The sequence below is a fragment of the Cryobacterium sp. TMT1-62 genome, from assembly GCF_004403145.1.
Lineage (GTDB): Bacteria > Actinomycetota > Actinomycetes > Actinomycetales > Microbacteriaceae > Cryobacterium > Cryobacterium sandaracinum.
This window is the reverse complement of sequence record NZ_SOGZ01000002.1, coordinates 55976-111909: the sequence shown is the minus strand read 5'-3', so window position 1 is coordinate 111909 and position 55934 is coordinate 55976. Positions and strand designations below refer to the sequence as shown.

At 66.7% G+C, this 55934-nt stretch carries 58 protein-coding genes and 1 tRNA gene (2 of these 59 running past the window's edge); 32 read left to right on the top strand and 27 right to left on the bottom strand.

Features of this window, described 5'->3' with window-relative positions:
- From E3T34_RS00600 to E3T34_RS00585, 4 genes are all read left to right on the top strand, one after another.
- Positions 1-958 carry the 3' portion of a cation:dicarboxylate symporter family transporter gene (locus E3T34_RS00600; protein ID WP_104102820.1) on the top strand. It extends 422 nt beyond the left edge of the window, so 958 of the gene's 1380 nt are visible here — the last part of the coding sequence; its start codon lies beyond the left edge, outside the window; it ends in the stop codon at positions 956-958.
- 383 nt (positions 959-1341) lie between these two features.
- On the top strand, positions 1342-2610 hold the full coding sequence (locus E3T34_RS00595; protein WP_233191517.1) for a glycine betaine/L-proline ABC transporter ATP-binding protein: 1269 nt from the start codon (positions 1342-1344) through the stop codon (positions 2608-2610).
- A complete protein-coding gene (locus E3T34_RS00590) occupies positions 2607-3494 on the top strand; it encodes a proline/glycine betaine ABC transporter permease (RefSeq protein ID WP_104102826.1) in 888 nt (295 codons plus the stop codon). The genes E3T34_RS00595 and E3T34_RS00590 overlap by 4 nt, the downstream gene beginning before the upstream one ends.
- Positions 3495-3572: 78 nt before the next feature.
- On the top strand, positions 3573-4469 hold the full coding sequence (locus E3T34_RS00585; protein ID WP_104102829.1) for a glycine betaine ABC transporter substrate-binding protein: 897 nt from the start codon (positions 3573-3575) through the stop codon (positions 4467-4469).
- 65 nt (positions 4470-4534) lie between these two features.
- Here the strand turns inward: E3T34_RS00585 and E3T34_RS16630 are convergent, their stop codons facing one another.
- The 8 genes from E3T34_RS16630 to E3T34_RS00550 all read right to left on the bottom strand — a co-directional run bounded on the left by E3T34_RS16630 (position 4535) and on the right by E3T34_RS00550 (position 8909).
- A complete protein-coding gene (locus E3T34_RS16630; RefSeq protein ID WP_255409045.1) occupies positions 4535-4666 on the bottom strand; it encodes a hypothetical protein in 132 nt (43 codons plus the stop codon).
- 78 nt (positions 4667-4744) lie between these two features.
- Positions 4745-5527, bottom strand: a complete 783-nt coding sequence (locus E3T34_RS00580) for an alpha/beta hydrolase (protein ID WP_241977293.1) — start codon at positions 5525-5527, stop codon at positions 4745-4747.
- A gap of 100 nt (positions 5528-5627) precedes the next feature.
- Positions 5628-6221 (bottom strand): energy-coupling factor transporter transmembrane protein EcfT, encoded by a 594-nt coding sequence (locus tag E3T34_RS00575; protein ID WP_104102832.1) that lies wholly within the window; start codon positions 6219-6221, stop codon positions 5628-5630.
- Between the two features lie 24 nt (positions 6222-6245).
- On the bottom strand, positions 6246-6926 hold the full coding sequence (locus tag E3T34_RS00570) for an energy-coupling factor ABC transporter ATP-binding protein (protein ID WP_104102835.1): 681 nt from the start codon (positions 6924-6926) through the stop codon (positions 6246-6248).
- A complete protein-coding gene (locus E3T34_RS00565) occupies positions 6923-7582 on the bottom strand; it encodes a biotin transporter BioY (RefSeq protein WP_134341813.1) in 660 nt (219 codons plus the stop codon). Before E3T34_RS00565 ends, E3T34_RS00570 begins: the two co-directional genes overlap by 4 nt.
- A gap of 45 nt (positions 7583-7627) precedes the next feature.
- Entirely contained in the window at positions 7628-8092 is a 465-nt protein-coding gene (locus tag E3T34_RS00560) for a YdeI family protein (RefSeq protein WP_241977295.1), read from the bottom strand.
- Between the two features lie 144 nt (positions 8093-8236).
- Entirely contained in the window at positions 8237-8629 is a 393-nt protein-coding gene (locus E3T34_RS00555; RefSeq protein ID WP_134341811.1) for a hypothetical protein, read from the bottom strand.
- Between the two features lie 91 nt (positions 8630-8720).
- Positions 8721-8909, bottom strand: coding sequence for a hypothetical protein (locus E3T34_RS00550; protein WP_104195104.1), 189 nt, complete (start codon positions 8907-8909; stop codon positions 8721-8723).
- 106 nt (positions 8910-9015) lie between these two features.
- Here E3T34_RS00550 and E3T34_RS00545 point away from each other — a divergent pair, with 106 nt between their 5' ends.
- The 3 genes from E3T34_RS00545 to E3T34_RS00535 are packed head-to-tail and all read left to right on the top strand — an operon-like array spanning position 9016 to position 14452.
- Complete coding sequence (locus tag E3T34_RS00545) at positions 9016-9633, top strand: TetR/AcrR family transcriptional regulator (protein ID WP_233199368.1); 618 nt, start codon at positions 9016-9018, stop codon at positions 9631-9633.
- Positions 9634-9638: 5 nt separating this feature from the next.
- A complete protein-coding gene (locus E3T34_RS00540) occupies positions 9639-12539 on the top strand; it encodes an MMPL family transporter (RefSeq protein ID WP_198412237.1) in 2901 nt (966 codons plus the stop codon).
- Positions 12536-14452, top strand: coding sequence for a YhgE/Pip family protein (locus E3T34_RS00535; protein ID WP_134341809.1), 1917 nt, complete (start codon positions 12536-12538; stop codon positions 14450-14452). The genes E3T34_RS00540 and E3T34_RS00535 overlap by 4 nt, the downstream gene beginning before the upstream one ends.
- A gap of 458 nt (positions 14453-14910) precedes the next feature.
- Here E3T34_RS00535 and E3T34_RS00530 read toward each other — a convergent pair whose 3' ends face one another.
- Together E3T34_RS00530 and E3T34_RS00525 are read right to left on the bottom strand one after the other, a co-directional pair.
- Complete coding sequence (locus E3T34_RS00530; RefSeq protein WP_134341808.1) at positions 14911-15687, bottom strand: PspA/IM30 family protein; 777 nt, start codon at positions 15685-15687, stop codon at positions 14911-14913.
- Positions 15684-16352, bottom strand: a complete 669-nt coding sequence (locus tag E3T34_RS00525; RefSeq protein WP_134341807.1) for a hypothetical protein — start codon at positions 16350-16352, stop codon at positions 15684-15686. Before E3T34_RS00525 ends, E3T34_RS00530 begins: the two co-directional genes overlap by 4 nt.
- Positions 16353-16555: 203 nt before the next feature.
- Here E3T34_RS00525 and E3T34_RS00520 point away from each other — a divergent pair, with 203 nt between their 5' ends.
- The 7 genes from E3T34_RS00520 (at position 16556) to E3T34_RS00490 (ending at position 25395) form a co-directional block, all read left to right on the top strand.
- On the top strand, positions 16556-18808 hold the full coding sequence (locus tag E3T34_RS00520; RefSeq protein WP_134341832.1) for a bifunctional alpha,alpha-trehalose-phosphate synthase (UDP-forming)/trehalose-phosphatase: 2253 nt from the start codon (positions 16556-16558) through the stop codon (positions 18806-18808).
- A 45-nt stretch (positions 18809-18853) separates the two neighbouring features.
- Positions 18854-20548 carry a dihydroxy-acid dehydratase gene (gene ilvD, locus E3T34_RS00515; RefSeq protein ID WP_104171612.1) on the top strand — a complete coding sequence of 565 codons (1695 nt, stop codon included), beginning with the start codon at positions 18854-18856 and terminating at the stop codon, positions 20546-20548.
- A 118-nt stretch (positions 20549-20666) separates the two neighbouring features.
- Positions 20667-22406, top strand: a complete 1740-nt coding sequence (locus E3T34_RS00510; protein ID WP_370327025.1) for an acetolactate synthase large subunit — start codon at positions 20667-20669, stop codon at positions 22404-22406.
- Positions 22407-22409: 3 nt separating this feature from the next.
- Positions 22410-22919 (top strand): acetolactate synthase small subunit, encoded by a 510-nt coding sequence (gene ilvN, locus E3T34_RS00505; protein ID WP_104102867.1) that lies wholly within the window; start codon positions 22410-22412, stop codon positions 22917-22919.
- Positions 22920-22960: 41 nt separating this feature from the next.
- On the top strand, positions 22961-23989 hold the full coding sequence (ilvC, locus tag E3T34_RS00500; protein ID WP_104102870.1) for a ketol-acid reductoisomerase: 1029 nt from the start codon (positions 22961-22963) through the stop codon (positions 23987-23989).
- Positions 23990-24433: 444 nt separating this feature from the next.
- The gene (locus tag E3T34_RS00495; RefSeq protein ID WP_134341805.1) at positions 24434-25030 is read left to right on the top strand and encodes a DNA polymerase III subunit gamma/tau; all 597 of its coding nucleotides are present in this window, start codon (positions 24434-24436) and stop codon (positions 25028-25030) included.
- Positions 25027-25395 (top strand): hypothetical protein, encoded by a 369-nt coding sequence (locus E3T34_RS00490; protein WP_134341804.1) that lies wholly within the window; start codon positions 25027-25029, stop codon positions 25393-25395. The genes E3T34_RS00495 and E3T34_RS00490 overlap by 4 nt, the downstream gene beginning before the upstream one ends.
- A gap of 244 nt (positions 25396-25639) precedes the next feature.
- Here E3T34_RS00490 and E3T34_RS00485 read toward each other — a convergent pair whose 3' ends face one another.
- Positions 25640-26035 carry a DoxX family membrane protein gene (locus E3T34_RS00485; protein WP_104102881.1) on the bottom strand — a complete coding sequence of 132 codons (396 nt, stop codon included), beginning with the start codon at positions 26033-26035 and terminating at the stop codon, positions 25640-25642.
- A 97-nt stretch (positions 26036-26132) separates the two neighbouring features.
- On the opposite strand from E3T34_RS00485, the gene serA reads away from it, so the two are divergent.
- Positions 26133-27725 carry a phosphoglycerate dehydrogenase gene (gene serA, locus E3T34_RS00480; RefSeq protein WP_104102883.1) on the top strand — a complete coding sequence of 531 codons (1593 nt, stop codon included), beginning with the start codon at positions 26133-26135 and terminating at the stop codon, positions 27723-27725.
- Here the strand turns inward: serA and E3T34_RS00475 are convergent.
- Complete coding sequence (locus tag E3T34_RS00475) at positions 27715-28308, bottom strand: TetR/AcrR family transcriptional regulator (RefSeq protein ID WP_104102886.1); 594 nt, start codon at positions 28306-28308, stop codon at positions 27715-27717. The two genes, serA and E3T34_RS00475, sit on opposite strands and share 11 nt — an antisense overlap.
- Before the next feature lie 131 nt (positions 28309-28439).
- Here E3T34_RS00475 and E3T34_RS00470 point away from each other — a divergent pair, with 131 nt between their 5' ends.
- On the top strand, positions 28440-29927 hold the full coding sequence (locus tag E3T34_RS00470) for an MFS transporter (RefSeq protein WP_233191547.1): 1488 nt from the start codon (positions 28440-28442) through the stop codon (positions 29925-29927).
- Positions 29928-30008: 81 nt separating this feature from the next.
- On the opposite strand, the gene E3T34_RS00465 is transcribed toward E3T34_RS00470, so the two are convergent.
- A complete protein-coding gene (locus E3T34_RS00465; protein WP_104102889.1) occupies positions 30009-30260 on the bottom strand; it encodes a DUF6458 family protein in 252 nt (83 codons plus the stop codon).
- A gap of 102 nt (positions 30261-30362) precedes the next feature.
- On the opposite strand from E3T34_RS00465, the gene E3T34_RS00460 reads away from it, so the two are divergent.
- From E3T34_RS00460 to E3T34_RS00450, 3 genes are read left to right on the top strand one after another with little or no spacing between them, the layout of a single operon-like run.
- Positions 30363-31436 carry a 3-isopropylmalate dehydrogenase gene (locus tag E3T34_RS00460; RefSeq protein ID WP_134341803.1) on the top strand — a complete coding sequence of 358 codons (1074 nt, stop codon included), beginning with the start codon at positions 30363-30365 and terminating at the stop codon, positions 31434-31436.
- Positions 31433-32578 (top strand): branched-chain amino acid aminotransferase, encoded by a 1146-nt coding sequence (locus E3T34_RS00455; RefSeq protein WP_104102894.1) that lies wholly within the window; start codon positions 31433-31435, stop codon positions 32576-32578. The genes E3T34_RS00460 and E3T34_RS00455 overlap by 4 nt, the downstream gene beginning before the upstream one ends.
- The gene (locus E3T34_RS00450; protein ID WP_134341802.1) at positions 32575-33345 is read left to right on the top strand and encodes a fumarylacetoacetate hydrolase family protein; all 771 of its coding nucleotides are present in this window, start codon (positions 32575-32577) and stop codon (positions 33343-33345) included. The genes E3T34_RS00455 and E3T34_RS00450 overlap by 4 nt, the downstream gene beginning before the upstream one ends.
- Positions 33346-33348: 3 nt before the next feature.
- Here E3T34_RS00450 and E3T34_RS00445 read toward each other — a convergent pair whose 3' ends face one another.
- Positions 33349-33954, bottom strand: a complete 606-nt coding sequence (locus E3T34_RS00445; RefSeq protein ID WP_134341801.1) for a TetR/AcrR family transcriptional regulator — start codon at positions 33952-33954, stop codon at positions 33349-33351.
- Positions 33955-34047: 93 nt separating this feature from the next.
- Here E3T34_RS00445 and E3T34_RS00440 point away from each other — a divergent pair, with 93 nt between their 5' ends.
- Positions 34048-35073, top strand: coding sequence for an NADP-dependent oxidoreductase (locus tag E3T34_RS00440; RefSeq protein WP_104102898.1), 1026 nt, complete (start codon positions 34048-34050; stop codon positions 35071-35073).
- Between the two features lie 48 nt (positions 35074-35121).
- A complete protein-coding gene (locus E3T34_RS00435; RefSeq protein WP_134341800.1) occupies positions 35122-35829 on the top strand; it encodes a type 1 glutamine amidotransferase domain-containing protein in 708 nt (235 codons plus the stop codon).
- A 61-nt stretch (positions 35830-35890) separates the two neighbouring features.
- On the opposite strand, the gene E3T34_RS00430 is transcribed toward E3T34_RS00435, so the two are convergent.
- Positions 35891-36982 carry an aminotransferase class V-fold PLP-dependent enzyme gene (locus tag E3T34_RS00430; RefSeq protein ID WP_134341799.1) on the bottom strand — a complete coding sequence of 364 codons (1092 nt, stop codon included), beginning with the start codon at positions 36980-36982 and terminating at the stop codon, positions 35891-35893.
- A gap of 81 nt (positions 36983-37063) precedes the next feature.
- Between E3T34_RS00430 and E3T34_RS00425 the strand changes: the two genes are divergently transcribed.
- From E3T34_RS00425 to E3T34_RS00400, 6 genes are all read left to right on the top strand, one after another.
- A complete protein-coding gene (locus tag E3T34_RS00425) occupies positions 37064-38050 on the top strand; it encodes a LysR family transcriptional regulator (protein ID WP_233191521.1) in 987 nt (328 codons plus the stop codon).
- An 11-nt stretch (positions 38051-38061) separates the two neighbouring features.
- Positions 38062-39582 (top strand): glutamate--tRNA ligase, encoded by a 1521-nt coding sequence (gltX, locus tag E3T34_RS00420; RefSeq protein ID WP_104102905.1) that lies wholly within the window; start codon positions 38062-38064, stop codon positions 39580-39582.
- Positions 39583-39718: 136 nt separating this feature from the next.
- Positions 39719-39790, top strand: a tRNA-Gln gene (locus E3T34_RS00415).
- 1097 nt (positions 39791-40887) lie between these two features.
- Complete coding sequence (locus E3T34_RS00410) at positions 40888-41148, top strand: SHOCT domain-containing protein (protein ID WP_134341798.1); 261 nt, start codon at positions 40888-40890, stop codon at positions 41146-41148.
- A 92-nt stretch (positions 41149-41240) separates the two neighbouring features.
- The gene (locus tag E3T34_RS00405) at positions 41241-41933 is read left to right on the top strand and encodes a response regulator (RefSeq protein ID WP_104102914.1); all 693 of its coding nucleotides are present in this window, start codon (positions 41241-41243) and stop codon (positions 41931-41933) included.
- Positions 41930-43048, top strand: coding sequence for a cell wall metabolism sensor histidine kinase WalK (locus tag E3T34_RS00400; protein WP_134341797.1), 1119 nt, complete (start codon positions 41930-41932; stop codon positions 43046-43048). Before E3T34_RS00405 ends, E3T34_RS00400 begins: the two co-directional genes overlap by 4 nt.
- Here the strand turns inward: E3T34_RS00400 and E3T34_RS00395 are convergent.
- Positions 43040-45427, bottom strand: a complete 2388-nt coding sequence (locus E3T34_RS00395) for a cation-translocating P-type ATPase (RefSeq protein WP_134341796.1) — start codon at positions 45425-45427, stop codon at positions 43040-43042. The genes E3T34_RS00400 and E3T34_RS00395 overlap by 9 nt on opposite strands.
- A 376-nt stretch (positions 45428-45803) precedes the next feature.
- Between E3T34_RS00395 and E3T34_RS00390 the strand changes: the two genes are divergently transcribed.
- The 4 genes from E3T34_RS00390 (at position 45804) to E3T34_RS00375 (ending at position 48170) form a co-directional block, all read left to right on the top strand.
- Positions 45804-46055 (top strand): SHOCT domain-containing protein, encoded by a 252-nt coding sequence (locus tag E3T34_RS00390; RefSeq protein WP_134341795.1) that lies wholly within the window; start codon positions 45804-45806, stop codon positions 46053-46055.
- Entirely contained in the window at positions 46052-47560 is a 1509-nt protein-coding gene (locus E3T34_RS00385) for a multicopper oxidase family protein (protein ID WP_134341794.1), read from the top strand. The genes E3T34_RS00390 and E3T34_RS00385 overlap by 4 nt, the downstream gene beginning before the upstream one ends.
- 104 nt (positions 47561-47664) lie before the next feature.
- Complete coding sequence (locus E3T34_RS00380) at positions 47665-47994, top strand: hypothetical protein (RefSeq protein ID WP_104102926.1); 330 nt, start codon at positions 47665-47667, stop codon at positions 47992-47994.
- Entirely contained in the window at positions 47991-48170 is a 180-nt protein-coding gene (locus tag E3T34_RS00375; protein WP_134341793.1) for a hypothetical protein, read from the top strand. Before E3T34_RS00380 ends, E3T34_RS00375 begins: the two co-directional genes overlap by 4 nt.
- A gap of 89 nt (positions 48171-48259) precedes the next feature.
- Here the strand turns inward: E3T34_RS00375 and E3T34_RS00370 are convergent, their stop codons facing one another.
- From E3T34_RS00370 to E3T34_RS00345, 7 genes are all read right to left on the bottom strand, one after another.
- Positions 48260-49228 carry a M56 family metallopeptidase gene (locus E3T34_RS00370; protein ID WP_134341792.1) on the bottom strand — a complete coding sequence of 323 codons (969 nt, stop codon included), beginning with the start codon at positions 49226-49228 and terminating at the stop codon, positions 48260-48262.
- Positions 49225-49605 carry a BlaI/MecI/CopY family transcriptional regulator gene (locus tag E3T34_RS00365; protein WP_134341791.1) on the bottom strand — a complete coding sequence of 127 codons (381 nt, stop codon included), beginning with the start codon at positions 49603-49605 and terminating at the stop codon, positions 49225-49227. The genes E3T34_RS00370 and E3T34_RS00365 overlap by 4 nt, the downstream gene beginning before the upstream one ends.
- A gap of 101 nt (positions 49606-49706) precedes the next feature.
- Positions 49707-50345: a DUF3105 domain-containing protein gene (locus E3T34_RS00360; protein ID WP_104102938.1), complete on the bottom strand. Its 639-nt coding sequence runs from the start codon at positions 50343-50345 to the stop codon at positions 49707-49709.
- Between the two features lie 14 nt (positions 50346-50359).
- On the bottom strand, positions 50360-50683 hold the full coding sequence (locus E3T34_RS00355; protein WP_174721897.1) for a thioredoxin family protein: 324 nt from the start codon (positions 50681-50683) through the stop codon (positions 50360-50362).
- On the bottom strand, positions 50683-50841 hold the full coding sequence (locus tag E3T34_RS15625; RefSeq protein ID WP_166785810.1) for a hypothetical protein: 159 nt from the start codon (positions 50839-50841) through the stop codon (positions 50683-50685). The genes E3T34_RS00355 and E3T34_RS15625 overlap by 1 nt, the downstream gene beginning before the upstream one ends.
- A gap of 3 nt (positions 50842-50844) precedes the next feature.
- Complete coding sequence (locus E3T34_RS00350) at positions 50845-51264, bottom strand: redoxin domain-containing protein (RefSeq protein WP_304993892.1); 420 nt, start codon at positions 51262-51264, stop codon at positions 50845-50847.
- A gap of 92 nt (positions 51265-51356) precedes the next feature.
- Positions 51357-51644: a hypothetical protein gene (locus E3T34_RS00345; RefSeq protein ID WP_134341790.1), complete on the bottom strand. Its 288-nt coding sequence runs from the start codon at positions 51642-51644 to the stop codon at positions 51357-51359.
- 400 nt (positions 51645-52044) lie between these two features.
- Here E3T34_RS00345 and E3T34_RS00340 point away from each other — a divergent pair, with 400 nt between their 5' ends.
- The gene (locus E3T34_RS00340; RefSeq protein WP_134341789.1) at positions 52045-52242 is read left to right on the top strand and encodes a hypothetical protein; all 198 of its coding nucleotides are present in this window, start codon (positions 52045-52047) and stop codon (positions 52240-52242) included.
- Positions 52243-52298: 56 nt separating this feature from the next.
- On the opposite strand, the gene E3T34_RS15620 is transcribed toward E3T34_RS00340, so the two are convergent.
- From E3T34_RS15620 to E3T34_RS00325, 4 genes are all read right to left on the bottom strand, one after another.
- Complete coding sequence (locus E3T34_RS15620; RefSeq protein WP_166785809.1) at positions 52299-52460, bottom strand: hypothetical protein; 162 nt, start codon at positions 52458-52460, stop codon at positions 52299-52301.
- Between the two features lie 202 nt (positions 52461-52662).
- Complete coding sequence (locus E3T34_RS00335) at positions 52663-53268, bottom strand: DUF305 domain-containing protein (RefSeq protein ID WP_134341788.1); 606 nt, start codon at positions 53266-53268, stop codon at positions 52663-52665.
- Positions 53269-53363: 95 nt separating this feature from the next.
- Positions 53364-53825 carry a hypothetical protein gene (locus E3T34_RS00330; protein WP_134341787.1) on the bottom strand — a complete coding sequence of 154 codons (462 nt, stop codon included), beginning with the start codon at positions 53823-53825 and terminating at the stop codon, positions 53364-53366.
- A gap of 99 nt (positions 53826-53924) precedes the next feature.
- On the bottom strand, positions 53925-55934 hold the 3' portion of the coding sequence (locus E3T34_RS00325) for a cation-translocating P-type ATPase (RefSeq protein ID WP_134341786.1). It continues 282 nt past the right edge of the window; 2010 of the gene's 2292 nt are visible here — the last part of the coding sequence; its start codon lies beyond the right edge, outside the window; its stop codon occupies positions 53925-53927.

Sequence of the window (55934 nt, the reverse complement as noted above, 5' to 3'; positions counted from 1 at the left end):
CATCATCCCGACCACACTGTTCTCCGCACTGACCGCCGGCAACATCCTGCAGACCCTGCTGGTGGCCCTCATCGCCGGCTTCGCGCTGCAGAAGATGGGAGCCGCCGGCAAGCCGATCCTCGAGGGCATCGCGCACGTGCAGGCCCTGGTCTTTCGCATCCTGATCATGGTCATGTGGCTCGCGCCGATCGGCGCCTTCGGTGCGATCGCCGCCGTCGTCGGTGCCACCGGCTTCCAGGCCGTTATCAGCCTCTTCACCCTGATGGGCGCCTTCTACCTGACCTGTGTGCTCTTCATCGTCGTCATCCTCGGCGGGTTGCTCAAGATCGTCACCGGCATCAGCATCTTCAAGCTGATGCGTTATCTCGGCCGAGAGTACCTGCTGATCTTCTCGACTTCCTCTTCCGAGGCGGCGCTGCCGCGCCTGATCGCCAAGATGGAGCACCTCGGCGTCTCCAAGCCGGTCGTGGGCGTCACGGTTCCCACCGGATACTCGTTCAACCTCGACGGCACCGCGATCTACCTGACCATGGCGTCGCTCTTCATCGCCACGGCCATGGGTCAGCCGCTCGCCCTGGGCGAGCAGATCGGGCTCCTCGCCTTCATGATCATCGCCTCCAAGGGTGCCGCCGGAGTGTCCGGTGCCGGGATCGCGACCCTGGCCGCCGGCTTGCAGGCCCACGCCCCGCAGCTGCTTGAAGGAGTCGGCTTCATCGTGGGCATCGACCGCTTCATGTCCGAGGCCCGCGCGCTCACGAACTTTACCGGCAACGCCGTCGCCACCGTGCTGATCGGATCCTGGACCAAGGAGATCGATCGTGCCCAGGTCGACCGGGTGCTCGACCGTCACGAGCCGTTCGACGAGACCACGATGATCGCCCACCACGGTGCGCCCAGCGCCGCCGAAACGGCCGCCGCGACCGAGAAGTCCGCGCAGATCGCGGCGCTCAAGGCCTGAGTCCGTTCCGGGTCGTCGAACGCGACCCGGCACGGATGCTCCGCGGCGGCTGTCTCGCGGCCTGCGGTAGGGCCGGTTCTCCCCGCTACCCGAAACCGTCGAAATCGCTGCTTCTGCGACGCAAATACCCCCGTGTTAGGCTTGCTGCTGGTCTTACGACCCTTCACCAGGACGCGAATGTACAGCCACGGCCCCATCGGTACGGCGCTTCGTATGGTGAGGCCATGACGGATGCGATCCCCATGATCGCCCCAGCCCACGCTTTCCATCGCGTCGAGGCCGGTCACGGCCTACCCGTCCGACACAGCGTGCATCCGTTCCGTCGGCCGTGATTCGGCCCCGCCCGGCGTGCACCGGGAGAATCCGTGACCGAAACTATTGCCGTGAAGGCAGATCGACTGTACAAAGCGTTCGGGCGTCGTCCGCACGAGCTCGTCAAGAAGCTAACCGCGGGAGCCAGCCGCGATGAGGTGTCCTCGCTGGGCACCGCCGCCGTTATCGACGCCTCATTCGAGGTTCACCGCGGCGAAATCTTCGTGGTGATGGGGTTGTCCGGTTCGGGCAAATCCACCCTGATCCGCATGCTCAACGGGCTACTGGACGCCACCTCTGGCAGCGTGACGGTGGCCGGCCAGGCCATCACCGGCATCTCCGCCGCCGCGCTGCGCGAGGTGCGCCGCACCAATATTTCCATGGTGTTCCAGCACTTTGCCCTGCTACCGCATCGCACCGTGATCGACAACGTCGCCTACGGACTCGAGGTGCAGGGCATGGGCCGCGAGGAGCGGCTCGCCAAGGCGCGCACCATCATCCGCCTCGTCGGGCTCGACGGCTGGGCCGACAGCCTGCCGTCCGAGCTTTCCGGCGGAATGCAGCAGCGAGTCGGCCTCGGCCGGGCTCTCGCCGCCGACACCGACGTCCTCCTGATGGATGAGGCGTTCTCGGCCCTTGACCCGCTGATCCGCCGCGAAATGCAGGAGCAGTTGATCGAGCTGCAGGCCGAGCTCGGCAAAACCATCATCTTCATCACCCACGATCTCAACGAGGCCATGTTCCTCGGCGACCGCATCGCGGTCATGCGCGATGGTCGCATCGTTCAGATCGGCACCCCCGAGGAGATCCTGACCGACCCGGCGAACGACTACGTCGCTCAGTTCGTGCAGGATGTCGACCGCGCCCGGGTGCTGACCGCGGCCAGCGTGATGGAGCCCGTGCGCTCCGTGGTCACGATCACCGGCGGTCCCCGAGCTGCGCTCCGCACCATGCGCGACCTGCAGACCTCCGCCACCTTCGTGCTCAACCGCGACCGCACCTTCGCCGGTGTGGTGCGCGATCGCGACGTGCTGGGGCAGGTCAAGGCCGGCGAGACCGATCTGCGCGCGATAGTGCGCACGGATGCGATCTCCGTCAACCCGGACACCCCGCTGGTCGACCTGGTCGAACCCTCGGTCGGCAGTGATCTGGCCATCGCCGTGGTCGATGAGAAGAACCGTCTGCTCGGCGTCATCCCGCGGGTGACCCTGCTGGCCGCGCTCGGCAACGTGAGCACGAATACGGGGGACGTGCCCGTGATCGAGCCCGCAGCCACGATTTCCATCAGCGTGATCACCGAAACCCTCCGCGACACCGCTCTGGAAGGAGCCGACCTGTGAACGACTTCCGACTTCCTCTGGGTACCCTCGTGGAGGGGTTCATCGACTGGATCACCGACACGTTCGGGTTCTTATTCGACTTCATCCGGGCCGTCTTCGACGGTGCCTACGAACTGGTCGACTTCCTCCTGGTGGCGCCGCCCTTCTGGGTGATCATCGTGCTCTCGGCGGGGCTGGCCCTGGCCACCCGCGGTTGGAAATTCATGGTCGGTACCGTCCTCGGTCTGATCGTCGTCGTCGGCGTCGACCAGTGGGAGAACGCCATGGACACCCTCGCACTGGTGCTGGTCGCCAGCGTGCTCGCGATCGCCCTCAGCCTGCCGCTCGGCATCCTGGCGGCGAAGTCCGCGGTGGCGTCCAACATCATCCGGCCGATTCTCGACTTCATGCAAACCATGCCGGCCTTCGTGTACCTGATTCCCGCGCTGATTCTGTTCCGCGTGGGCGTCGTGCCCGGAATCGTGGCCACCATCATCTTCGCGATGGCTCCGGGAGTCCGCCTCACCGAGCTGGGCATCCGCGGGGTCGACCGAGAAGTGGTTGAGGCCGGGCAGGCCTTCGGCGCCTCGCCCTGGCGCATCCTCCGGCAGATCCAGCTTCCGCTGGCGATGCCGACGATCATGGCGGGTATCAACCAGGTCATCATGCTCTCACTGTCGATGGTCGTCATCGCCGGTATGGTCGGTGCCGGGGGGCTGGGAGCGGATGTCGTCGCCAGCCTGAACCGCATCGACGTCGCACTCGGTTTCGAAGCCGGCCTCGCCGTGGTGATCCTCGCCATCTTCCTTGACCGCCTGACCGCCGCACTCGGCACCGGCGACACCCCGCTCGGTCGAATCATGTCGGCCCGCAAGCGCCGCGCCCAGCAAGCCCTGGCCGCCTGAGTCAGTGCGCCACGCACACGACCTCCTGATTTCTGATTCTGCCCCGGTCGCCCACCAGGCGACACGAAAGGAAACAATATGAAAAACCGATCACTGTCCCTCATCGCCCTCGGAGCCGTTGGGCTCCTCGCACTCAGCGGCTGCGCCTCGGCCGAGGCCGCCGTCGTCGGCGACGGGAACAAGGACCAGAAAGACATCACCATCGCCGTGTTCAACGGCTGGGATGAAGGCGTCGCGGTCTCCGAACTGTGGAAGGCCATCCTCGACGAGAAGGGCTACAACGCAGAGTTGGAATACGCCGACGTTGCCCCCGTCTACTCGGGTCTCTCCACCGGAGACTATGACATCAACATGGATGTCTGGATGCCGGAGACCCACGCGTCCTACGTGAAGGAGTACGGCGATGACATCGTCGACCTCGGCGCATGGAACGAGGAATCCCGCCTGACCATCGCCGTCAACAAGGATGCCCCCATCGATTCCCTCGACGAGCTGGCCAGGAACGCCGACAAGTTCGGCAACCGCATCGTCGGAATCGAACCCGGAGCCGGCCTGACCAAGGCCACCACTGAGAAGGTCATCCCGGCCTACGGCCTCGACGACATGGAATACCTGACCTCATCGACCGCAGCCATGCTCACCGAGCTGACCGCGGCCACCAAGGCCGGCGAGAACATCGTCGTCACCCTCTGGGAGCCGCACTGGGCCTACGGTTCGCTGCCGATCAAGACTCTCGAGGACCCCAAGGGAACCCTGAAGAACACCGAGTCGCTCCACAGCTACGCCAAGTCCGACTTCGCCGAGGACTTTCCGCAGGCCACCGAGTGGATCAAGGGCTTCGACATGGACCTCGACAAGCTGTACTCGCTTGAGAAGGCCATGTTCGTCGACTACGACGGCAAGGACTACGAGCCGATCGTGGCGAAGTGGATCTCCGAGAACCAGGAGTACGTAGACTCTCTGACCACCACGTAACACAGAACACAACACGAGAGCGGCAGGAGAGGCCCGGTCAAGGATACCCGGGCCTTTCTTGCACCTCAGCGGGGCAGCACGGATGTGCGCCCCCGGGTGTCGAAGGCGGCCGACCGCGCCCCGCAGGGTGCCGGGGCGACGCTGGCAATGGTTGCCCTGGTTTTGGAGGTCGAATCGAAGATGACCAGGGTGCTCACGCCGTGCTCCAACGATCGGGTTCGTCAGGTGCCGGCCGCTTCAGTGCATCGCAACCGCGGACCGGGGAAGGTTGCCGACTACGGGGTTGTCTGTGTCAGGAACTCAGTGAGCTCGCGGGTGATTTCGGCGGCAACGGCATCCGTTGACATGGTGGCAACACCGTCGCCGTTCTCGACGCCGTAGTCGCCGAACCGCGCATGGTTGGCTCCTTCGATTTCGACGAAACGGGTGTCGGGCACAAGTAGATCTGCGCTGTCGGCGATCTTCTCCGGGGTGCTGAGGCCGTCGGCGCTCCCGCTGAGGCTGAGGGCCCGCAGATCGGTGCGCTCCGGCGCGGCCGCGCAGTAGCTGCCGAACAGCACCAGCCCTGCCACCGCGGGATCGTCCGCCAGCATGCAGGCTCGCACGCCGCCGATCGAGTGGCCGCCCACGAACCAGGTGGAGACGTCGGGGACGGCGTCGGTGAAGGTGGACAACGTCCGGCGGTCGAAGATGGCGAGGTTGAGCACCGGCTTGGTGATCACAACGGTCACCCCGGTGTCTTCGACCGTGCCCGCCAGCTTGTAGAGGTAGGCATAGGGGTCAACCCGGGCACCGGGAACGAAGACCAAGCCGATGTAGCCGGCGTCGTCGGCGGGCGCGAGGACGACCGACGTGGGGGTGTCGGTGACGGTCACGTTCGGGTTGGCGAAGACCTCGTCCGCCGCGGCCCGATCGGCCACGCGCACAGTGTTCACCCAGGCAAGGAACACGATCACGACGAGTAAGAACGCGGTCAGGGTCCACCAGCCGCCGGCCCGGATGCCGCGCCGCAGCCGTCCTCGTCGACGTGCCTCGGTCATGCAGCCGGGCTGGATCATCGCGCTCCGCTCCTCGCCTGTCCGGTCGGGGTGAGACCGGAAACCGCTGGTGGTCTCAACCTAGCCGCAACCGACCTGCCGGGGCCGAACCGCTCCGGCCTCAGTCGTCGAGACCGCGGGCGGCCAGAGCCTCACCGATCGCATCCGCGGCATAGAGCGAGCGCACGACCACCGGCACGGCCAGGGCGAGCAGTGAACCCTGGGTGCCGCGCGCCCGACGGGCCTCGATCACCTCGGACACGATCTCGGTGACGAGCGGGATGCACCGCAGGGTGAGGGCGAGGAGGAGGCCGACCCGGTCGGCGTCGACCCAGCGACGGAACGGTCGCAGAAGCTTCTGAAAGCCCTCAAGCACGGCCGTGACCGTGGTCGTCACGGTGAACAGCGCCGCCAGCGCCACGGCGATCAGTAGCCGCCCGGCCATCAGGCCGGCCGTGGTCCAGCCGGCGAACAGCGCCTGGACTGGAACGGCGATCACCAAAATCCACAGGATCGGGCCGATCTGCTGCCACGCCGCGCCCAGCGGCACCCGCGCCACCAGGAACAGTGCGGCGACCCCGAGAAGGCAGGCGCCCAGCTGCCAGAGCTCGCCGAGCGAGCCGACGAGCAGCACGGCGAGCGAGAGAAGCACGAGCTTGAGCAGCATCGGCGCGCGGTGGATCAGCGAGTGGCCGGGGTGATAGAGCCCGATCATGCCGGCCCGATCATGCCGGCCCGATCATGCCAGCAGCTCCCGGTACGCGCCGAGCGCGGCATCCGGTGCACCGTCGGCGACCACCCGGCCGTCCTCGATCACAATCACGCGGTCGAAGGCGGCGAGCAGGTCCAGCTGGTGGGTGACCACGATGACCTGCTGGCTCAGGCCGAGCAGAAGTTCGGTGATGCGCCGGGCATTGCGTGCGTCGAGCAGCGTGGTCGGCTCGTCGGCGACCACGATCTCAGGCTCCGCCACGAGCACGGCCGCCAGCGCGAGCAACTGCTTTTGGCCGCCGGACAGCCGGTGCGCCGGATGGTCGGCGTGCTGGTCGAGCCCGAAGCGCTCGAGCGCCGCCCGCGTGCGGGTCGAGATCTCGAGCGGGGTCAGCCCGCGGCGGCGCAGGGTGAAGGCGACGTCTTCGGCCACGGTGGGCATCACGATCTGATTGTCCGGGTTGGTGAAGATGAAGCCGACCTGCCGGCGCACCGCCTTGGCGTTCCGGGCCACGTCGAGGCCGCCGACGCTCACGATTCCGGTGTCGGGCTTGATCAATCCGTTGATCAGGCGCACGAGGGTGGACTTTCCCGACCCGTTCGCACCGACGATGCCGATGCGCTGTTCGGTGAGGGTCAGACGGATGTCCCGCAGCACCATCCGTTCACCGAACGCATGCGAGACGCTGTCGAAGTCGATCCTGCTCATGATGCGGGCGTGACTGCTCCGGCGGTGACGTCGGCGGCCTCGGGCGCGGGAGCGGCGCTGCGGCGCGGCGGGATCAGACCCGGGTAGGCCCTGTGAACCTGGCGGGCCACCAGTACGGTCACGACCACCTTGATCAGGTCGCCGGGCAGAAACTTCGCGGCGTCGACAAGAGCAACCCAGAGCGGCAGGCCCAGGTTGATCGCGGTGACGGGCACGCCGATCAGGTAGACCACGACGATACCGCCGAGGGTGGTGGCGCCGAGCGCCGCCCAGAGCCGGTAGCGGGGGAGGAGCAGGCCGGTCAAGTAGCCGATGACCAGGGCGCCGAGCAGCCAGCCGTAGAGGTAGCCGGCGGAGGGTGAGGTGGTGAACCAGACGATGCCGCCGCGCCCGCCAGACAGCAGCGGGAGGCCGGCTGCGGCGAGGGCGAGCAGGAGGAGCACGGCGAAGAAGCCCTTGCGCGCCCCGAGGATCGCCCCGGCCAGCATCACCCCGAGGGTCTGGAAGGTGATCGGCACGGCCACCGCCCCAATACTCAGGGCGCCGGGCAGTCCGAGTGCGGCGATCAGGGCGGCGAAGATGGCGATCTGCGACAGGTCGCGCACGCTCATGATGCGGGGTGTCGGGGTGCGGGCGATGAGGGGGCTGGAAGTCATGATCTTCAATCTAGAATTCCGCGGCAGCGCGAGTCTGAAGAAGACCTACAAAGAATGCGGCGGAACTCTATACGAGCGCGTCCGGCAAGCTCCCGACGCAGGGGTGTCTCGGGGTTTCTGCCGGTAGAGCGTTTCCCCGCATTCGAGCATGCCGATGTAGGTCGCAATCTTCGCGGCGCGAGACTCGGGCTGCTTCGTACCGTCGAGGCGGAACAGGATCGCGAAACGGTTCTGGGACGTGAGCGCCGGGAAGAACCCGGCGGGACGCATCCACCCCTCCGCGATGAGGGTGAGGGCTGAGTCCCGGTTGAGCTGTGACCACACGCTGCGGGCTCGGCGGGGAGTGAAGGCCTGCGACAAGTAACCGTCGAGAGAGTTCACTTGCCCGTCGATCCAGCCGCAGCACAACGCGATCTCGAGCGCCTGGGATGGGTGGTCTCCGGTGCCGCGGGGCGTTTCTTCCGCAGCTGCAAACGGATGCGCTCGTCCGACGGAGTACTGCTGTGCCATGCTCACCCTTTGCTCCTGCACAACAAGCACTGGACGATCATCCGCACCGGAACTCAGTGCCGACTGCGGTCACCGATGCAGGTTGACCCGGAGTGGACGATAATCGCGTTGCCGAGCGAGCGAGCAAACAAGCGGGGCCGAGGGTCAGGCGACGAGGCGGGCGTTGTTCGTCGAAGCAGCGGCGGAGAAGCGCGGAAGGGTGGCCGTCGGCGCCCGCTCCGGTTCGGCCCAAACGGAGATCGGGGCGGGAATGAAGGGGAGCGCGGTGGGCTCGGCGGTGACCTCGCCGCGCAGAACGGCGGTCTCGGTGCGGAGCACGGAGGCCAGGGACGAGGCAATCTGGTTCGCCTTCAGATCGTGGAAGATCACGTCGGTGTCGTCACTGCTGCGGGGAATTAGAGTCCACTGGCCTTGGGCGCCGACGAGACGAGCGATTTGGGTGTGCAGGAGCTCGAATACCAGAGCGTCGCTGAGCTCGGGAACGGGCGGGGGGATGACCGGTGCGACCGGTGCGACGCGACGTCGTCGACCAAACATCGGGAGCCCCTTTCGGCTAACGTGCCCGTGAACTCTTCAGTTTGCCGTGCGGCGCGCTACGGCCCGCGCTGACACGCCGACAGCGGAGGACTTAGTCCTCGATTCGGCGATCGTCGGCATCCTGGATGACGGTTCCGATGGCGACGGCGGCGCTGAGCAGCCAGCCGACCCACATCAGCGCCAGGCGCCAGTCGCGCGGACCGGTGCGGGTGGCGCTCAGAATGTTCCAACCGCCGGCGAGCACGCCGATGATGGCACTGCTGAAAATAAACTTTCGCATGGAGACCTCCGCGTCTAACGCTACCCGGAAGTTGCCCGGCTGCACGTTTCCCGACAATCTGACCGATCGGACAAGCTCTGACCGATCGGTCAGGTACCGTGATCGGGTGACTCCAGAGCCCGTTGTGCCCCAGCCCCCACACAACCGCCAGAGCACCAGCGCAGAACTGCGCGCGACAGCGCTGGAGCAGTTCGCCTCGGTCGGGTTCGCCGGCACCTCGCTGCAGCAGATCGCCGACGCGGCCGGGTACTCCAAATCGAGCGTGCTCTACCACTTCGCCTCCAAGGAAGCGCTCCTCGACGAGGTGCTCACCCCGGCGGTGAACCGGCTGGAGGCCATTCTCGAACGGTTCCTCGCCACCGAGGAGAGCGCCCTGACCCGGAGCCGGTTCGTGAACGACTTCATCGACTTCATCCTCGAATTCCGCCTCGAGCTGCACACCTTCATCAACCAGTCTCAGTCGCTGCGCGGCATCCCCGTGATCGACCGGGCAGGAGTGGTGATCGTGCGCCTCTCCGACACGCTGTGCCACGGCGATGCGAGTACGGAGGACCGCATCCGCTTCGGTATCGCCCTCGGCGGCGCCGCCTACACCCTGGTGGCCGGCATGACGTTCCTCGGGGAGGAGATAACCCCGGTGGAAGAGGTCCGACCGGCTCTCCTGACCGTCATCACCGAGCTGCTTGCCCCTGTCACCGTTCGCACCGCCCCGTCCCGGAAGTAGCACCCATGGCAACCCTGCTCTATCGAATCGGCCACTTCGCCTACCAGCGTGCGGGCCTGGTGCTCGGCATCTGGGCCATCCTGCTGGTCGGGATCCTCGGCTCCGGGGTGGCCCTCGGTGGCCAGACCCAGGAGTCGTACGCGATTCCTGGCACGGAATCACAGGACACCATCGACAAGCTCGGCGAGGTGTTCCCCCAGGCGGCCGGCGCCGCGGTACAGGTTGTCTACACGGCCCCGGACGGGGCGTCCGTCACCGACGAGCCTTACCGCACGGCCATCGTCGACATGGCGGCCGAACTCGCGGACGTGCCCGGCGTCGACTCGGTGCTGACGCCCTATGACGAATATGCGTCGGGCGCGATCTCCGACGACTCGGAGAGTGCGTTCAGCCAGGTTCAGTTGTCCGGCTTATCAACCGACGTCACCGCGGAAACCCTCGACGACGTGACCGCGACGCGGGATATCGCCGAGCAGGCCGGCCTCGAGGTAGCCTTCGGTGGCCAGGTTTTCCAGGACAACACCTTTGGCATCACCATCTCCGAGGTTTTCGGCCTGATCTTCGCGGGCGTGGTGCTGGTGATCACCTTCGGTTCGCTCGTATCCGCCGGGATGCCGCTGCTGATGGCCCTGATCGGCGTCGGCGTCGCCATCGGCGGCATCACCGTGATTTCCGCATTCGTGCCGGTCTCGAGCACGGCCCCCATGCTCGCCCTGATGCTCGGACTCGCCGTAGGCATCGACTACGTGCTCTTCATCCTGTCGCGGCATCGCACGCAGCTCGCCAATGGGATCGAACCACACGATTCGGCCGCCTCGGCCGTGGCCACCGCCGGCAGCGCCGTCGTCTTCGCCGGGATCACCGTGATCATCGCCCTGCTCGGGCTGCTCGTGGTCGGCATCCCGTTCCTCAGCGTGATGGGGCTGGGCGCCGCCTTGGCCGTGCTGGTCTCCATCTTCGTGGCGGTCACGCTCCTCCCCGCCGTTCTCGGCCTCGCCAAGGGGCGCCTCACTCCCAAGACAGGCAGCCGCGCGCACCACCGGGCCACCCGTCCAGACACCGGCCGGCCCACCCTCGGCCACCGCTGGGTCAACCTCGTGCTCAGGGCGCCGGTCGTGGCCGTGCTCCTCGTGGTGGGCGTGCTCGGCACGCTGGCGATCCCGGCCCTCAGCCTCGACCTGAACCTGCCTGACGGGGCGTCCGAGCCGGCCGGTTCGACGCAGCGAGAGGCGTTCACCATGCTCGAGGAGGGCTTCGGTCCGGGCTACAACGGTCCGCTCATCGTCGTCGTCGACATCACCCAGACGACGGATATCTTCGGTGACCTCGACACCATCGGCGCGGCCCTGCGCACCCTGCCCGGCGTGGCCTTCGTCGGCAAGGGCACTCCGAACCCGACCGTCGACACCGCCATCATCCAGGTCATGCCGGACAGCGCGCCGAACGCGCCCGAGACCAAGGCGCTCGTGCAGGCCATCCGCGATCTGGCACCATCGATCGACGACGACTTGCGCACCCCCATCGCCGTGACCGGCGCGACCGCCGTGTCGATCGACATCTCCAACCGCCTCAGCAACGCGCTCGTGCCGTTCGCCCTGATCGTGGTGGGGCTCTCGATCATCCTGCTGACCATGGTGTTCCGGTCGATCTTCGTGCCGATCAAAGCGGCCCTCGGGTTCCTGCTCTCGGTGGCCGCATCGATCGGCGCGACCGTGGCAATCTTCCAGTGGGGCTGGTTCTCCGAGCTGCTCGGGGTGGAAACCCCCGGGCCGATCCTAAGCTTCCTGCCCATCCTGCTGATGGCCGTGCTCTTCGGTCTGGCCATGGACTACGAGGTGTTCCTCGTCTCCGGCATGCGGGAGGAGTTCGTGAAGACCGGCCTGGCCCGCGAATCCATCGTGCACGGGTTCTCCCACGCTGCCCGCGTGGTCACGGCCGCCGCCCTGATCATGTTCTTCGTCTTCTTTGCCTTCGTGCCCGAGGGCACCGGGGCGATCAAGGGCATCGCGTTCGCCCTCGCCGTCGGAGTCTTCCTCGACGCGTTCCTGGTGCGGATGACATTGGTCCCGGCCGCGATGGCCCTCGCCGGCGATGCCGCCTGGTGGCTGCCACGCTGGCTCTCCCGCATTCTGCCCAACGTCGACATCGAGGGTGAGGGTCTGCGCCGGCACCTGGCCGACAAGGAATGGGCCAGGTGCCAGCCGCACGCCATCACGGCCGAGGAAGCCGTCTTCGGGCTGCCGGAGAGCCCCTTCGGGCCGCTGGACCTCACCATCGACGCCGGCGCGGTGGTGGTACTGACCGGCTCCGCCACCCACCGCCGCGTCGTCGCCGCCACCCTGGCCGGCCGGCTCGACCCGGTGTTCGGCCGCCTCCAGGTCATGGGCTTTCCGCTGCCGTCCGAGCGCAGCCGCGCCCTCCGCGCGGTGGCCCTCGCCGACGTGGGCGACAGCCGCGACAATGGGCTCACCGTGGGGGAGTTGCTGGCCGAACGGCTGGACCTGGCGCATCCGTGGTACCGCGCCGCGTCGCGCCGCTCGCTTCTCGCGGGGTGGATCGCGCGTCTGAACGGTGCGCTCGGCACCCCGTCGAGCGGCCGGGACGCCGGCCCGATCGTGGCCGGCACGACGGTATCGTCCCTCTCCGCCCTGGGCCGTGCCGCGGTGCTTGTGACGGCGGCGCTCACCGAGACCCCGGGAGTTGTCATCGTCGACCTCGGCGAGGGACTGCCCGTCGACCCGGCGGGGCGGGACCTCGTGCAGGTGCTGGCGATCCTCGCCCCGGCATCGACCGCCCTCATCGTCGGTGCCGCCTCCTTCCCCGAGGCGATCGCGGTCTACCGCGGGGCCCGCCCGCTGCAGACCCTCGAACTCGATTCCCGTGACCGAAAGGCCCTGCAGCGATGAGCACCAGGCTTGAGAAACTGTTCAGCCGCACGCCCGGGCAGCGCCGAGGGGCCCTCGGGGCCCTGCTGGCGGGCCTGATCGTGGTGCCGCTGGCGGTTGCCGGACTCTTCGCCGGGGCCCTCGCCACCGCCGATCAGCGCGTGGACACGCTGCCGGCGATCGTCGTCAACAACGACGAGATCGTCACCACCACCCTGCCCGACGGCACCGAGCAGCCGGTGCTCGCCGGCCGACTGCTCGTGACCGAACTCACCAAGCCTTCCGATGACGGGTCCGAGGCCACCGGGTTCGACTGGACCGTCTCCAACTCCGCGAATGCCGCGGCGGCCCTGGCCTCCGGCGACGCCTACGCGGTTCTCACGATCCCGAAGGACTTCTCGGCGTCGGTGACCTCGCTGGGCGGGGCGGCTCCCACCCAGGCCGCCCTGGGCATCCGCACGGATGACGCGCACTCGTTCCTGGCCGGATCGGTGGCCCAGTCGGTGGGCACCGCCATGTCGGGCGTCTTCGGCCGCGAGATCACCTCGCAGTACCTCAACGGGCTCTACACCAGCCTGGCCGTGCTGGGCGAGTCCCTCACGCAGGCGGCGGATGGCGCCGCGCAGGTTTCGACCGGGGTCACCGGCGTGGCCACCGGACTCGATTCGCTGGCCGGCGGCACGGCCGCCGCGGCATCCGGGGCCTCGTCCGCCGCGACCGGCGCCGCCAGCTTCTCCTCCGGCGTGGCCGGGTACACCCAGGGCGTCACCGGACTGAGCGACGGCCTGACCCGGCTGAGCACGGGCGCGGTCGGGCTGGCTCCGCTCGCGACCGGCCTACCGGCCTACGCGGCCGGGGTGCAGGCCAACGCCGACGGTTTCAGGCAGCTGAACGCGGCCATGCAGAGCGACCCGCGGGTCGCCGACTACGCGCCGGCCCTGCTGCAGCTCCAGGGCGGATTCGACGCCCTCGCCGCGCAGAGCACCGGCATCGGCCAGGCCGGTCCGGGCCTCGAAGGCGTGCTCGATGGGGTGTCTCAGAGCGCCAACGGTGCGAGCCTGCTCTCCGCCGGCGGCAGCGACCTCCGCGGCGGTGCCAGCGACCTCGCCACCGGCGTTGCCGGCATCGCCACCGGCCTCTCGCAGCTGGCCACCGGAACAACGGATGCCGCGGCGGGCGCCCGCCTGCTCGAATCGGGCGCGGTCGAACTCGCCAGCGGGCTGCAGGACGGCGCGGACAGCGCGGCCCTTCTCACCGACACCGACCCGGTGACGACCGCGGCGGTCGTCTCCGAACCGGTCGGCATCACCGCGGAGCGCGACAACGCCTTCGCGTCGATCGGCCCGGTCATCGGCATGGTCTTCGTGCCGATCGGCCTGTGGATCGGTGCCCTGGCGATCTTCCTGGTGATGAAGCCGCTGTCCGCGCTCGCGCTCGCGTCGACCGCGTCGACCGGCAACCTCGTGGCCCGCAGCCTCGGCCGTGCGTTCGGAATCGCCGCAGCGCAGGCCGTGGTCGTGGTGTTGTTGCTACACAGCACGCTCGGCGTCTCGTGGTCGATCCTGCCGTCGACCCTGGCCTTCGCGGTGTTCCTCGCCTTCGTGTTCGCGGCGGTGCACCACTTCCTCACGGCGGCGTTCGGCCGGGTCGGAATCGTGGTCTCCCTGGTACTGCTCGCGCTGCAGCTCACCGCGGTGGGTGGGCTCTACCCGATTGAGCTGGTGTCGGCGCCGTTCCAGATGATCAGCCCATTCCTGCCGCTCACCTGGGCGGTGCGGGGCATGCAGGCCATTGTCTCCGGGGGAGGCGGCAGCGCCGGCGGGCCCGCGGCCATCCTGCTGATCTTCGCACTGGTGAGCGTTCTGGCCTCGTACTGGACCGTCGCCAGCCGGCGCGGCGCCCGCTCGTTCGGCCTGGCGCAGGCCCGCAGCTGATGCGGGGTATCTGTTCCCGGAGGGAACGTGTGCCCGCCCGCGTGAGGTTGCGCCCCGTGCGCCGCACGAATTCGCCGGAGATTTTGGCTCACCCGAGCAACCGTGGTTCAGGTTCAGGTTCAGGTTCAGGTTCAGGCTCAGGCGAGCTTGCGTGTGGGGCTGACTCAGGACATCCGTCGCCCAAATTCTCCAGTCGGCGCGGACCAGTGCGGAACAGGTGCGGATACCCGGCTCGGCCCGGCCGGATCTCCTGAGGTGGCCACACCTCCCGCCTGATGCGCCGATGTGCCTGTGCGGATCGGGCATGCACCTCGCGCTTTGTTCTGCCCCGCAGCCCGAACGAATTCGACGGAGATTTTGCCAAGATCGGTCCAGGATGCCCCGGAAAGTAGCGTTTCCGCCAAAATCTCCGTCGAATTGGTTCGACGACCTGGCTCAGAGTGGGTCGACGACCAGGATCAGGGGAGAGACGGGCCCTGGCCGATACTCAACCAGGCGTCGGTTCCTCCGCGAGCGTTCGGGCCAGGGCCTCGGTTCGTGGCGCGGGCCTCCTTCATCGCTTGAAGCTGGCGGTCGACAGCCGCTCTGGTCGCCCCAGCCGAGAGCTGCCGCTCGAGGTCCGCGTCGAGCGGGGCCGTGACATCGTTCAGAGCGCCGCTGGAGAGCAGCTCGTCGGTGGCGGCGGCGCGGGCCTGCATCTGGGTGACCCGGTCCTTGGCCCGGTCGAGGTCGGCACCGACCGTGCCCAGTTGCGAGCCGATGCCGGACGCGGCCTCGTTGGCCTTGACCCGAGCCTCGGAGGCAGCGTAGGTGGCCTTGATGGTCTCCTTCTCCAGGCGGAAGGCGGCGACCCGTTCGGCGAGGCGTCGTTCGTTGTCCTGCAGTTGCGCCTGCTGCTGCGCCAAAACGAGGTACTGGTCACGGATGGCTGCCACCTGGCCCTCGAGGAGCGACCGGCGTTCCAGCGCCGTGCGGGCCAGATCTTCCCGGCCCTGGTTCAGGGCCTCCTGGGCCTGGTCGGCCAGCCGCTGGTAGCGGCCGCCCATGTCCTGCCCCTGCAACTCAATTCGCTTCTTTGCCGTTGCGACCTCGGCCAGCCCCAGGCGCACCTGCTGGAGCGACTTCACCTGCTGCTCGTAGCTGTCGTCGAGGGCCTCGCGGGGGTCTTCGATCCGGGTCAGGGCCTGGTTTGACTTGCTGCGGAGGATGACGCGCAGCCGCGAGGTGAGGCTCATGATTCAGTCCTTCTGTTGAAAGTATTCATGGGCAGGGGCCGGCGCGGATCGGAGAACCCGTCGTTGCCGTTATGGGAGTGGCCGTCGAGGGAGCAGCCGTTGAGCGAGCGGCCGTTGAGGGAGCGCAACTCATCGACCCCAGCCCGGAGCGCGGCCACCTCGCGGTCGACCTCGGACCGAAGGGCCGTGAGGGTGTCATCGGTGAGCTCTCCGAGACCGGCAGCGACGGCCGAGCGGAGCCGGCGCACCAACCCGGCCACTTGGTCGACACGGCGGCCGGCCACCGACAGCGCCTCGGCGAGCACGACAGGATCGGCCTCGCTCGTCAGCAGCCGCAGCTGCGATTGCAGCGTGATGCTTTCGCCCTGAATGCGACGGAAAAGTCGCGGAAGCTCGCCGAGCGGGCCCTGGCTGCTCCGGGCCAGGTCGACGGCTGCCTGACCACTGTCGAGAGATTCCTTCAGCCGCAACTGCAGCTTCAGAACCTCGTGTTGCGGGCCCCGACTCAGGATGGTGCGAGAACGCAACACCGCGCCGGTCAGCCTGCGGCTACGGCGAATGCGCCGGTACAGCCTCCGCACCAGAACGAAGAACGAGACGAAGACAACGAGGCTGATGGTCGCGAGTGAGATCGACACCCAGCTCAGCAGTGAATTCAGGTCCATGGGTCCGCCTCTTTCAAACAGTCAGCCGGGGTCGCGCCACACCCGGACACGATCCACGGGTTAAAGTACGCGCGTTACCTCAAAGTTGTCCCCATGTCGGGCGACCGTGGCCGAGTGGCCAGCCCGGCCACCGCTTTCGGCCCACTGGTAGCCTTGAAAGACCACCAAGGCGTCGCTCTGCGCCCGCCGGAACGGACGATCCCATTACCTCTTCAGCCGAACCCACGGCATCCGCCGCCCCGGACTCCACCTATTCGCTGGTCGTGGTCTCCAACCGCCTCCCGATCGAGATCGAGGTTTCCGAAGACGGAACCGAAGGCTGGCGCACCTCGCCCGGCGGCCTGGTCACCGCCCTCGAGCCCATGATGCGCAGCTCCGACGGCGCCTGGGTGGGCTGGCCCGGCATCGCCGACCGCTCGTTCGACCCGTTCGAGAACGACGGCATCTCCATCGTGCCGGTGCGGCTCAGCGAGTCGGAGTTGGAGGATTACTACGAGGGCTTCTCCAACGACACGATCTGGCCGCTTTACCACGACGTGATCGCGCCGCCGCGCTACCACCGCGAATGGTGGGAGGCCTACGTTCGGGTGAACCGCCGCTTCGCCGACGCCGCCGCATCCGCCGCTGCGCCCGGCGCCACGGTGTGGGTGCACGACTACCAGTTGCAGCTCGTGCCACGGATGCTGCGCGACGCGCGGCCCGACCTCGTGATCGGGTTCTTCAACCACATCCCTTTTCCGCCCTACGGGATCTACGCCCAGCTACCCTGGCGCAAGCAGATCCTCGACGGACTGCTCGGCGCCGACCTGATCGGTTTCCAGCGCCTCGCCGACGCCGGTAACTTCTCCCGAGCCGTGCGCCGCCTCTACGGCTATCCGACCCGCGGCGTCGCCATCGATGTGCCCGCACCCGAGGGCAAGCATCGCCGGGTGATCGCCAAGCACTTCCCGATCTCCATCGACGCCGCCGCCTACGAGGAACTGGCGCGGCGCCCCGAGATCCAGGAGCGGGCGCGCCAGATCCGCGAAGACCTCGGCAACCCCCAGACGATCATGCTGGGCGTGGACCGGCTCGACTACACCAAGGGCATCGCCCACCGCATCAAGGCGTTCGGCGAGCTGCTCGCCGACGGCAGCCTAAGCGTGGAGGACGTCACCCTGGTGCAGGTCGCCAGCCCCTCCCGGGAACGCGTCGGCCCGTACATCGCCCTGCGCGACGAGATCGAACTGGCCGTCGGCCGCCTCAACGGCGACTTTTCCACGATCAGCCACACCGCCATCAGTTACCACCATCACGGCTACCCGCGCGAGGAGATGGTGGCGCTCTACCTCGCGGCCGACGTGATGCTCGTGACCGCGCTCCGCGACGGCATGAACCTCGTCGCCAAGGAATACGTGGCCGTGCGCTTCGACCGCGACGGCGTGCTCGTTCTGAGCGAGTTCGCCGGCGCCGCCGACGAGCTCAAACAGGCCGTGCTGATCAACCCGCATGACATCGACGGCGTGAAGGCCGCCATCCTCCGGGCCGTCGCGATGCCCCGCCAGGAACGGCTGCGACGCATGCGCGCGCTCCGCCGCAAGGTCTTCGACAACGACGTCGACGCCTGGTCCTCTTCCTTCCTCCGTACCCTGACCGAAGGAGCCGCCGTGCGTCCCGGGATCCCCGACACCCTCGCCGGTGTGCTGAAGGATCTCAGCCGCGCCGACAACATCCTCGTGGCCCTCGATTTCGACGGGACGCTTGCCCCGCACGTCGACAAGCCCGAAGATGCGCGCGCAGTGGCAGGCACCCGCGAGGCCGTGCAGCGCCTGCTCGACCTCGACGGGGTGCGGGTCGCGTTCGTCTCCGGCCGGGCCCTGGTCAGCCTGCGGCACGTGTCGCAGCCGCAGACCGATGTGCTCCTCGCCGGCTCGCACGGGATCGAGGTGCAGCTGGACACCCCCGAGATCGAACTCGACCTCGTCACCGAGGAACTCGAGCAGCTCGACGCCCTCGCCCGGGTGCTTGAGCGCATCTCCGGCAGCATCGACGGAACCTGGATCGAACGCAAGCCGGCCGGTCTGGCCCTGCACACCCGGCTGGCGACGCCTCGGAAAGCGGCGGCCGCCCTGAAGGCCGCACGCGAGGAGCTGGGCACGCTGCTGCCCGGCCTGACCGTGCGGGACGGCAAGGACGTGATCGAATTCGCGGTGCGTGCCAGCACCAAGGGCGACGCCCTTGAGCGGTTGCGCCGGCACGCGGGGGCCGACCGGGTCTTCTACGCCGGCGACGACACCACCGACGAAGACGCCTTCGCCGTGCTGCGACCCGGCGACGTCGGCCTCAAGATCGGGGCAGGCGACTCGCTCGCCGGCTACCGGGTGCGCGGCCCCGAAGACGTGCCGCTGGTGCTGGGCCTGATCGCCGATGCCCGCGCGGCCGTCGCCGCGGAGCGTGAGGCCGCCGCCGGAGCATGACCCCCGGGCGACGTTCCGCCCTCAGCGGACGTTTAGACTCAGTGCATGACTGAGATCGATATGAAGCCTCGCAGCCGGGACGTCACCGATGGAATCGAAGCCACCACCTCGCGGGGGATGCTCCGGGCCGTCGGTATGGGCGACGCCGACTGGGAGAAACCCCAGATCGGCATCGCAAGTTCGTGGAACGAGATCACGCCCTGCAACCTCTCCCTGGACCGCCTCGCGCAGGCCGCCAAAGAAGGTGTGCACGGCGGCGGCGGCTACCCGCTGCAGTTTGGCACCATCTCCGTCTCCGATGGCATCTCGATGGGCCATGAGGGCATGCACTTCTCCCTCGTCTCCCGCGAGGTCATCGCCGACTCGGTCGAGGTTGTCATGCAGGCCGAGCGCCTCGACGGCTCCGTGCTGCTGGCGGGCTGCGACAAGTCGCTGCCCGGGATGCTGATGGCCGCGGCCCGCCTCGACCTGGCCAGCGTTTTCCTCTACGCAGGATCGATCGCTCCCGGCTGGGTCAAGCTTTCCGACGGCACCGAAAAAGACATCACCATCATCGACTCCTTCGAGGCGGTGGGCGCCGTCAAGGCCGGGCGGATGTCCGTGGCCGACGCCAAGCGCATCGAGTGCGCCTTCGCTCCCGGCGAGGGTGCCTGCGGCGGCATGTACACCGCCAACACCATGGCCAGCGTGGCCGAGGCTCTCGGCATGAGCCTGCCGGGATCGGCCTCCCCGGCCTCCGCCGACCGCCGCCGCGACTACTACGCGCACCGCTCCGGCGAGGCCGTCGTCAACCTGCTGCGTCTGGGGATCACGGCCAGGGACATCCTGACCCGCAAGGCCTTCGAGAACGCGATCGCCGTGGCGATGGCGTTCGGCGGCTCCACCAACGTGGTTCTGCACCTGCTGGCCATCGCGAACGAGGCCGAGGTCGAGCTCACCCTCGACGACTTCAACCGCATCGGCGACAAGGTGCCGCACATCGGCGACCTGAAGCCGTTCGGCAAGTACGTCATGAACGACGTCGACCGTCACGGCGGCGTGCCGGCCGTGATGCGGGCCCTGCTCGAGGCCGGCCTCATCCACGGCGACGCGCTCACCGTGACCGGCAAGACCGTGGCCGAGAACCTTGCCGAGATCGACCCGCCCGAACTGGACGGCGAGGTGCTGCGCACCCTCGACAACCCGATTCACGCCAGCGGCGGAATCACCATCCTCAAGGGCTCTATCGCCCCCGAGGGTGCCGTCGTCAAAACCGCCGGCTTCGACTCCGACATCTTCGAGGGACCCGCGCGCGTGTTTGAGCGTGAGCGCGCCGCCATGGACGCTCTCACTGCGGGGGAGATCCAGAAGGGAGACGTCGTCGTCATCCGCTACGAGGGACCCAAGGGCGGGCCCGGAATGCGGGAGATGCTCTCGATCACCGCCGCCATCAAGGGCGCCGGGCTCGGCGCCGATGTACTACTCTTAACGGACGGTCGATTCTCAGGCGGCACAACCGGACTGTGCATCGGCCATATAGCACCCGAAGCGGTGGACGAAGGTCCAATCGCCTTCGTGCGCGATGGTGATCTGATACGGGTCGATATCGCAGCTCGCACGCTCGACCTACTGGTCGACCCTGATGAGCTGACCGCCCGGAGTGTTGGCTGGGCACCTCTGCCTCCGCGCTACACCCGGGGCGTTCTCGCAAAGTACTCGAAGCTTGTCCAGTCTGCGGCCGTCGGCGCCGTCACGGGCTAGAACTCACTATTCGTCATCGAACTAGGGAACTGATCACATGACCGCGGAAACACCCGTGCCATCACCGTCGCCCTCGTCTGCCGTGGCCGCCGGGGCGCCCGACTCGGGGGCACCGGAAATCCTCACCGGTTCCGGTGCGATCATCCGCTCGCTGGAGCTGCTGGGCGTCACCGACGTCTTCGGTCTACCGGGCGGCGCCGTCATTCCGCTCTACGACGAGCTGATGAGCCAAACCGTGATCCGGCACATCCTGGTGCGGCACGAGCAGGGTGCCGGCCACGCCGCGGAGGGCTACGCCTCGGCGAGCAACCGCGTCGGGGTGGCCATCGCCACCTCCGGGCCCGGCGCCACCAACCTTGTCACCGCCATCGCCGACGCTTACATGGACTCGGTGCCGATCCTTTGCATCACCGGCCAGGTCTTCTCCACCCTGATGGGCACGGATGCCTTCCAGGAGGCCGACATCGTCGGCATCACCATGCCGATCACGAAGCACTCCTTCCTGGTCAAGCGTCCCGAGGACATCCCCGCGGCTATCGCGTCGGCTCACCTGATCGCCTCCACCGGCCGGCCCGGCCCGGTCCTGGTGGACATCACCAAGGATGCCCAGCAGAAGAGCGCCCCGTTCATCTGGCCGCCCAAGCTCGACCTGCCCGGCTACCGGCCGGTCACCAAGGCCCACGGCAAACAGGTGCAGGCTGCGGCCCAGCTGCTTGCCGAGGCCAAGAAGCCCGTCCTCTATGTGGGTGGCGGTGTCATCCGTGCCCGCGCGTCGGAAGAACTGCTCGCGTTCGCCGAACTCAGCAAGACGCCCGTCGTCACCACGTTGATGGCGCGCGGCGCGTTCCCGGACTCGCACGACCAGCACCTGGGCATGCCCGGGATGCACGGCACCGTGTCCGCGGTGCTCGCGCTGCAGGAGGCCGACCTGATCATCGCGCTCGGCTCCCGCTTCGACGACCGGGTCACCGGCAAGGTCTCCGAGTTTGCGCCGCACGCCACGATCGTGCACGTCGACATCGACCCCGCGGAGATCGGTAAGATCCGCGCCGCCGACGTTCCCATCGTCGGTGATGCCAAGGAGGTCATCACCGAACTCACCATCGCCTACGCGGCCGCCATCACCACGACGACGCCCGACGTCAGCGTTTGGTGGACCTACCTCAAGGGTCTGCGGGAGGAGTTCCCGCTGGGCTATTCCGAGCCGACCGACGGCCTCATGAGCCCGCAGTTCGTGATCCAGCGCATCGGCGAGCTGACCGGGCCGGAAGCCGTCTATGCGGCCGGTGTCGGCCAGCACCAGATGTGGGCGGCCCAGTTCATCAAGTACGAGCGGCCCAATTCCTGGCTGAACTCCGGGGGCGCCGGCACGATGGGCTACTCCATCCCCGCAGCGATGGGTGCCAAGGTGGCCGAGCCCGACCGGGTGGTCTGGTCGATCGACGGCGACGGATGCTTCCAGATGACCAACCAGGAACTGGCCACCTGCACGATCAACAACATTCCGATCAAGGTCGCCATCATCAACAACTCCTCGCTGGGCATGGTGCGCCAGTGGCAGACCCTGTTCTACGACGGACGGCACTCCTTCACCGATCTGCACACCGGGCACGGGTCCGCCATGGTGCCGGACTTCGTGAAGCTGTCGGAGGCCTACGGTGCCCTCGCCATCCGGGTCACCAGCCCCGACCAGGTCGACGACGCCATCAAGCTGGCGTTGGCGACCAACGACCGGCCCGTGGTGATCGACTTCATCGTGAGCCGGGACGCCATGGTCTGGCCGATGGTGCCGCAGGGTGTCAGCAACAGCTATGTGCAGTATGCCAAAGAGCACGCACCGACCTGGGAAGAGGAATAACCCGTGAGCACCCACGTTCTGAGCCTCCTCGTCGAGGACAAGCCCGGCCTGCTCACCCGGGTCGCCGGCCTCTTCGCCCGCCGCGGTTTCAACATCGAGAGCCTCGCCGTCGGCCACACCGAAATCCCCGGGCTCTCCCGCATCACGATCCTCGTCGACGTCGAAGACGCACCGCTGGAGCAAGTGACCAAGCAGCTGAACAAGCTGATCAACGTCATCAAGATCGTCGAACTCGACCCGGCCCAGTCGGTGCAGCGCGAACACCTGCTGGTGAAGGTGCGCGCCGACAACACGACCCGGTCGATGGTGCTCGAAGCCGTGACCCTGTTCCGGGCTCGGGTCGTCGACGTGTCCGTCGACGCGGTCGTGATCGAGGTCACCGGGGACTCCGGCAAAACGCAGGCGCTGCTGCGCGTGCTCGAGCCCTACGGGATCAAGGAAATCGCCCAGTCCGGCCTGCTCGCCATCGGCCGCGGGTCGAAATCGATCAGCGAGCGCGTCTTCAAAAACTAGAGCTCGACCACCGACTACAACAACAAGGAGAACATTTACTCGTGTCTGAGATTTACTACGACAAAGACGCCGACCTGTCGATCATCCAGGGCAAGAAGGTAGCCGTCATCGGCTATGGCTCGCAGGGTCACGCCCACGCGCAGAACCTGCGCGACTCGGGTGTCGAGGTCGTCATCGGCCTCAAGGAGGGCTCGAAGTCCAAGGCCAAGGCCGAAGAGGCCGGCTTCACCGTTCTCAGCACCGCCGAGGCATCCGCCTGGGCTGACGTCATCGTCATCCTGGCGCCCGACCAGGTGCAGCGTCACCTGTTCGCCGACGACGTGCTGCCGAACCTCGCTGCGGGCAAGGCCCTTGTCTTCGGACACGGCTTCAACATCCGTTTCGGCTACATCAAGGCCCCCGAAGGCATCGACGTCACCATGGTCGCCCCCAAGGGACCGGGCCACACCGTTCGCCGCGAGTATGAGGCCGGCCGCGGCGTTCCCGTGATCGTCGCCGTCGAGAAGGATGCCTCGGGCGCGGCCTGGCCGCTCACCCTCAGCTACGCCAAGGCGATCGGTGGGCTGCGCGCCGCCGGCATCAAGACCACCTTCACCGAAGAGACCGAAACCGACCTGTTCGGCGAGCAGGCCGTGCTCTGTGGTGGCGCGTCGCAGCTGATCCAGTACGGCTTCGAGGTTCTCACCGAGGCCGGCTACCAGCCGCAGGTCGCCTACTTCGAGGTGCTGCACGAGCTCAAGCTCATCGTCGACCTGATGTGGGAGGGGGGCATCGCCAAGCAGCGTTGGAGCGTCTCCGACACCGCCGAGTACGGCGACTACGTCTCCGGCCCACGCGTCATCGACGCCCACGTCAAGGAGAATATGAAGGCCGTTCTCGCCGACATCCAGAACGGCGCCTTCGCGGCCCGCTTCATCGCGGACCAGGACGCCGGAGCACCGGAGTTCCTTGCTCTGCGCAAGAAGGGCGAAGAGCACCCCATCGAAGCCACCGGCCGTGAGCTGCGCAAGCTGTTCGCCTGGAACGCCTCCGCCGACGACGACTACACTGACGGCGAAGCCGCGCGCTAACACCCGAGCTCGCATCGGCAGCGGGGCCAATCCACTGGATTGGCCCCGCTGCCGCGTCAACGGCGCTGATTGCCCGAGGATGCGTTCGGGGTGCTTGCCACGTCCGGTCCGGGTGGTCACCATTGATGCCCGCGGATGAACCCGGCCTGCCGGTTCGCACAGGACACGACCCCATTCGCAGCCGGTTCATGGCAGCCCCGACGGCCCGGCGGGGGAGACGGTCACGGCCGCGAAGCTCGAGCGCGCCTCGGCCCCGGACACCGTCTTCCGGCTCGTCGCGCAGAAGAAGATCCCAGCCGACAAGTTGACCACGCATCGGTTCCGGATGGACCAGATCCTCGAGGCGTACGACACCTTCTCCCGCGCGGCGGAAACCAAGGCACTGAAAGTCTTGATCAGCCGGAAGTGTGCGCCGCCCGGGCGGCGCCTCGGTACGCTGGACTCATGACTTCTGGACACTCCGGTGACGACAACCGGGACGACGCCCTGGGCTGGGCCGGCGACGACGACCCCACGCTCGTCTCCGGCGACGAGTCTGGCGCGACCGCACGGCCCGCCGATCCCGATTCGGGCGCTTTCGTCACGACCGGCGACGGTTCCGGCTCCGGCTCTGAAACCGAAACCGACACCGGCACCGCGGCCGGTACCGAGACCGGTTCCGTCGCGCCGCCGGAGGGATGGACCGTGGCCGGTCCGGCATCCGCTGTCGCGGCGAAGGCGGCGGCCGACGCCGCCCTGACCCGCACGGCCACGAGTTCCCTGGCGCTCGTCTCGCTCGGAATCTTCGGCGGAATATATCTGCTCTACACGGTGGGCTGGTTCATCGGCGTGGGCCGCATCCAGACCCCGCCCGCCGACGAGTTGTCCGAGTTCATGTTCTCCCTCGGTCTCTGGCTGGCCGTGGCCGCTCCAGCGGTCTGGTTCGCGGTGACGTTCTGGCTGACCAGAACGCATCCCCGAGCCCGGATCGGCTGGCTACTCCTCGGAGTCGTTCTGCTCGCCCCGCTGCCGTTCATCTCCGGACCGGGGGTCATCGCATGACCGATTCACCGGTGACCACGCCCGCGACCGTCCCCTCATCCCGGCGGCGCACCCCGCGCTGGCTGTCGACGGGCATCGCGATCCTGTTCGGCCTTTGCTATGCCTACGACATCTGGGAGGGCGTCGGCAACCTCGTCGGCCTCAACATCCTGGCTCAAAGCCTCGACACCCAGCTGAGCGGATTCGGTATTTTCGTGCTCCTCGTCGGCATCCTGGGCCCGCTCCTCGTCTTCGTGCTTGCCGCATGGATCGGGCGTTCGCGCGGACCCGCCGCGCAGGCTGCCCTGTTCCTGGCCGGCCTGGGTCTGAACGCCGCGATCGCCGCCAACATCTTCACCCTCGGCGCGGGCAGCCTGCTCGCCTAGCCCTGCCTGCTCGCCTGGCCCTACTTGCTCGCCTGGCCCTGCTTGCTCGCCTGGCCCTGCTTGCTCGCCTGGCCCTGCCTGCTCGCCTGGCCCTGCCGCTCGGTGTCCCGAACGAATTCGACGGAGATGTTGCTCTCAACAGCGCGTTTGGGTTCAAAAACGGGTGTTTGACCCAAAATCTCCGTCGAATTGGTTCGACACCGGGCAGGGCGCTCCGCCTGTGGTGCACGGCGTCGCCTGGCGCTCAGGCGATCGCGACGACGATCAGCCCCATCAGCACGAGCTGCCCGGTCAGCCGCGGCACGAGGGGGATCGCGGCCACGCCGAAGCGGTCCGGGTAGCGCGCGGCGAAGGCGTTGGCGGGGAAGATCGCCGCCAAGAACACGATCAGGCAGACGCCGGCCGTCACGATCGTGGGTGGATACAGCAGTCCGAGCCCGCCCGCGATCTCGCAGACTCCGGTGAGGATGACGAGGTTGCCGGGGCGAAGCATCCCGGTCGTTCGCAGCCGTGGCGGGATCATCGCCCTCATCGTGCGCGCCACACCCGGCACGAAATGTGCGATGCCGGCGCCGATGAAGACCACCGCCAGCACGATGCGCACGGCGAACTGGAGGTCGGGGAATGTAACGCTGCTCATGGCCCTATTCTCCAGCCGATAGAGTGATTTCATATCTGGCGCCCCACGGTCGCGGCGCAAGCCATGCTTTTCTGCTGCAATCGGAGGATCCGTTTTCGTGTCAAAACCTGTTGTCCTAATCGCTGAAGAATTATCGCCTGCCACCGTCGACGCCCTCGGGCCCGACTTCGAGGTCCGCTCCGTAGACGGCACTGACCGGGTGGCGCTACTCGCCGGACTGGCCACGGCGCATGCCGTTCTGGTGCGCTCCGCCACGAAGGTGGACGCGGAGGCAATCGCCGCCGCACCGTTACTGAAGGTCATCGCCCGCGCGGGCGTCGGCCTCGACAACGTCGACATTAAAGCGGCCACGGCTGCGGGCGTCATGGTCGTCAATGCCCCGACCTCCAACATTATTTCCGCCGCAGAACTGACCGTCGGGCACATCATCAGCCTGGCCCGTCACATCCCGGCCGCCCACGGCGCGCTGGCGCAGGGGCAGTGGAAGCGCTCCAAGTACACCGGCGTCGAGCTCTACGAAAAGACCATCGGCATCATCGGCCTCGGCCGCATCGGCGCCCTCATCGCGGCGCGGATGCAGGCCTTCGGCACGAACATCATCGCCTATGACCCCTACATCACCTCCGCCCGCGCCCAGCAGCTCGGCGTGGTTCCGGTCAGCCTCGATGAGCTCCTTGCACAGTCGGACTTCATCACCATCCACATGCCCAAGACGCCCGAAACCAACGGCATGATCGGCGCCGAACAGTTCAAGCTGATGAAGCCCACCGCGTTCGTCGTGAACGTGGCCCGCGGCGGCCTCATCAACGAGAACGACCTCTACGACGCCCTCACGGCCGGCACGATCGCCGGCGCCGGCCTCGATGTGTTCGTCAACGAGCCGCCGACCGGGTCGAAGCTGCTCGGCCTCAACAACATCATCACCACGCCTCACCTCGGCGCCTCCACGGACGAAGCCCAGGAAAAGGCCGGGGTCTCCGTCGCCAAGTCGGTTCGCCTCGCCCTGTCGGGGGAGCTCGTCCCCGACGCGGTCAACGTCGCCGGAGGCGTTATCGACCCCTACGTGCGCCCCGGCATCCCGCTGGTGGAGAAGCTCGGCCAGGTCTTCTCCGGTCTCGGCGCCCACAGCCCGCTGACCAGCGTCGACGTCGAGGTGCGCGGCGAGCTCGCCGACTATGACGTGAGCGTGCTCCGGCTCGCCGCGCTCAAGGGCATTTTCACCAATGTCGTCAGCGAGACCGTGTCCTATGTCAACGCGCCGTTGCTCGCCGAGCAGCGCGGCGTCGCGGTGCGCATGATCACCGACAAGGAGTCGCCGGAGTACCGCAACGTCATCACGCTGCGTGGCGCCCTCGCGGACGGCTCGCAGGTATCGGTGTCCGGCACCCTGACCGGCACCAAGCAAATCGAGAAGATCGTCGAGATCAACGGCTACGACGTCGAGGTTCCGTTCGACGACCACCTGATCGTGATGCTCTACACGGACCGTCCGGGAATCGTGGCCGTCTACGGCCGCGAGTTCGGCGACGCCCAGATCAACATCGCGGGCATGCAGATCGCCCGCCACGTGGCTGGCGGCAAGGCCCTGAGCGTACTGACGGTCGACTCGCCCGTTCCGGCGAGCCTGCTGGCCACGGTGCGCGACGCGATCTCGGCCGAGGCCATGATCGAAATCTCCATCACCGAATAGCAGTTCCGTCGGTCATCCGCCCGATCACCGCGAGCAACCGGTCCAACCTCGTCGTCGATGTGTCATCGACGGCAGGCTGGCCGGGGCTCGCGAGGGTGGATTCGTAGTACAGCCCGTCACTGACGAGCATGATCACCTCGGCCACGTCCGGGTCTCCCACCGCCTCCTCGATGACGCTCAGCCACTGGCGTCGGGTTGCGGCCAGGGCCGCATTGGCCAACGGATGTGCCCCCTGCGCGAGCCTGACGGCCGCACCGATCGACTGGTCGAGCACCGTCCCCTCGCTCATCGACGTGCGGATCAGGTAGTCGACCGCTCCGGCCGAGGCCGCTCGAATTTGTTCGACATCGTCGGCGACGAGCGCGTCGAGCCGGGCCAGGAGTCCCTCCACGAGCGCGTCTTTCGACCCGAAGTGGTAGAGCAGGCCGCCCTTGGAAAGGCCAGCCGCCACCGCCACCGCCTCGAGGGTGGCCGCCCGCTCGCCCTGGTCGATCAGGAGGTGCGCGAACGCGTCCAGGATGCGATCGCGCGTGGGGGAGAGGCGGGGCACGTTCCGGGCCGGGGCTGCGGTTTTAGAGCTCATGGTGCTACTATACCGTCTGGACGGTTTACTGTACCGTCTGGACGGTGCAGCATCCGTCCCTGGAGCCGAAAGAAGTCGTTCCCGTGTCGAATACCGTCCGAGAGACCACCCCCGTCATCGCCGTCAGCCGTGTGCTCAGCCCCCGCCGCCGGTGGTGGGCGCTCGTCGTGCTCATGCTGCCCGTGCTCCTGGTCTCGATCGACAACACGGTGCTCAACCTCGCCCTGCCGGCCATTTCCGAGGACCTGCGGCCGACCGGCACGCAGCTGCTCTGGGTAATCGACATCTACCCGCTCATGCTCGCCGGCCTCCTAGTGGCCATGGGCAGCCTCGGTGACCGGATCGGGCGCCGCCGGCTGCTGCTGATCGGCTCCGCCGGGTTCGGCGCCGTTTCCGTGGTGGCCGCCTTCGCCCCAAGCGTCGAGTGGTTGATCATCGACCGCGCCGTGCTGGGCTTCTTCGGCGCCATGCTGATGCCGCCGACGCTGTCGCTGCTCCGCTCCGTCTTCACCGACCGCAACCAGCGGCGGCTGGCGATCGCGATCTGGGCGAGCGGTTTCGCCGCAGGCAGCGCGCTCGGCCCCGTGGTGGGCGGCGTGCTGCTGGAGCACTTCGCCTGGGGTTCGGTCTTCCTGCTCGCGGTGCCGCTGCTCCTGCCGCTGCTGGTTCTCGGGCCCCTGCTCGTGCCGGAGTCCCGCGACCCGAACCCCGGACGCATCGACGCGCCGAGCATCGCGCTCTCGCTGGCGACCATGCTGCCGGTCGTCTACGGGATCAAGGCCCTGGCGGAGCACGGACCCACGCCCTTCTCGCTCGGCCCGATCGTGCTCGGACTCGCCGCAGGCGTGGTCTTCGTGCGCCGCCAGCCCCGGCTGACGCACCCGATGATCGACCTCGGGCTGTTCCGCCAGGGGGCCTTCAGCGGGGCGATCGGCGTCAACCTGCTGAGCGTCGTGGCTCTCGTCGGCGGCCTGTTCTTCGTCTCCCAGTACCTGCAGCTCGTACTGGCCCTCTCGCCTCTGGAGGCGGGTCTGGTGCTCGTGCCGGGACTGGCGGCGATGATCGTGTCCGGCCTCGTCATCGTGCCCATCGCCCGGCGCGTGCGGCCGTCGATCGTCGTTCCGGTGGCACTGCTGATCTCGGCCGTCGGCTACGCGGCCGCCGCCCTGGGCGGGGGAGACCTCGACGCGGTCGGCATCGCGCTCGTCTTCGTGGCCCTCGGGATCGGGATCGGCGCGGCCGAGACGGTCTCGAACGAACTGATCGTGGCGAACGCCCCGGCGGCCAAGATGGGGGCGGCATCCGCTGTCGGCGAGACGGCCTATGAACTGGGCGCCGTGCTCGGCACGACCATCCTCGGTACCATCCTGACGGCGTCGTACCGCAGTGCGGTCGTGTTGCCGGAGGCCCTCACCGCGGCGCAGAGCGCGGCGGCGGCGGAGACCCTCGGCGGTGCGGTGGCCGTGGCCGACGGGCTGCCCTCCGGCCTGGCAAACGTGCTGCTCTCGTCGGCCCGCGATGCCTTCACCAGCGGAATTGGGCCCACGGCCTGGATCGGTACCATTCTCGTGCTGGCGGCGGCGTTGGTGGCGCTGGTCACCCTGCGTAAGGCGACCTGATCACCTGGGCCGCCGCCGGCGCAGGCCGGTGCCGGGGCGCGTGTCGACCTCGACACGGGCCCCGGCACGACGGACGTCGACCTAGACGTCGTCGACGGAACGCTTCTGCGACGTGACCTGTTCCCCGCTCGCTTGGTCGACGGCGCTGCGGGTCGTGGTGATGCTGCTGCGCTTGCGGGTCAGCAAGACGATGCCGATGACCATGATGACAGCACCGGCGCCCATCAGGATGTAGCCGACCAGCTCGATGTCCATCCACTCGACGGTCACGTTCAGGGCGAACACCATGATGGCGCCGACGACAAGAAGGAAGATTCCCAATCCGAGACTCATGCGAAACTGCTTTCTATTGGTTGTCAGGAGTTGACCAGCTTAGACACTCGTTGCGTCGCAGTAGGGTTTATCTACAGCCAACTTTCAGACATACGGAGTCGAATGTCCCCTCTCATCAAGCTTGCTGTCATTCCCGGCGACGGGATCGGCCCCGAGGTCGTCGCCGAAGCGGTCAAGGTTCTCGAGGCGGCCACGTCTGCCGACGACGTCACCTTCGACGCAACCTGGTTCTCCCTCGGCGCCGCACGGTTCCTGGAAACCGGCGATGTGCTGACCGATGACGACCTCGCGGCGATCGCCGGCCACGACGCCATCCTGCTCGGCGCCGTCGGCGGCGTGCCGGGGGACCCCCGCCTCGCCAACGCGAATATCGAGCGCGGCCTGCTGCTCAAGTTACGCTTCTCGCTCGACCACTACGTGAACCTGCGCCCGAGCGTTCTCTACCACGGCGTGCCCAGCCCGCTGGCGTCTCCGGGCACCGTCGACTTCGTCGTCGTGCGCGAGGGCACAGAGGGTCCCTACGTGGGCAACGGCGGAGCGATCCGCCAGGGTACCGCGCACGAGGTGGCCAACGAGGTCTCCGTCAACACGGCCTTCGGCGTCGAACGCGTGGTGCGCTACGCCTTCGCCCAGGCCCAGGGTCGGCCCCGCCGCCACCTCACACTCGTGCACAAGACCAATGTGCTCGTCTTCGCGGGCAGTCTGTGGCAGCGGATCGTCACCGCCGTCGCAGCCGAATACCCCGAGGTGACCGTCGACTACCTGCACGTCGACGCGGCCACGATTTTCCTGGTCTCAAATCCGAGTAGATTTGATGTCATCGTCACGGACAACCTCTTCGGCGACATCCTCACCGATCTCGCGGCGGCAATCAGCGGCGGCATCGGCCTTGCGGCCTCCGGGAACATTAACCCTGAGGGCAGGTTCCCCAGCATGTTCGAGCCGGTACACGGTTCGGCACCGGACATCGCGGGCAAACAACTGGCTGACCCCACGGCGGCCATCCTGTCGGTGGCGCTACTCCTGGAGCACTTCGGACTCACGGATGCCGCGGCCCGGGTGACTGCCGCCGTGACCGCCGACATCGTGGCCCGGGCGGCTCTCGACACACCCCGGAGCACCAGCGCCGTGGGCGACGCCATCGTGACTCGACTGACAGACAAGGGAATCCAATGAGCCAGCCAGCGCCCCCGACGACATCCGGCACCGCCACCTTCCCGCTGAAATTCAGCCTGACGCCGTCGACCGCGGCCCGCACGAAGATCGAGCGCGAAGAGATCCTCGTCGATCCCGGCTTCGGCAAGAAGTTCACCGACCACATGGTCGCCATCGACTGGACCCTCGACGCGGGCTGGCACAACGCCCGGGTCATGCCCTACGGTCCGCTGCACCTCGACCCGGCCTCCTCGGTGCTGCACTACGGCCAGGAGATTTTCGAGGGGCTGAAGGCCTACCGTCACGCCGACGGGTCGATCTGGACCTTCCGCCCGGAGAAGAATGCAGAGCGCCTGCAGCGCTCCGCACGCCGCCTGGCACTGCCGGAACTCTCCGAGGCCGACTTCATCGAATCGATCCGGCAGCTCGTGGCCGTAGACGGCGACTGGGTGCCCTCCGCTGCGGAGACCAGCCTCTACCTGCGCCCATTCATGATCGCCAACGAGAGCTTCCTCGGCGTGCGGGCCGCGCACCAGGTCGGTTACTACGTGATCGCCAGCCCGGCCGGCGCCTACTTCGCAGACGGTGTGGCCCCGATCAAGATCTGGCTCTCGACCGAGTACTCCCGCGCCGGCCGCGGCGGCACCGGCGCGGCCAAATGCGGCGGCAACTACGCCGCCAGCCTGCTGCCTCAGATGCAGGCTTATGACAACGGCTGCGCCCAGGTGCTCTTCCTCGACGGGGAGACCAGCAGCCGCATCGACGAACTCGGCGGCATGAACGTGTTCTTCGTTCATGGCACCGACACGCTCGTCACCCCGCGATTGACCGGCGCGATCCTCGAGGGCGTTACCCGCGACAGCATCATCCAGCTCGCCCGGGACCGAGGCCTGACCGTGGAGGAGCGCGACGTGACCCTCGGCGAATGGCAGGACGGTGTCGCATCCGGTGCCATCACCGAGGTGTTCGCCTGCGGCACGGCCGCCGTCGTCACCCCGATCTCGCAGCTCAAGGGCCCGAACCTCTCCATCGGCGACCCGGATGGTCCGGCCGGCCAGATCACGATGGCGCTCCGCCAAGAGCTGACCGACATTCAGTACGGCCGCCTGCCCGACCGCCACGGCTGGCTCACCCGGCTCGACGCCCCGGTGGGACCCGCGTGAAAATCGCACGGTTCAGTCACGAGGGACGCATCTCGTTCGGCATCGTCGACGACGACGAGATCGTCGTTTTAAAGGGCGACCCGATGTTCGCGGGCTACGACCCGTCCGGGGAGCGCGTGGCCCTGCGCGACGTGAAGCTGCTCGCCCCGGTGATCCCGCGGTCGAAGATCGTGGGCATGGCGTGGTCCTACTTCACCGACGCGGCCGAGCAGTCCACCGCGGCCCGCTCGCCCGGTGAGCCCAGGTTTTTCCTCAAACCGAACACCTGCGTCGTCGGCCCCGGCGACCCGATCACCGTGCCGGTGTCCACGGACAACGTGCACGTCGAGGGCGAGCTCGCGATCGTGATCGGCAAGATCACCCGCAACGTGTCCGTCGACGCCGCCGAGGACTCCATCTGGGGCTACACGGTAGCAAACGATGTCACCGCCCGCGATCTGCAGGAGCGCGACGGCGACCTCACACGGGCCAAAAGCTTCGACTCGTTCTGCCCGCTCGGACCGGTCATCGACACCGAATACGATTGGACCGCGTTGACCATCGAGTCCCGCATCAACGGCGAGGTCTTCCAGAAGGGCAATGCGACGCTGCTCAAGTACACCGTTGCTGAGATGATCTCCTTCGTCTCCAGCGTGTTCACCCTGCTGCCGGGCGACGTCATTCTGACGGGTGCCCCAGACCGGTCCGCCTCCGTCGTGCATGGTGACGCCGTGCAGGTGGAGATCGCCGGCATCGGCGTGCTGACGAATCCGGTGCGGCGCGCCTGATCGTCAGGCGTCGGTTGCGGCGTGCACGGGAAACCAGGACCGGATCTGCTCCGTCGCCGTATCCAGCAACGCCACCGATTCGGTCGCGTTGACCCGGGCGAGCAGCATGGCGCTCATGCCGAGCGAAGCCAGGGTGCGGGCGCGGTCCGGCGCGCTTCCTCCGGCCGCGGTCCCGGCCGCCCGGAGGGCGTCCTGAAGGGTTTCCGTCAGCTCGGACCGGTAGCCCTCCACGACCTGGCGGGCCAAGTCGTCGTGCCCGGCGAGGCCTGCGGCGCAGTTCACCAGCAGGCAGCCGCGGCGAGGGGAGTCCTCCGGCAGGGCGGAGACCGCCGACCTGAGTTCGCTGAAGTAGGCCAGCAGCGAGGCCCGGCCGATCCCCGGCCCGGTCAGAGTCCGCAATCTCGGGCGGATGACGGAGGCCTGGTAGTCCTCGACGGCGGCGTCGAACAGGCCACGCTTGCTGCCGAAGGCATGGTAGAGGCTGGATCGCCGGAGACCGGTCGCATCTTCGAGGTCGGCGAGCGAGGTAGCCTCGAAGCCCTTGTCCCAGAACAGGTCCCTGGCCGCCTGGACGACGGTCGTGCGCTCGAAACTCTGCAGCCGCCCCATGGTGTTTCCTCCGTTTTCGCTGTGAGTGGTTTTGTGTATCGCTCAGTACACAATATATTAAAACATTCGTTACAAAGAAGCAGAGGAGCCGCCATGGCCTCGTCCATCACCATCACCAGCACCCAGATCCAGCTTGTCGCCCGCCCCACCGGCTGGCCAACGGATGCCGACTTCGGCACCATCCGCATCGACCTGCCCGAGCTGACCCCCGGTCAGGTTCGCGTGGCCAACGAGTTCGTCTCGGTCGACCCCTACATGCGCGGCCGGATGAACGACGCCAAGTCCTACTCCGCCCCCTACGCCCTCAACGAGACGATGACGGGCGGGGCCGTCGGCCGCGTCGTCGCATCCGCCTCTGACGCGGTTGCCGTCGGCGACGTGGTCGTGCACCAGTTCGGCTGGCGCGACCTGGTACAGGAGGAGGCCTCCGGCTTCCGCGTCGTCCCGGAAATCCCCGGCGTGCCTCTCTCCGCCTACCTCGGCGTGCTGGGCATGACCGCACTCACCGCCTACGTGGGCCTGCTCGAGGTGGCCGGGCTCACGGAAGGCGACACCGTTTTCGTTTCCGGCGCGGCCGGGGCCGTAGGCAGCATGGTCGGCCAGATCGCCCGTCTCAAGGGCGCGAAGCGCGTGATCGGTTCCGCCGGGTCGGCCGAGAAGGTCGCCCTGCTGACCGAGAAGTACGGCTTCGACGCCGCCTTCAACTACAAGGACGGCGACATCGCCAAGCAGCTCGCCGCCGCGGCTCCGGACGGCATCGACGTCTACTTCGACAACGTCGGCGGCGAGCACCTCGAGGCGGCACTGGCCAGCTTCAACGACGGCGGACGCGCCGCCCTCTGTGGTGCGATCTCCGTCTACAACAACACCGAGGCGACCGGCGGCCCGCGCAACCTGGCGAACATGATCGGTCGCGGGCTGACCCTCAAGGGCTTCATCGTGGGCAACTACGTGCAGCATTTCCCCGCGTTCTCGGCCGACATGGCCGGCTGGCTCGCCGCGGGCGACGTCGTCTTCGACGAGACCGTGGTCGACGGGATCGACCACGCGGTCGACGCCTTCCTCGGCCTCATGCGTGGCGAGAACACCGGCAAGATGGTCGTCCGCACGAACGTCTGACTTTCCCGACAGCATCCATTTCACACGATCACACACTCTGGAGAACCCATGAATTCCGTACTTTTTGTCGTCAGCGCCGCCGATCACTGGACCCTCAACGACGGCAGCCTGCACCCCACCGGCTACTGGGCCGAAGAGCTCGCCGAACCGCACCGCCTGTTCACCGAGGCCGGCTGGCGGATCACCATCGCGACGCCCGGCGGCATCGCCCCCACCATCGACGCGGGAAGCCTGGCACCCCAGGCGGCCGGCGGGGAAGACCGGGCCGCGGCCATCGTCGCCTACCTCGACACCATCGGCAGTGAACTCGACGAGCCCCGCTCGATCAGTGACATCACGGTCGCCGACTACGACGTCGTCTTCTACCCCGGCGGCCACGCCCCGATGGAGGACCTGGCCGTCGACGCCGACTCCGGACGTATCATGACCGAAGCCCTCGACTCCGGAACGATTCTCGGCGTGCTCTGCCACGCCCCGGCCGCCATGCTCGCCGCCCAGCGAGCCGACGGCAGCTGGCCCTTCACCGGCTACCGCATGACCGGCTTCACCGATGAGGAGGAGACTCTCGGCGGCCTCGCCCCCAAGGCGCCGTGGCTCGTGCAGAGCCGCCTGGTCGCGCTGGGCGCCGACTTCGTCGCCGGCGCAGCCTGGGCCGAGCACATGGAGATCGACCGCAACCTGTACACCGGCCAGAATCCGGCTTCCTCCGCTGCTCTCGCCGGCGCGATCATCACCGCCGTCACCGCACAGAAGTAGTCGAGTCGCCGCGAGGCCCTCTGGCCGAGCAGGCCCTGCGGTCGCGCCCGTCGTGACCCGGCTACGGACGCAGGGCGCGCAGGGCGTCGGCGACGTCGTCCTCGTCATTCCACAGGTGGAAGGCGACGCGGGCCCGCCCGGCCCTGCGCGACGCGGTGAGACCGGCCCGGGTGAGGCGTTCAAGGTCGGTGCCGTCGGCATCCGGCCAGGTCACGATCGACTGCCCGGCCGGGGCGAGCCCGAGCCCGGCGCAGAGCGCGTCGCCTAGCGCCACCGCGTGGTCGCGCACCGTCGACAGGTCGAGCCGCCCGAACAGCTCCAGTGCGGGTTCGGCGCCCACCCAGGAGTTCCAGGCCGGGGAGACGTCGAATCGGCGCGCATCAGCCGCAAGGTTCATGTCCGGTCCGTAACAGGAGGCCCACGGGTCCCGGCCGGCATACCAGCCCGCCTGCACCGGGTGCAGCAGTACGGCCAGCCGCTCGGCCACGGTCAGGAAGGCCACGCCGCGCGGGGCGCAGAGCCACTTGTAACTGTGGCAGATAGAGGCGTCGAAGACGGATGCGTCCACCGGCATCCACCCGGCGGCCTGCGTCGTGTCGCAGAGGGTGAAGCACCCGTAAGCACGGGCGGCGGCCACGATCCCCGCGGTGTCGGCGACGGCACCGGTGGCGGACTGCACGAGCGAGAACGCCACAAGCCAGGTGTCGGCGGTGATCCCGACGGCCAGCTCGGCCAGAGGCAGGTGCCGCACGGTGACCCCGCGGTGCGCCTGGCTGAGGAACGGGAACACCATCGAGCTGAAATCGCCATCGACGCAGAGCACCTCGGCGCCGTCGGGAACGCTCGCGGCGAGCAGGCCGGCCAGCACGGACGCCTGAGACCCGATCGCGACCCGGCTCACCGGAACAGCGACGAGTCTGGCATACGCGTGTCGGACCCGTTCGACCACGGCGGCGTACCCCGCCGCCGACGCGGTGCCCAGCGCCCAGGCGTCGGCGTCCAGGCGCAGGGCCGCTTCCGTTTCCCGGGTCGGCAGCCCGAGCGTGCAGGCCGCCAGATAGCCGCGGCCGCCCCGGAACCGCTCGCGCGCCTCGCGCACGCCGATGCGGGCCGGCAGCGTCGAACGGGACGCGGAAGAGTCGCTCTGGATCATTTCTCCAGCATGCGACCGGCCTATTCATTTGACAATAACCAGTAGCTGAGGCAATCCATAAGCATCAGTTATGATCACTTCGTGCCCGCCATCGTCCAGCCCGAACTCGACTCCACCATGCTGCGCGTCGTGGGTGCGCTCGCCGACTGCGGCTCGATCACGGCGGCCGCGGCGGCGCTCGGCTACAGCCAGCCCGCCGTGAGCCAGCAGCTTAGACGGCTCGAGCAGCGCATCGGGATGGCCGTGATCGAACGCATCGGCCGCGGCGTGCGGCTCACCGAGACCGGCCGGCTGCTCGCCCGGCACGCCGCCATCGTGAGCGGGGCCCTGGACGCCGCCGCGGGGGAATTGTCCGAGCTGCGCGGCCTGCGCGCGGGCCGGGTGCGTCTGGCGGCGTTCCCCTCCGCCTCGGCGACCATTGTGCCGCGCCTGCTCGCTGACCTGCAGCGCCGCCATCCGGGAGTCAGCGTCACCTACCTTGAGGCTGAGCCGCCCGAAGCCGTGGCTCTGGTGCGCCAGAACCAGGCCGATCTGGCGATCACGTTCAGCTACCCCGGCGACCGGGTCGACCCTCACCGGGACAGCGCCGAGGGCCTCGTCGTGACCCGGCTCCGCCGGGACGAGATGATGCTCGTGCTGCCGGCCGGACACGCCCTGGCCAAAAACAGCGCAGTCGACCTCGGCGACCTGGCCGAGGAGAATTGGATCGGCGGATGTCCTCGGTGCCGCGGCCACCTGCTGGAGCTTTGCGGTCACAACGGTTTCACGCCCCGCATCTCTTACGAGACCGACAACGCGGCCGCCGTGCTCGGCCTCGTGGCGGCCGGCATCGGGGTGGCGATGCTGCCCGCGCTTGCCCTCGACTCCGTCGGCGCGCAGCCTCTCGTCGCCATCCGGCCCACCCGCGGCCGCGACCACCGCACCCTGCACACGGTCACGGTCACTGGGTCCGCGGGCGTGGCGGCCATTGCCGTCACCCTGCGCCGGCTCGCCGCGCTGGCCGGACCGGACGCGCCACCCGCGGCGCCACCCGTATCCCCACCCGCGCCCTCACCCGGAGGCAACTAGAATCGGGGGTGATGTCTGAGACAATTGCGCACCCGTTTTCCACTGCCACCGGCACCGACGTTCGCGTTCGGTTCTGCCCCTCGCCGACCGGAACGCCGCACGTCGGTCTGATCCGCACGGCGCTCTTCAACTGGGCTTACGCCCGGCACACCGGCGGCACGTTCATCTTCCGGATCGAAGACACCGATCCGGCCCGCGATACCGAGGAGAGCTTCGTGCAGCTCCTCGACGCGCTGCACTGGCTGCGCCTGGACTGGGACGAGGGCGTCGAGGTCGGCGGACCGCACGCTCCCTACCGCCAGTCCGAGCGCTACGACATCTACCGTGACGTGATCGAGCAGCTCAAGGCGTCCGGTCACATTTACGAGAGCTTCGCCACCGGCGAGGAGATCGAGGTGCGAAACGTCGCCCTCGGCCGCGACCCGAAGGCCGGATACGACAACTTCGAGCGCGACCTCAGCGATGAGAAGAAGGCGGCCTTCCGTGCAGAGGGCCGCTCGCCGGCGCTCCGCCTCAAGGTGCCCGACACGGACATCTCCTTCGACGACCTGGTTCGCGGCGAGATCACCTTCCCGGCCGGCTCGTTCAGCGACTTCGTCGTCGTGCGGCCCAACGGGCATCCGTTGTACCCGTTCGTGAACCCGGTCGACGACGCCATGATGGGCGTCACCCACGTGCTGCGCGGCGAAGACCTGCTCTCCTCCACGCCGCGCCAGATCGCCCTGTACCACGCGCTGATCGACATCGGACTGGCCACGTTCGTGCCGCGTTTCGGGCACATGCCCTACGTCATGGGCGAGGGCAACAAAAAGCTCTCCAAGCGCGACCCCGAGTCCAACCTGTTCCACCACCGCGCCCGCGGCTTCGTTCCCGAGGGACTGGTCAACTACCTGTCGCTGCTCGGCTGGTCCCTCTCCAGCGACCGCGACGTGTTCACGATCGATGAGATGATCGCCGCGTTCGACGTCGTCGACGTGCTGCCGAACCCGGCCCGCTTCGACCTCAAGAAGGCCGAGTCGCTCAACGGCGACCACATCCGGCTGCTCGACCCGGCCGATTTCGCCGCCCGGGTCATCCCGTACCTGGTGGCCGCCGGCGACGTGACCGAACCACTCAGCGAGGTGCAGCAGGCTATTCTCGAGGCCGCCGCACCGCTAGTGCAGGAACGCATCGCCCTGCTCGGCGAGGCACCCGGCATGCTCGGTTTCCTGTTCATCGGCGGCGACTCGCTGGCCTACCAGCCGGATGCCCTCGCCTCGCTCCCGCAGAACACGCGCGAGATCCTCGCCACGTCCACGGCAGCGCTGCTCGACATTCCCGAAGCGGAATGGACGCACGACCGCGTGCACACCACCCTTACCGAGACGCTGATCGACGGGCTCGCGCTCAAGCCGCGCGTGGCCTTCGGCCCCCTCCGGGTCGCGGTCTCCGGCCGGCGCATCTCGCCGCCGCTGTTCGAGTCGATGGAGATCCTGGGCAAGGCGGAGTCCGTGCTGCGTCTTGCACGTCTGGCTGCCACCACTCTCGAGTGACTGGCCGCGCGGTGTCGGGCCCCTCGGGGTCTGCCCCGGCAACCGGCTCGAGCCGGCGATGATTTCGGCTCTGGGTTTGTCCCGGCACTCTGAGTGGGTTAGAGTTACGAGTCGGTCCGTTCTGAGGAACAGGCAGTGGGGTATGGTGTAATTGGCAACACGACTGATTCTGGTTCAGTTGTTCTTGGTTCGAGTCCAGGTACCCCAGCAGTAACAGGTGCAGGCTTTCGCGGCGATATCACCCATCGCCCATCCTCTCCCCTTGGCCCGGGTCCGCCTCGGTGTTTAGAACCACTATCACAAGCGCCATGCGGGGCTGCAGCGGCGTTTCGCCGCCCGGGTTGATTCGCTTTCGTAACGACGCAACCGGGCTGACGCTCGGCGCCGTTCGGCGTTCAGCCCGCAGCGCCAAGGTGCACACTGCGATGTCTTTCCCGGCTTGTCGGGATGCGGTGGACAATCTGATTTTCAGACGATGACTCGAACAGTTGACGGTTGGTTGCTGCGCCGTCGGTGTCAGGAATCGACGCATAACGACCGTCGGCATGCGCTTTGCGGATTGGTATGAGCCTGGCCAGCGCGTTTCATCAAACCTTCACATGCTCGGGGGCTGGAGCTTCATGCGCGGTCTGCATGCTGGTGTGTAGACACCAACTTGGTGACTGAACGCGAAAGGTGTTGAGACTGATGAAATTCAATCGGAAGAACATGACCGCTGGTGTTGCGGGACTCGGGCTTGTCGGAGCGCTTGTCACGGGCGGTGTTGCCGCGGCGCAGGCATCTACCGGTGATGGGGCTATTTCCCAGCCACCATCGACGACCTCGTCGTCAGTTGGCGAGCACCGGTCAGGCCACTTGGCCGGCATGGCATTCGGGCAGAGTTCGCCCATGGTCGCGATCGCGAGCTACCTCGGCTTGAGTCGGACGGAGCTGCAGGACCGGGTCCAGTCGGGTGGGTCCCTCGCGGATATCGCTGAAGCCCAGGGCAAATCGGTTTCTGGGCTCAAAGACGCAATTCTCTCGCAGCAGAGGACCACTCTCGACTCCAACAGCACTCTGTCATCTGATGACAGGCAGGCAGCCGTAGAACAGATGAGGAGCCGCATTGACCCGATGCTGAACGCGACCCACACCCCAGGTGAGGGGATGGGCATGGGTTCGGGAGTCGGTATGCACTCGGGCGCAGGGATGGGCGTAGGGATGGGCTTGGGGATGGCGCGGACCTGACCGTCTCCTGAACAGGCGGACCGGTCCACGGGCTGCCTGGATGTACGAAAATAAACACAAACTGAAGGAGCAGAAGAAATGATGTGGGGAAACGGATACAACATGCTGTGGGGATGGCCGGTAGGGCTGCTCATGCTCGTCGCAGTCATCCTCCTTGTTGTCTGGGTTGTGCGGGCTTTTGCTGACGGAACTGAACGCGGAGGGTTCCGCGGGACTACTCCGCTGAGCCGCGGACAAGGCGAGCGCAGTCCAGCGCGTCAAATACTCGATGATCGCTTCGCGAAGGGTGAATTGAATGAAACGGAATACCGAGAACGGTTGCAGGTGCTCGAGAGGTAAGGCCTGAGTTGGTCCTCCCTCGCCGAGTCCCTGGGGCGCAGTGCAGAGTCCGTGCCGCCGCACGGCGATAATCAGAAGAAAAGGGGTGAGCGATGCAGAAGGTCCTGGTTGTCGACGACGAGGCGCAGATCAGGACGGTCCTGCGCGGCTACCTGGAAGCGGAAGGTTATGACGTAGCGGAGGCCGCGGACGGCGCCGAGGCGCTTGCGGTGCTCCATAAGGACCCTCCCGCTCTCGTGCTGCTGGATGTAATGCTGCCGGGGATCGACGGGCTGGAGGTTCTCCGGCAGTTGCGAGGCTTCAGCGACGCGTACGTGATCCTCGTCACGGCCAGGGCGGAGGAGGTCGACAAGCTCGTGGGGCTCGGTGTGGGTGCGGATGACTATGTGACCAAGCCATTCAGCCCGCGCGAGGTGACGGCTCGAGTGAAGGCAATGCTCCGTCGTGACAATCGGGATGAGCGAACCGACAGAGACGCCCTGCTTCGCTTCGATGGCTTGTCCATCAAACCCGCCCACCGAGAGGTTGAGGCGAATGGAGTCTCCGTGGGGTTGTCGAGCCTGGAGTTTGATCTTCTCACCGCACTCGCAACCGAGCCCGGGCGGGTGTTTTCCCGGGCACAACTGCTTAAAAAAGTCTGGGGCTACGATTTCTACGGCGACGAACGGGTCGTCGATGTTCACATCCGCAGTTTGCGCGCACGACTCGGCGACGATGCCGGCGATCCACACCTGATCGCCACGGTGCGGGGCGTGGGCTACAAGTTTGTGGCCGGGCCCAGATGAAGATGCGCCTCTCGCTGCGCCTGTTCATCTCCTATGCCGCTATTGCCGTGGTCGGCGGCATGGTGGCTTATCTGACGATCTCGCTGCTCGCTCCTCGACTGTTCGAAGACCGGCTGGGGATGATGATGGACAGTGAGGGCACCGGAATGTCGATGGGGGCCATGGACGCGACCAGCGTGCGCTCCGCCTTCCTATCCGCGCTCACGACCTCGCTGATCGTCGGGGTACTGGCCAGCGTCATCGCCGCAGGTTTCGTCGCCGCGGCAGTCACGGGGCGCCTACTTCGCCCCCTCAACGCTGTGCGGGCCGCGACCAAACTGATCGCTGCCGGAAAATACGGAGGCAGGGTCCCCGTCCCCTCCGAGCCGGAACTCGCAGCGCTGGCCACAGACGTCAACACGCTGGCCCAGGCCCTGGCCGATACCGAGTCACGGCGAACCCGGCTGCTCGGGGAGGTTGCGCATGAAATGCGAACCCCACTGACCGTTCTGGACGGCTACGTCGAGGGGCTGATCGATGGCGTGTTCACCGCCAGCCCCGACACATTCGCCTCCCTCAGCGAGGAACTGCGCCGCCTGCATCGCCTCTCCGATGACCTGTCCAGCCTGTCGCGCGCTCAAGAACAGCGGCTCGACCTGCATCCAGTCGATGCCGACCTGGCCGATCTTGCTCGCCGCACGGCCAACCGGCTCGCTCCGCAATTCGAAGATTCGGGCGTGACGTTGACACTCAACGTCGCCACGCCGCTGCCCGTGCACGTGGACCCGGACCGGATCACCCAGGTTCTGACCAACCTTTTCGGCAACGCCCTGCTCGCCACCCCGGCGGGCGGTGCGGTCACCATCACGACGCACGGCGCCGACGGCCGTGGTGAGGTCGTCGTGATCGACACGGGAGTGGGCCTGGCCGAGGAGGACACAGACCGTGTTTTCGAGCGGTTCTACCGTGTGCCCGGACAGGCCCGCCGCTCCGCCGGATCAGGGATCGGTCTCACGATCGCCCGGGAAATAGCGCGTGCGCACGGCGGGGACGTGAAGGCCTCGTCGGGAGGGACAGGGCAGGGAGCCAGATTCGCGGTCGTGGTACCCCTGCGGGCCGGCGCCAGATCAGGCTGAAACTCCGACGTCATTCCCTGCTCCGTCAGCCGATGTGGTGGCCGTCGTGCTCTCGGGCTGTCGCGGGAGGCGCAGCCGCTTGAGCAGCAGCGCGTTGACCGCGACGATGACGCTGGAGCCGGACATGGAGATGGCGGCGATTTCCGGACTGAGCCGGATGCCGAACGTCGGAAAGAAAACGCCGGCGGCAATGGGGAGCGCGATCGCGTTGTAGCCGACCGCCCAGCCGAGGTTTTGGCGCATTTTGCGCACGGTGCCTTTCCCGATGCGCAGGGCGATGGGGACGTCGAGGGGGTCTGACCGCATCAGGACTACGTCCGCCGTGTCGATGGCGACGTCCGTCCCCGCCCCGATGGCGATGCCCAGGTCCGCCTGTGCCAAGGCCGGAGCGTCGTTGACTCCGTCGCCGACCATCGCGACTCGCTTGCCGGACGCCTGCAGCTCCTTGATTTTCGCGGCCTTGTCTTCCGGGAGCACCTCGGCGATCACAACATCGATCTGGAGCATGGATGCGATCCGCTGCGCGGTCGCCTCATTGTCGCCGGTGAGCATGACGACCTCGATTCCCGCTTCGTGAAGAGCGACAACGGCGGCCGCCGCGGTCTCTCGAACGGCGTCAGCCAAGGCGATGACCCCAGCGGCCTTCCCGTCGACGGCGACGAGGACCGCCGTCCGTCCGGTGGCGGCCAACGTCTGACGCTGGGCGGACACCGGATCAATATCGATGCCCTGGGCGACCATGAGTTTGCGGTTGCCGACGAACACCTGGCGTCCTGCGACTGTTGCGCCGGCACCATGTCCCGGAACATTGCGGAACGCAGATGCTTCCAACGCAGTCGCGCCGCGCCCGACGGCGTAACTGACGACGGCTGCGGCGAGCGGATGCTCGGACTCCCGTTCCACTGCAGCGACAAGGGCCAACAACTCGACCTCATCCATCCCAACAGCAATGAAGTCCGTCACCTCTGGTTCGCCCCGGGTCAGAGTTCCCGTCTTGTCCAGGACGACCGTGTCGATTCGAGCTGAAGTCTCCAACGCGGTCGCAGTTTTAAAGAGGACACCGCGTTTGGCGCCCAGGCCGGTGCCGACCATGATGGCGGTCGGTGTCGCCAGGCCCAACGCATCCGGGCAGGTGATGACGACGACGGTGATCGCAAAGAGGATCGCGGTAGGAAGGCTCGCGCCGGCCAAGAGCCACGCACCCAGGGTGGCGCTGCCGCCAATGAGGGCTACGAGCACAAGCCAGAAGGCCGCGCGGTCGGCTAGCCGTTGTCCGGGGGCCTTGGAGTTCTGTGCTTCCTGAACCAGGGCCACGATCTGCGCGAGTGCGGTATCGGCGCCGACTTTGGTCGCCCGCACGCGAAGGGTTCCGGTGGTGTTCACTGTGGCGCCGATCACGTTGGATCCGATGCTCTTGGCGACGGGAAGGCTCTCCCCGGTGACCATGGATTCGTCGATGTCGGACTCACCGTCTTCTACGACGGCGTCAGTTGGAACTTTTGCTCCGGGCCGAACCAGGAGGAGGTCGCCCGGGACAACCTCCGCGGTCGCGACCTCAACCGGTTCCCCGTCTCGGATGACGAATGCCATCGACGGTGCCAACTCGAGCAGCGTGCGGATGGCGTCGTTTGCGCCGCCCCTGGCACGCATTTCAAACCAGTGGCCCAGGAGGACGAAGCTGGTCAGAACGGTCGCAGCCTCGTAGAAAACTTCCCCACCACCGGTAAGGGTGACAGACAGGCTATAGAGCCAGCCCGCTCCGACACCGACGGCTACCAGAACCATCATGTCCAGGGTTCGAGCCCGCAGCGCCCGGAAGGCCCCATCGAAAAAGATCCAAGCCGAATAGAAAATGACCGGCAGAGACAGGATCAACGCGAAAACGTCATCCCGCAGCCCGAACGGGGCAGGAACCGCGAAACCGAAAACGTCGCGGCCGATCGGCGACCACAGGGTGATCGGAACCGACAGGATCACCGCCACCATGAACCGGTTGCGCATGTCCCGGATCATGCCGGCCATGGACATGTCGCCGTGCGCGCCACCATGCCCCATGGTCTCCTGCATGGTTCGAGGCGGTTGTCCGGTCTTCATTTCATGTTCGGTGTGGTCGGTGACGGATGACGCCACCGGATCGCAGATGTGATCGGGCACGGAGCGTCCAGCGCAGTGGTAACCGCATTCCCGGACCCATGCCGCCAGATCAGTGACGGAGGTCTGCCTGGGATCGAAGGTCACGCTCGCGGTTTGCGCTACCGGATTCGCATCAACGCTCAACACGCCGGGGCGGCGGGCGAGCACCGACTCGACGATCGCTCGCGAGGATGCCCATTGAACGCCCTGCACTTCGAGGACAGTAGTTTCGGCTTCCTGAGTCATGTGAATCTTCCATTCTGAAGAATCGGCCTCACAGCGACAATCTCCGTGTCGAACACTCTCAGCCTATACCCATGGGGGGTATACGATCGGGGCGATCCACCTCGTCGGTGGGAGGCTGTCGTAGGGCCTCTGGGTCGTTAATCAGGCAACGCTACTAGGATAGATAGTATTCCGGAATGCTTCTACCGGCTCACGGCTCACTTGTCGTTCGCTGCTCGCCGTGACGGCTTGAGGCGCACTGAACGACTACCCCTTCCGGGAGGATGCACCGCCTGAAAAGGGGGAGTGGTGCACGCCGTTTGATTGTCCAAAATACCCCAAGGGGTATGCTTGCGGCAGTGTCTATTCTCGAAATATGAGTCGAAGGAGTCGGATCATGATGTGGGGCTATGGAGGAAGTATGGGGCTGTACTGGCTCTTCGGGCTGCTGACAATTGTCGGTATCTCGTTGCTGGTCGTGCTCATGGTTCGGCTGTTTTCTGGCGATCGTAGTGTCGGGCGGAAACAGGGGGGAGAGGTTGGGCTAGGCCGCGCGCGCCAGATACTGGATGAACGTTTCGCCAGGGGTGAGCTGACCGCAGAGCAGTACCGCGAACAGCGCGCAGTCTTGGGCGAGGATAAGCGGTGAAGCCTCTCAGCCGTCGAAGCGCTCTCACGCTCGGTGGCCTCGGGCTGGCGAGCACGGTTGCCGGGGGAGCGGGACTTCTCTGGAGCCAGCAGACAGCATCGCCTTCGGCCACCAGCTCAGGCTTTGGGGCGCCCTCCGGGGATCCACTGGTTCAGCCGCCCGAGCTGCGTAGCGCCGATGGCCGCCTCAAGGTACGCCTGGATGCTGCACCGGGGGACGTGAAGATTTCCGGTCGCGGTGCCACCGTGCTGAGCTATAACGGGGGCGTGCCGGGGCCTACCCTACGCGTTCAGGCGGGCGACACGCTCAATGTGAGCCTGCACAACGGCCTCAACGATCCGAGCAACCTGCACGTGCACGGATTGCATGTTTCTCCGTCGGACAACGGCGACAACATGTTCGTGACCGTGAAGGCCGGAGAGTCATTCGACTACGAATATCAGCTGCCGCCTGATCACCCGCCGGGAGTGTACTGGTATCACCCGCACCACCACGGGTTCGTCGCCGATCAGGTCTTCGGCGGCCTTTACGGGGCCATCATTGTCGAGGACCCCACTCCCATCAGGGCAACGCGAGAGCGCGTGCTCGTCATCTCAGACATCACACTGGACAGCCTGGGCCGCATCCCTCCCGTCACGCCGTCGGAACAGATGGCGGGACGGGAAGGACAACTCGTTCTGGTCAACGGGCAGGTGAATCCGGTGATGACCGCCCGTCCGGGGGAACGCGAACGTTGGCGCATCGTCAACGCCTGTGTGTCCCGGTACCTGCGGCTGCGTCTCGACGGGCAGGAACTACAACTCCTCGGCATCGACTCGGGACGGTTCCAGACCCCCGGCGACGTCGATGAGGTAGTGCTGTTACCCGGCAACCGAGCGGACCTCCTGGTTACCGCTGTCTCAGGGACATCCATCTTCCAGACCCTGCCCTACGACCGCGGCGGCCCGAACGGAATGATGGGCGGGATGATGGGCGGCGGCGCTGGACCAAGCGGGCAGGACGCTCAGAGCAACCCTCGCGGCTTTTCAGTGGCGACACTAACGGTGTCCGGTGATGCGATGACCGCCCTGTCCGCAGTCCCCGAGCAGGCCGTGCCCCCAGATCTTCGTTCGCGGCCCGTGACGGCGCGTCGCGAGCTCACGTTCGGGATGGGAATGGGCGGGATGAGGGGCGGCTCGATGATGAGTTTCACCATTAATAAAGAGGTGTTCGATGCGGACAGAACAGACACCACGGTTCAGGCCGACAGCATCGAAGAATGGACCCTGACAAACACCAGCCAGATGGACCACCCCCTGCACCTGCACGTTTGGCCAATGCAGCTCGTTGAGGAAAATGGCAGGGCGGTCGAGTTGGTGGTTCGGCAAGACGTTGTCAATGTTCCGGCAGGGGGACGAGTGAAGGTCCGCATCGCCTTCGACGACTTCGCCGGACGGACTGTCTATCACTGCCACATCCTCGATCACGAGGACAACGGGATGATGGGCGTCATTGAAGCAAAGTAACAACGACTCCTGACAGGGGCTTTCCTGTGTGACCGCGGTTCACTGCGACGGGAGCCAACTTCGGCTACTACTATGAAAGATAGTAGACAAAGAAGGAGGCGCTCATGCGCTCACGAATCTGGATCATCTCCCTGGCCGCTGGAGCGTTGCTTGCAGCAGGCACCGTCGCTCCGGCCTACGCGGCCGAGGGCAGCAGCCCTCCGGCCCCGGCGGGTCAGGCCGAGGATAGCGCCCGCGGACACATGGCCGCGATGCACAGAGCACCTGGCCTGGTGAAAATGCACGAACAGATGATGGCCGGGATGTCCGACACGGCTGATATGACGGCCGGTGCACCCGGCATGGCGAAAATGCACGAGCAGATGATGGCCCATCACCCGGCTGGCGACGCTTCGTCGGAGGCTGGCAATAAAAGCCTGGAGGCGTCACGGTGAGTACGGCGCTCTATGGTCTGGCCCTCCTGGCCTGCCCAGCGGCTATGGGCTTGATGATGTGGTTCATGATGCGAGGGAAGACGACAGCTGATGCGCCGAAGTCGCTGTCGGCGGCTGATGAAATGGAGTTGACCACACTGCGCCCGGAGGTGGACACGCTGCATCTGCCGAATTGAGGTTCTTATTCAGCCTCAACACCTGTTCGATGGCCGTCAGTGCGGTTGCAGTGTGAGATCCGGGCTTCCGGGGGAATGCGCAGCGTCGATCACATCGTCAAGGACTGCTCGTCCTCCGGGCACGGGTCCATTGTTCCTGCTGCGGATGCGGGGGCGATGGCGAGGAACAAGGGCAAGGCGATCAACAATCCCATAGCCAAAGCAGCGACGGTTGTCTTCCCGGCGCCGAGGGGCCGAGTCGGTGAAATAAGTCTCCTGACTCGGCTGGGAGCTGATTCTCCGCCAGCACCGAGGGCCGCCGCGGGGGTCAGCCCGTGTTCAGCCAGGCGCACCAAGGCGGTGGCGACTGTGGTCCGGTCACTATGACGGGCCGCACTGTCATCGGCGAGCATCTCGACGAGCCGGCCCAGTTCTCTGCGTGCGGTTCGAAATGCTGGGACACGGGGGAATGCATGCTGTAGCGCGTCGGCCGCCGCGAGGATGAGGTCGTGACGTCCCCGCAGGTGGGCCCGTTCGTGGGCCAGAACGGCGAGGAGCTGATTGTGATCCAACGCCGACAGGGCGGCACTGGTCAAGACGACCTGACGGACCCTGCCTGGTAGGCAGTACACGGCGGCGGCCGGATGGTCGACGACGAGAGCGTCGTATCGGAGGTGGGGTCGCGCAATGAGGGCCAGGGCGTCCAGTTGTACTTTCCTGTTGCGGGCTGCGATTGCCCGGTCCGCGGCCAGGCAATAGGCGACCCGGACGAGGATGGCACTTGCGGCGGCAGCGCCGGTGGCGCTGACCACGGCACCGCCTGGCGTGGAGTATTGCGCGAGGAGGGCCATCGCGCAGGTACGGATCCAGTCGGCGAGGTTGATGGTCCAGGGAATCGCGGGGATGGCCAGGCTCGAACCGGCAAGCAGCACCGCCAAAACAATTGAGACGCTCAGCGTTTGCCACGCAGTGATCCCGATCCGGGGAGACCGCTCGAGCCACGACATCCGGCGCAATAGGGTCGGCCCCAGGACGGCCAGAATCACGGCGAGGACCGCCAAAACGGCTGGAGCAATCATGGCGCGGTGCTTGTGCGACCCTGAAGGTGCTCGTCAAGGGCAAGACGGAGGCTGGCGACTTCCTCTGGCGAAATATGGTCGAGGAAGTGCAAAAATGTCACCGAAGTGTCAGCTCCTCCGGCAAGGACTTCCCCCATGAACGCGGCAGTGTGCTGCTCACGAGTCTGCGCAGGTCGGTAAAGATACGCACGGCCGTCCTTCTCCCGAGTCAGAAAGCCTTTGCGGCGCAGGTTGTCCATAACTGTCATTACCGTTGTGTAGGCGAGTGTGCGCTCGCGTTGAAGATCCTCCAGCACCTCGCGAACGGCGACCGGGCGCCCCCAGGACCAGATGCGATCCATGACGTGCTGTTCCAGCGTGCCGAGTGGGCGCACCATGGGTTGTTCCCTTCTACGCTCTAATGGAAACGAAAACCCCTAATCAACTACCTTCCATAGTAACGTACGGTCCCTGCTGCGCCCGCGGGATCCCGTGCCGATCAGCCCTGGACGCCACCAGAGCAGGGTGCGCCGGGTTCGGGTGTCTGTGGGCCCTGTAGGTAGGTCTGCAGGAACAACTGCAGGCGGGGGTCATCCACGTTGTCCAGTTGCAGTTGTTTTCCCCAGGCGCTGGCGACAATCGGGGCGGGGAGGTCAGGATACGGGCTCAAGAGTTCGTATGGGTTCGACTCGGCATCAGCCGTCAGAGTGTCGATCTGCTCTTGCGGCAGATCGGATCGGTAGGTGACCCACACCGCGCCATGCTCGAGCGAGTGCACGGCCCGCCAGGTGTCTACCGGCTTCGTGTACACGCCGCAGTTTGTCAGCTCGGCCGAATGATCTCCGCCGACGGGGGGAAGCGTCGGAAACGCAACCTCGTTGACCACGTGGTCGCGGCTCAATCCATCAGAACTCTCCACGCCACTGATTGGCTTGTCTGCTGCCGATCTCGCCGCGTCCTGGTCTTTCTGGTTGACGATGAAGATGGAGACAACGGTCGCCACGAGGGTGATTGCGACGACGGTGCCCAAGCCGTAGATCCAGAAGCTCCGACGCCGCTCGCCCCGCTTCAGCTGTGCTCGTGCGGCCGCAACGATCGCCTGCCGATGTGCTCTGTCCTCTGTGTTCGGGTGTTCCATTTGGACGGTCCTCTCTATTGCTGATGTGCATTGTGGTGTACGGCAACGTTCTGTGAGCTGCCGTTCGAGCCCGGCTGCCCCTGGGCGGCTACGTCGGGGCGGGACAGCTGGAGCCGCAGCTTCTTCTCCGATAGCCTCCCGTAGCTGAACATGACGTCGTCGATCAGGATGCCGGGGGCAAAGATGATGCCGTTCCGAGCGGCCAGAGCCCGGCCTTCATCGGTGTCCAGGCCGATCGCCTCGACCTGAAAGGAGTAGTCCGCGGAGAGTCGGGACACTACCAGCTTGGCTTGATCGCAGGCGTGGCACGAGGCTTGCGTCAGTACGATGATTCGCATCAGGCGTCGGTCCGGACAGCCTGCATCTGGGTGAGTATCTCGTCTACCGGCACGTACATGGTATAGTTCGGCGGGCCACCGTAGTCGGCGCGCCACTCAATTTCCCCCGTCGGCCCAACCAGGATGAAGCTGTGTCCGTTGCGGGATTCACCCATCATTCCTCACTTGTTGGTCTGGTAAGTCAGGGAGACATCCAGACGGGTGCCGGCCAAAGCGACCGCCGTCAGCTTGTCGTCGGCCATTTTCTGGGCGATCAGGTTCACCGGCCCGCTGGTGATGGTGAGGAGCTGATCGACGCCGACAGACTGCAGCTCGGTCTGGGCGGCGTCCAGATCGCGGATTTGGTCCCAGCACGGCTGACACCCGATCCCCTCATGAAAAAAGAGCAGAACGGACTCGCCACGGTAGTCGCTGAGATTGACCGTCCCCCCAGCCGTGGAAGCGAGAGAAAAGTCGGGGGCTTCCGCGCCCGGGCCGGGAGCACCCACGGCGTAACTGACGGAGGTGGTGTTTTCCACAGCCGTGGGGGTCCCGTTCCAAGTGCTTTCCATGACCACCAGGATGGCTGCCGCAACCGCCATGATGCTCACGACCATCGTTGCCCGGCGCAACCCGGTGCTCCTGGCGCGTGACTGCAGGCGTATGCCCGGACGGCCTTTCTCCCGTGATGCCATTACTGTGACTTTTCTGTCTGGGTGCGCGTATGCGCCTGGTCGGGTCGGTTGCCGGAGGCGGTCGGCGTGGCTGCGTGCTTTCGGCTGCGGAGCGCCGTCCAGACCAAAGCGCCGAGAGCGGAGAAGACGGTGAGCGTCGAGATCCACCCTGGAATGAAGGCCAGGAACTGCTGGATGACGGCGGCCCAGTGCCCCAGTGCTGCGGCAAGTTCAACCTGCCACCCATCCGGTGCCATGCCCGGTCCCTGCACCGCGAGGACGACGGTGAGCACGCCAATGGCGATCATCAACCCGCTTGAGAGCACTGTTCCCACGGACAACCGCCACCGGGCCCGGGGCCCGATCGGAAGGGTCGTGGCCGCGAGCAGGCGACTTGCTCCCCAGTTTTTCTGTCCCACACCGACGCCAAGGCGCACAGGGGAGCGACCATCCCGAATACGTAGGCGACGCCCGCTGCGGCGGCGGCCGGGAAAGACGAAGCGGCACCGGAGAGCGCCGCCACATCGGCGAGGACTGGGGCGCAGCACGCGCTGGCGGCACCGGAGAACACTCCGAGTCCGTACACCGAGCCGATGCTCGTTCCGCCGCCGCGCCCGGAGGGCATCGGTAGCATCATTTTCCAGCCCCCAGGGTGGCAACGCCCACTGCCACCATCGCGAGACCAGGCGGCCGTCGATCATGTGCTCGATGATGGCGCACACGCCGAGTCCGCTGGCGTCGGTTGCCGAGACGTCCTTCACGATGCCGTCCGCGACTGCCTGGATGGGAGTGTTCACGCCGGGATTCATGTCCAGGCCCTTGTTGAAGCTCGAGCAGCCGTCGCAGGACGGCACGCGCGGACCGCAGTCCGTCGTGATGAAGACCCCGACTGTGAACGGCCGCTGAACTGGCGAAGTCACGTCCTTGACATAGCTGCCCGACCTTTGGTTATAGGCGCCTGGCTACGGCTTCTGCACTCGTCCCACGGTGAAAACGTCGCGCAGGACGCTGACGGTGTCTGCTTCGTTGATGGGCACGACCTTGGGCGCGTCAGCGGCCAGTTGGCTCTGTGGATTCGCCGCGGCCGGGCCGGGTTTTGCGAGCGAGAGCGGGGAGCGAGACACTGACGGCGAAAAGCGCGACGAAGGCCATCGCCACGACGCCGAACAATCGCCGCCGCACTGGTGGCGGAGCCGGTCGGTCGGACTGTTGTCGGCGCGATTTGTGTACCAGCCTGCGGGGCTGCCGATGACGCTGGTGTTTTTCTGCCGCCCGCAGACGGCGACGGGTCTCGATAGGCTTTACCGCCGGGAAAGGTGAGGGGTCCTACGGGGTGGAGAGGATGTCCTTCATGACATCGATCTCATCGGTCTGGCTCGTGACGATGTTCGACGCCATGGCCTTGGCGTCCTCGTTTCGACCTTCATCCAGTTCCAGCTCCGCCATCATGATCGCGCCCTGATGGTGGACGATCATCTGTTCCAGGTATAGCTCGCCGGCCTGCGGGCCCGACGCATTTTCGAGGGCCATCATGTCGTCGTCGGACATCATTCCGTCGGAACCGTCACCCATCCCCGACATCCCATCCATGCCGCCGGTGCTGGTCTCATCGGTGCCCCACTCGGCGAGCCAGTCTCTGAGTTGCTCTATTTCCGGTTCTTGGGCGGCTTTGATCTGCGTGGCGAGGTCGGTGATGGGCACGTCGACCTCGTCCTTGGCGAGGATGTCCTCGCTCATCTCGACGGCTTGCTCGTGGTGGGGGATCATCATCTGTGCGAAAGTCACATCAGCCGACCCGAAAGAAGCGGACGCAGTGGGGGTGCTGGATGACCCGGACGAACTGTCGGGGGTTGTCCCGTTGGTGCAGGCGCTGAGCGTGAGCACGGCGGCAAGGGCCGCCCCAGTCAGAAGGTACTTACGTGATTTGAGCATTGTTTTTCCATTCATTAGTCAGACTTGAGAAACCGAGGCGCCGGCGGGCGCGAGGAAGCCACGCGTCCATGAGGGCGCGTCGGCGGCGGTTCGGTCTAAATGCGACTGATGGAAAGAATGGTCAGATTCGGCCTGAGAATATCCAGGACGAGGCGGTGAGAGAGCCGAGCGATGTGCCCGCCCGCGTCGAACAGCCTGCGGTACGTTGACGGTAACCGAGCCAGCAGGATCAGCGAAGCGAGCACCAGCAGGATGGTGCAGGTCATCGCGAGGATCGCACAGTCCAACATGCAATCGGAACAATCCACGACTCCGAGACCGGTGTGTGCGATGACGGAAACCGCCGAGACAGCGCCCGCCGTGACAACGGGGGAGACACCGACCTGCGCGGTGGGGTCAGATGCAACCGCGGTCCCACCCGTCTCGTGACTGGCATGCGTGGAGTTCATGGCCAGCACACCGAACAGGAGTCCGGCCATGGCGACCAACGCCACCAAACCAGACAGGAGGACAGGCCTCGTGCGGGGAACCACGTGTGCTGTGCTATCCAGCTTCATGTCGCCTCCGGTCCCGTTCCTGTCGCGGTTGGTTCCCGCGCATACCCCTCCACAGTATCGACTTTCACACTGCTCGACCTGTGAATGCGATCTCGCAGGTCACCCGATGGTGGCAGGATGTGCGGTGAGCGTTCCGGTAGGTATCGGGGCACCCGCCACGTTGAGTCCGCGAAAGCCGCGCAGCCGGAGGCTGTTGCTCACCACGAAAACAGATGACAGTGCCATGGCCGCGCCGGCGATCAACGGGTTGAGCAAGCCCAGCATAGCCAGCGGGATCGCCGCCACGTTGTAGGCGAAGGCCCAGAACAAGTTGGCCTTGATGGTCGACAGGGTTCGCCGGGAGAGTCGGATCGCATCAGCTGCCGCGATGAGGTCGCTTCTGACCAGGGTCAGATCGCTGGCCTCGATGGCGACATCCGTTCCCGTTCCCATCGCAATGCCCAGGTCCGCGGTGGCCAGTGCCACAGCGTCGTTCACGCCGTCGCCGACCATGGCAACCACGCGACCCTCGCTCTGCAGCTCCCGGATGATCTGCGCTTTCTCGGCCGGCAGCACACCGGCACGAACGTCGCTGATACCGACCTCAGCCGCAACGAAGGCCGCGACGGCCTCGTTGTCGCCGGTGAGGAGCACCGGCTGCAGACCCAGGCGACGGAACTCCGCGATCGCGGCAGCGCTGGTGTCTTTGACGACGTCAGAGACGGCGAGGATACCCCTGGCCTGGCCGTCCCAGGCGACGGCGACCGCGGTTCGACCCTGTGCCTCGAAGGCGGCCAGCACCGTCTCGAGCTCTGACGGAAGCGGGATAGTCCACTGTTCCGTCAGCCAGCGCGGACGTCCCACGAGAACGACCCGACCGCCGACCAGGGCTTGAACGCCGAGACCGTCCGTCGACGCGAAGGACTCGGGAGACGGTAGTTCGCCGGCGCGTTCCCGGGCACCAGACACAATCGCCTGGGCGATGGGATGTTCGGAACCCGTTTCCGCGGCTCCGGCGAGGTGAAGCAGGAGCTGCTCGTCTCCACCAGCGACGGGAACGGCGGCCACGAGCGTCATCCGGCCGGTCGTGACCGTGCCGGTCTTGTCGAGCACGATGGTGTCTACCCGGTGGGTTGATTCGAGAATCTGGGGTCCCTTGATCAGGATGCCCAACTGCGCACCACGCCCGGTGCCCACGAGCAGAGCGGTCGGGGTCGCCAAGCCGAGCGCGCACGGGCACGCGATGATGAGCGTTGCCACGGCCGCGGTGAATGCGACGACGGTCCCTGCTCCGAGCAGCAGCCAGACCACAAGGGTGGCCAGCGACAACCCGATCACGATCGGGACGAAGATCGCTGAGACCCGGTCGGCGAGGCGCTGTACCTCGGCCTTACCGGTCTGCGCCTCTTCGACCAAGCGGCCTAGCTGGGCGAGCTGCGTGTCCGCGCCAACGCGGGTGGCCCGCACGACCAGGCGACCACCCGAGTTCAAGGTGGCGCCGACCACGGCTGCGCCGGGCCCGACCTCGACCGGAACGGACTCGCCGGTGAGCATGCTGACGTCGATCGCCGAGTTACCTTCTACAACGGTTCCATCCGTGGCGATCTTCTCGCCGGGACGGACGACGAACTGGTCGCCGACGACCAGCGACGCGGTGGGGACGGTGGTCTCGACACCATCCCGCAGAAGGGTCGTCTCTTTCGCCCCGAGTTCGAGCAGCGCCTTCAGCGCGGCACCAGACTGTTTCTTCGCACGGGCCTCGAAGTAACGGCCGGCCAGGATGAACACCGTGACGGCGGATGCGACCTCCAGGTAGATTTCATCGGCACCGCTTCCCGGGGTGGCGGTAAAGCTGAAGGCCATGGTCATGCCCGGGACTCCAGCCATTCCCAGGAAGAGGGCGTACAGCGACCAGCCGAGTGCGGCGAGCACTCCGATACTGATCAGGGTGTCCATAGTCGCAGCACCGTGGCGCAAATTCACCCAGGCAGCGCGATGGAACGGCCATGCTCCCCAGGCGGCGACCGGGGCGGCAAGGGTGAGAGCCAGCCATTGCCAATTGGTGAATTGCAGCGGGGGGATCATCGAGAGCAGGAGCACGGGGGTGGCGAGCACGGCGGACAGGATCAG

Bases quoted from the DNA above. Each gene is read 5' to 3' on its own strand.
- E3T34_RS00585 (WP_104102829.1), top strand. From the start codon at position 3,573: ATGAAAAACCGATCACTGTCCCTCATCGCCCTCGGAGCCGTTGGGCTC.
- E3T34_RS00580 (WP_241977293.1), bottom strand. From the start codon at position 5,527: ATGATCCAGCCCGGCTGCATGACCGAGGCACGTCGACGAGGACGGCTG.
- E3T34_RS00575 (WP_104102832.1), bottom strand. From the start codon at position 6,221: ATGATCGGGCTCTATCACCCCGGCCACTCGCTGATCCACCGCGCGCCG.
- E3T34_RS00570 (WP_104102835.1), bottom strand. From the start codon at position 6,926: ATGAGCAGGATCGACTTCGACAGCGTCTCGCATGCGTTCGGTGAACGG.
- E3T34_RS00565 (WP_134341813.1), bottom strand. From the start codon at position 7,582: ATGACTTCCAGCCCCCTCATCGCCCGCACCCCGACACCCCGCATCATG.
- E3T34_RS00560 (WP_241977295.1), bottom strand. From the start codon at position 8,092: ATGGCACAGCAGTACTCCGTCGGACGAGCGCATCCGTTTGCAGCTGCG.
- E3T34_RS00555 (WP_134341811.1), bottom strand. From the start codon at position 8,629: ATGTTTGGTCGACGACGTCGCGTCGCACCGGTCGCACCGGTCATCCCC.
- E3T34_RS00550 (WP_104195104.1), bottom strand. From the start codon at position 8,909: ATGCGAAAGTTTATTTTCAGCAGTGCCATCATCGGCGTGCTCGCCGGC.
- E3T34_RS00540 (WP_198412237.1), top strand. From the start codon at position 9,639: ATGGCAACCCTGCTCTATCGAATCGGCCACTTCGCCTACCAGCGTGCG.
- E3T34_RS00535 (WP_134341809.1), top strand. From the start codon at position 12,536: ATGAGCACCAGGCTTGAGAAACTGTTCAGCCGCACGCCCGGGCAGCGC.
- E3T34_RS00530 (WP_134341808.1), bottom strand. From the start codon at position 15,687: ATGAGCCTCACCTCGCGGCTGCGCGTCATCCTCCGCAGCAAGTCAAAC.
- E3T34_RS00525 (WP_134341807.1), bottom strand. From the start codon at position 16,352: ATGGACCTGAATTCACTGCTGAGCTGGGTGTCGATCTCACTCGCGACC.
- ilvD (WP_104171612.1), top strand. From the start codon at position 18,854: ATGACTGAGATCGATATGAAGCCTCGCAGCCGGGACGTCACCGATGGA.
- E3T34_RS00495 (WP_134341805.1), top strand. From the start codon at position 24,434: ATGACTTCTGGACACTCCGGTGACGACAACCGGGACGACGCCCTGGGC.
- E3T34_RS00490 (WP_134341804.1), top strand. From the start codon at position 25,027: ATGACCGATTCACCGGTGACCACGCCCGCGACCGTCCCCTCATCCCGG.
- E3T34_RS00485 (WP_104102881.1), bottom strand. From the start codon at position 26,035: ATGAGCAGCGTTACATTCCCCGACCTCCAGTTCGCCGTGCGCATCGTG.
- E3T34_RS00475 (WP_104102886.1), bottom strand. From the start codon at position 28,308: ATGAGCTCTAAAACCGCAGCCCCGGCCCGGAACGTGCCCCGCCTCTCC.
- E3T34_RS00465 (WP_104102889.1), bottom strand. From the start codon at position 30,260: ATGAGTCTCGGATTGGGAATCTTCCTTCTTGTCGTCGGCGCCATCATG.
- E3T34_RS00460 (WP_134341803.1), top strand. From the start codon at position 30,363: ATGTCCCCTCTCATCAAGCTTGCTGTCATTCCCGGCGACGGGATCGGC.
- E3T34_RS00455 (WP_104102894.1), top strand. From the start codon at position 31,433: ATGAGCCAGCCAGCGCCCCCGACGACATCCGGCACCGCCACCTTCCCG.
- E3T34_RS00445 (WP_134341801.1), bottom strand. From the start codon at position 33,954: ATGGGGCGGCTGCAGAGTTTCGAGCGCACGACCGTCGTCCAGGCGGCC.
- E3T34_RS00440 (WP_104102898.1), top strand. From the start codon at position 34,048: ATGGCCTCGTCCATCACCATCACCAGCACCCAGATCCAGCTTGTCGCC.
- E3T34_RS00435 (WP_134341800.1), top strand. From the start codon at position 35,122: ATGAATTCCGTACTTTTTGTCGTCAGCGCCGCCGATCACTGGACCCTC.
- E3T34_RS00430 (WP_134341799.1), bottom strand. From the start codon at position 36,982: ATGATCCAGAGCGACTCTTCCGCGTCCCGTTCGACGCTGCCGGCCCGC.
- gltX (WP_104102905.1), top strand. From the start codon at position 38,062: ATGTCTGAGACAATTGCGCACCCGTTTTCCACTGCCACCGGCACCGAC.
- E3T34_RS00410 (WP_134341798.1), top strand. From the start codon at position 40,888: ATGATGTGGGGAAACGGATACAACATGCTGTGGGGATGGCCGGTAGGG.
- E3T34_RS00405 (WP_104102914.1), top strand. From the start codon at position 41,241: ATGCAGAAGGTCCTGGTTGTCGACGACGAGGCGCAGATCAGGACGGTC.
- E3T34_RS00400 (WP_134341797.1), top strand. From the start codon at position 41,930: ATGAAGATGCGCCTCTCGCTGCGCCTGTTCATCTCCTATGCCGCTATT.
- E3T34_RS00395 (WP_134341796.1), bottom strand. From the start codon at position 45,427: ATGACTCAGGAAGCCGAAACTACTGTCCTCGAAGTGCAGGGCGTTCAA.
- E3T34_RS00390 (WP_134341795.1), top strand. From the start codon at position 45,804: ATGATGTGGGGCTATGGAGGAAGTATGGGGCTGTACTGGCTCTTCGGG.
- E3T34_RS00380 (WP_104102926.1), top strand. From the start codon at position 47,665: ATGCGCTCACGAATCTGGATCATCTCCCTGGCCGCTGGAGCGTTGCTT.
- E3T34_RS00370 (WP_134341792.1), bottom strand. From the start codon at position 49,228: ATGATTGCTCCAGCCGTTTTGGCGGTCCTCGCCGTGATTCTGGCCGTC.
- E3T34_RS00365 (WP_134341791.1), bottom strand. From the start codon at position 49,605: ATGGTGCGCCCACTCGGCACGCTGGAACAGCACGTCATGGATCGCATC.
- E3T34_RS00360 (WP_104102938.1), bottom strand. From the start codon at position 50,345: ATGGAACACCCGAACACAGAGGACAGAGCACATCGGCAGGCGATCGTT.
- E3T34_RS00355 (WP_174721897.1), bottom strand. From the start codon at position 50,683: ATGCGAATCATCGTACTGACGCAAGCCTCGTGCCACGCCTGCGATCAA.
- E3T34_RS15625 (WP_166785810.1), bottom strand. From the start codon at position 50,841: ATGATGGGTGAATCCCGCAACGGACACAGCTTCATCCTGGTTGGGCCG.
- E3T34_RS00350 (WP_304993892.1), bottom strand. From the start codon at position 51,264: ATGGCGGTTGCGGCAGCCATCCTGGTGGTCATGGAAAGCACTTGGAAC.
- E3T34_RS00345 (WP_134341790.1), bottom strand. From the start codon at position 51,644: ATGATCGCCATTGGCGTGCTCACCGTCGTCCTCGCGGTGCAGGGACCG.
- E3T34_RS00340 (WP_134341789.1), top strand. From the start codon at position 52,045: ATGATGGCGCACACGCCGAGTCCGCTGGCGTCGGTTGCCGAGACGTCC.
- E3T34_RS00335 (WP_134341788.1), bottom strand. From the start codon at position 53,268: ATGCTCAAATCACGTAAGTACCTTCTGACTGGGGCGGCCCTTGCCGCC.
- E3T34_RS00330 (WP_134341787.1), bottom strand. From the start codon at position 53,825: ATGAAGCTGGATAGCACAGCACACGTGGTTCCCCGCACGAGGCCTGTC.